The organism is Olivibacter ginsenosidimutans (genome assembly GCF_039542865.1).
In the GTDB taxonomy this organism is placed as follows: domain Bacteria; phylum Bacteroidota; class Bacteroidia; order Sphingobacteriales; family Sphingobacteriaceae; genus Olivibacter; species Olivibacter ginsenosidimutans.
Genome location: NZ_BAABIQ010000039.1, coordinates 1 through 57,671 on the forward strand (window position 1 = coordinate 1; position 57,671 = coordinate 57,671).

At 38.3% G+C, this 57,671-nt stretch carries 58 protein-coding genes and 1 tRNA gene (1 of these 59 running past the window's edge); 38 read left to right on the forward strand and 21 right to left on the reverse strand.

Annotated elements, in window-relative coordinates; genetic code table 11:
- Window positions 1-144: 144 nt before the first annotated feature.
- The 3 genes from ABD930_RS14285 to ABD930_RS14295 form a co-directional block, all read right to left on the reverse strand.
- On the reverse strand, window positions 145-528 hold the full coding sequence (locus ABD930_RS14285) for an SRPBCC domain-containing protein (protein WP_345232416.1): 384 nt from the start codon (window positions 526-528) through the stop codon (window positions 145-147).
- Between the two features lie 69 nt (window positions 529-597).
- Entirely contained in the window at window positions 598-1,212 is a 615-nt protein-coding gene (locus tag ABD930_RS14290) for a hypothetical protein (RefSeq protein WP_345232417.1), read from the reverse strand.
- 31 nt (window positions 1,213-1,243) lie between these two features.
- Window positions 1,244-1,672 (reverse strand): GNAT family N-acetyltransferase, encoded by a 429-nt coding sequence (locus tag ABD930_RS14295; RefSeq protein ID WP_345232418.1) that lies wholly within the window; start codon window positions 1,670-1,672, stop codon window positions 1,244-1,246.
- Window positions 1,673-2,011: 339 nt separating this feature from the next.
- On the opposite strand from ABD930_RS14295, the gene ABD930_RS14300 reads away from it, so the two are divergent.
- On the forward strand, window positions 2,012-3,052 hold the full coding sequence (locus ABD930_RS14300; protein ID WP_345232419.1) for a porin: 1,041 nt from the start codon (window positions 2,012-2,014) through the stop codon (window positions 3,050-3,052).
- 41 nt (window positions 3,053-3,093) lie between these two features.
- Here ABD930_RS14300 and pruA read toward each other — a convergent pair whose 3' ends face one another.
- Entirely contained in the window at window positions 3,094-4,728 is a 1,635-nt protein-coding gene (gene pruA, locus ABD930_RS14305) for an L-glutamate gamma-semialdehyde dehydrogenase (protein ID WP_345232420.1), read from the reverse strand.
- A gap of 116 nt (window positions 4,729-4,844) precedes the next feature.
- Here pruA and lpxK point away from each other — a divergent pair, with 116 nt between their 5' ends.
- The 5 genes from lpxK to ABD930_RS14330 all read left to right on the forward strand — a co-directional run bounded on the left by lpxK (window position 4,845) and on the right by ABD930_RS14330 (window position 9,821).
- Window positions 4,845-5,891, forward strand: coding sequence for a tetraacyldisaccharide 4'-kinase (gene lpxK / locus ABD930_RS14310; RefSeq protein WP_345232421.1), 1,047 nt, complete (start codon window positions 4,845-4,847; stop codon window positions 5,889-5,891).
- A 28-nt stretch (window positions 5,892-5,919) separates the two neighbouring features.
- Window positions 5,920-6,735, forward strand: coding sequence for a purine-nucleoside phosphorylase (locus ABD930_RS14315; RefSeq protein WP_345232422.1), 816 nt, complete (start codon window positions 5,920-5,922; stop codon window positions 6,733-6,735).
- Window positions 6,735-8,801, forward strand: coding sequence for a putative porin (locus ABD930_RS14320; RefSeq protein WP_345232423.1), 2,067 nt, complete (start codon window positions 6,735-6,737; stop codon window positions 8,799-8,801). Before ABD930_RS14315 ends, ABD930_RS14320 begins: the two co-directional genes overlap by 1 nt.
- A gap of 88 nt (window positions 8,802-8,889) precedes the next feature.
- Window positions 8,890-9,330, forward strand: a complete 441-nt coding sequence (locus tag ABD930_RS14325) for a peptidylprolyl isomerase (protein WP_345232424.1) — start codon at window positions 8,890-8,892, stop codon at window positions 9,328-9,330.
- Window positions 9,331-9,362: 32 nt separating this feature from the next.
- A complete protein-coding gene (locus tag ABD930_RS14330) occupies window positions 9,363-9,821 on the forward strand; it encodes a DUF5606 family protein (protein WP_345232425.1) in 459 nt (152 codons plus the stop codon).
- A 282-nt stretch (window positions 9,822-10,103) separates the two neighbouring features.
- On the opposite strand, the gene rlmH is transcribed toward ABD930_RS14330, so the two are convergent.
- On the reverse strand, window positions 10,104-10,577 hold the full coding sequence (rlmH, locus tag ABD930_RS14335; RefSeq protein ID WP_345232426.1) for a 23S rRNA (pseudouridine(1915)-N(3))-methyltransferase RlmH: 474 nt from the start codon (window positions 10,575-10,577) through the stop codon (window positions 10,104-10,106).
- Window positions 10,578-10,850: 273 nt separating this feature from the next.
- On the opposite strand from rlmH, the gene ABD930_RS14340 reads away from it, so the two are divergent.
- From ABD930_RS14340 to ABD930_RS14365, 6 genes are all read left to right on the forward strand, one after another.
- The gene (locus tag ABD930_RS14340) at window positions 10,851-11,735 is read left to right on the forward strand and encodes a DUF3078 domain-containing protein (protein WP_345232427.1); all 885 of its coding nucleotides are present in this window, start codon (window positions 10,851-10,853) and stop codon (window positions 11,733-11,735) included.
- A gap of 114 nt (window positions 11,736-11,849) precedes the next feature.
- Window positions 11,850-13,667: a MutS-related protein gene (locus ABD930_RS14345; RefSeq protein ID WP_345232428.1), complete on the forward strand. Its 1,818-nt coding sequence runs from the start codon at window positions 11,850-11,852 to the stop codon at window positions 13,665-13,667.
- A 324-nt stretch (window positions 13,668-13,991) separates the two neighbouring features.
- Window positions 13,992-14,963, forward strand: a complete 972-nt coding sequence (locus ABD930_RS14350; protein ID WP_345232429.1) for a ribonucleoside-diphosphate reductase small subunit — start codon at window positions 13,992-13,994, stop codon at window positions 14,961-14,963.
- Window positions 14,964-15,047: 84 nt separating this feature from the next.
- Complete coding sequence (locus ABD930_RS14355; RefSeq protein ID WP_345232430.1) at window positions 15,048-17,426, forward strand: ribonucleoside-diphosphate reductase subunit alpha; 2,379 nt, start codon at window positions 15,048-15,050, stop codon at window positions 17,424-17,426.
- A 114-nt stretch (window positions 17,427-17,540) separates the two neighbouring features.
- A complete protein-coding gene (locus tag ABD930_RS14360) occupies window positions 17,541-17,783 on the forward strand; it encodes a cysteine-rich CWC family protein (RefSeq protein WP_345232431.1) in 243 nt (80 codons plus the stop codon).
- Window positions 17,761-18,147 (forward strand): acyl-CoA thioesterase, encoded by a 387-nt coding sequence (locus ABD930_RS14365; protein WP_345232432.1) that lies wholly within the window; start codon window positions 17,761-17,763, stop codon window positions 18,145-18,147. Before ABD930_RS14360 ends, ABD930_RS14365 begins: the two co-directional genes overlap by 23 nt.
- A 23-nt stretch (window positions 18,148-18,170) precedes the next feature.
- Here ABD930_RS14365 and ABD930_RS14370 read toward each other — a convergent pair whose 3' ends face one another.
- Entirely contained in the window at window positions 18,171-18,533 is a 363-nt protein-coding gene (locus ABD930_RS14370) for a DUF779 domain-containing protein (RefSeq protein WP_345232433.1), read from the reverse strand.
- A gap of 67 nt (window positions 18,534-18,600) precedes the next feature.
- The gene (locus ABD930_RS14375) at window positions 18,601-20,103 is read right to left on the reverse strand and encodes an aldehyde dehydrogenase family protein (protein WP_345232434.1); all 1,503 of its coding nucleotides are present in this window, start codon (window positions 20,101-20,103) and stop codon (window positions 18,601-18,603) included.
- Between the two features lie 190 nt (window positions 20,104-20,293).
- Here ABD930_RS14375 and ABD930_RS14380 point away from each other — a divergent pair, with 190 nt between their 5' ends.
- Together ABD930_RS14380 and fabG are read left to right on the forward strand one after the other, a co-directional pair.
- The gene (locus tag ABD930_RS14380; protein WP_345232435.1) at window positions 20,294-21,205 is read left to right on the forward strand and encodes a helix-turn-helix domain-containing protein; all 912 of its coding nucleotides are present in this window, start codon (window positions 20,294-20,296) and stop codon (window positions 21,203-21,205) included.
- Window positions 21,206-21,291: 86 nt separating this feature from the next.
- Entirely contained in the window at window positions 21,292-22,035 is a 744-nt protein-coding gene (gene fabG / locus ABD930_RS14385) for a 3-oxoacyl-[acyl-carrier-protein] reductase (RefSeq protein WP_345232436.1), read from the forward strand.
- Window positions 22,036-22,088: 53 nt separating this feature from the next.
- Here the strand turns inward: fabG and ABD930_RS14390 are convergent, their stop codons facing one another.
- The 7 genes from ABD930_RS14390 to rpoN all read right to left on the reverse strand — a co-directional run bounded on the left by ABD930_RS14390 (window position 22,089) and on the right by rpoN (window position 29,206).
- On the reverse strand, window positions 22,089-22,382 hold the full coding sequence (locus tag ABD930_RS14390) for an FtsB family cell division protein (RefSeq protein WP_345232437.1): 294 nt from the start codon (window positions 22,380-22,382) through the stop codon (window positions 22,089-22,091).
- Window positions 22,383-22,539: 157 nt separating this feature from the next.
- Window positions 22,540-23,835, reverse strand: coding sequence for a phosphopyruvate hydratase (eno, locus tag ABD930_RS14395; RefSeq protein ID WP_345232438.1), 1,296 nt, complete (start codon window positions 23,833-23,835; stop codon window positions 22,540-22,542).
- 126 nt (window positions 23,836-23,961) lie between these two features.
- Window positions 23,962-25,062, reverse strand: coding sequence for a glutamine-hydrolyzing carbamoyl-phosphate synthase small subunit (gene carA, locus ABD930_RS14400; RefSeq protein WP_345232439.1), 1,101 nt, complete (start codon window positions 25,060-25,062; stop codon window positions 23,962-23,964).
- A gap of 206 nt (window positions 25,063-25,268) precedes the next feature.
- Window positions 25,269-25,595: a Dabb family protein gene (locus tag ABD930_RS14405; protein ID WP_345232440.1), complete on the reverse strand. Its 327-nt coding sequence runs from the start codon at window positions 25,593-25,595 to the stop codon at window positions 25,269-25,271.
- A 107-nt stretch (window positions 25,596-25,702) separates the two neighbouring features.
- Window positions 25,703-26,743, reverse strand: coding sequence for an agmatine deiminase family protein (locus ABD930_RS14410; protein ID WP_345232441.1), 1,041 nt, complete (start codon window positions 26,741-26,743; stop codon window positions 25,703-25,705).
- A gap of 1 nt (window position 26,744) precedes the next feature.
- Complete coding sequence (locus ABD930_RS14415) at window positions 26,745-27,614, reverse strand: carbon-nitrogen hydrolase (protein ID WP_345232442.1); 870 nt, start codon at window positions 27,612-27,614, stop codon at window positions 26,745-26,747.
- Window positions 27,615-27,733: 119 nt separating this feature from the next.
- On the reverse strand, window positions 27,734-29,206 hold the full coding sequence (gene rpoN / locus ABD930_RS14420) for an RNA polymerase factor sigma-54 (protein WP_345232443.1): 1,473 nt from the start codon (window positions 29,204-29,206) through the stop codon (window positions 27,734-27,736).
- A gap of 199 nt (window positions 29,207-29,405) precedes the next feature.
- Here rpoN and mscL point away from each other — a divergent pair, with 199 nt between their 5' ends.
- Window positions 29,406-29,798, forward strand: coding sequence for a large-conductance mechanosensitive channel protein MscL (mscL, locus tag ABD930_RS14425; RefSeq protein ID WP_345232444.1), 393 nt, complete (start codon window positions 29,406-29,408; stop codon window positions 29,796-29,798).
- 50 nt (window positions 29,799-29,848) lie between these two features.
- On the opposite strand, the gene ABD930_RS14430 is transcribed toward mscL, so the two are convergent.
- Window positions 29,849-30,760, reverse strand: a complete 912-nt coding sequence (locus ABD930_RS14430) for a ChaN family lipoprotein (protein WP_345232445.1) — start codon at window positions 30,758-30,760, stop codon at window positions 29,849-29,851.
- Window positions 30,761-31,038: 278 nt separating this feature from the next.
- Here ABD930_RS14430 and rpmH point away from each other — a divergent pair, with 278 nt between their 5' ends.
- The 4 genes from rpmH to tsaB all read left to right on the forward strand — a co-directional run bounded on the left by rpmH (window position 31,039) and on the right by tsaB (window position 32,670).
- Window positions 31,039-31,197 carry a 50S ribosomal protein L34 gene (rpmH, locus tag ABD930_RS14435; protein WP_083251894.1) on the forward strand — a complete coding sequence of 53 codons (159 nt, stop codon included), beginning with the start codon at window positions 31,039-31,041 and terminating at the stop codon, window positions 31,195-31,197.
- A 76-nt stretch (window positions 31,198-31,273) separates the two neighbouring features.
- A complete protein-coding gene (locus tag ABD930_RS14440; RefSeq protein WP_345232446.1) occupies window positions 31,274-31,681 on the forward strand; it encodes a ribonuclease P protein component in 408 nt (135 codons plus the stop codon).
- A complete protein-coding gene (gene yidD / locus ABD930_RS14445) occupies window positions 31,644-31,898 on the forward strand; it encodes a membrane protein insertion efficiency factor YidD (RefSeq protein WP_345232447.1) in 255 nt (84 codons plus the stop codon). Before ABD930_RS14440 ends, yidD begins: the two co-directional genes overlap by 38 nt.
- A gap of 73 nt (window positions 31,899-31,971) precedes the next feature.
- Complete coding sequence (gene tsaB / locus ABD930_RS14450) at window positions 31,972-32,670, forward strand: tRNA (adenosine(37)-N6)-threonylcarbamoyltransferase complex dimerization subunit type 1 TsaB (RefSeq protein WP_345232448.1); 699 nt, start codon at window positions 31,972-31,974, stop codon at window positions 32,668-32,670.
- Here tsaB and ABD930_RS14455 read toward each other — a convergent pair.
- On the reverse strand, window positions 32,667-35,327 hold the full coding sequence (locus tag ABD930_RS14455; protein WP_345232449.1) for a hypothetical protein: 2,661 nt from the start codon (window positions 35,325-35,327) through the stop codon (window positions 32,667-32,669). The two genes, tsaB and ABD930_RS14455, sit on opposite strands and share 4 nt — an antisense overlap.
- An 88-nt stretch (window positions 35,328-35,415) precedes the next feature.
- Between ABD930_RS14455 and ABD930_RS14460 the strand changes: the two genes are divergently transcribed.
- From ABD930_RS14460 to ABD930_RS14470, 3 genes are all read left to right on the forward strand, one after another.
- Window positions 35,416-35,802, forward strand: coding sequence for a DUF423 domain-containing protein (locus ABD930_RS14460; protein ID WP_345232450.1), 387 nt, complete (start codon window positions 35,416-35,418; stop codon window positions 35,800-35,802).
- Between the two features lie 22 nt (window positions 35,803-35,824).
- Entirely contained in the window at window positions 35,825-38,314 is a 2,490-nt protein-coding gene (gene priA, locus ABD930_RS14465) for a replication restart helicase PriA (protein ID WP_345232451.1), read from the forward strand.
- A gap of 117 nt (window positions 38,315-38,431) precedes the next feature.
- Window positions 38,432-39,088, forward strand: coding sequence for a protein-L-isoaspartate(D-aspartate) O-methyltransferase (locus ABD930_RS14470; RefSeq protein WP_345232452.1), 657 nt, complete (start codon window positions 38,432-38,434; stop codon window positions 39,086-39,088).
- Window positions 39,089-39,121: 33 nt separating this feature from the next.
- Here ABD930_RS14470 and smpB read toward each other — a convergent pair whose 3' ends face one another.
- On the reverse strand, window positions 39,122-39,571 hold the full coding sequence (smpB, locus tag ABD930_RS14475) for an SsrA-binding protein (RefSeq protein WP_345232453.1): 450 nt from the start codon (window positions 39,569-39,571) through the stop codon (window positions 39,122-39,124).
- Window positions 39,572-39,612: 41 nt separating this feature from the next.
- Window positions 39,613-40,269: a metal-dependent transcriptional regulator gene (locus ABD930_RS14480; RefSeq protein ID WP_345232454.1), complete on the reverse strand. Its 657-nt coding sequence runs from the start codon at window positions 40,267-40,269 to the stop codon at window positions 39,613-39,615.
- A 56-nt stretch (window positions 40,270-40,325) separates the two neighbouring features.
- On the opposite strand from ABD930_RS14480, the gene panB reads away from it, so the two are divergent.
- The 12 genes from panB (at window position 40,326) to ABD930_RS14535 (ending at window position 49,609) form a co-directional block, all read left to right on the forward strand.
- Window positions 40,326-41,141, forward strand: a complete 816-nt coding sequence (panB, locus tag ABD930_RS14485) for a 3-methyl-2-oxobutanoate hydroxymethyltransferase (protein ID WP_345232455.1) — start codon at window positions 40,326-40,328, stop codon at window positions 41,139-41,141.
- A gap of 18 nt (window positions 41,142-41,159) precedes the next feature.
- Window positions 41,160-42,653 (forward strand): S10 family peptidase, encoded by a 1,494-nt coding sequence (locus ABD930_RS14490; protein ID WP_345232456.1) that lies wholly within the window; start codon window positions 41,160-41,162, stop codon window positions 42,651-42,653.
- Between the two features lie 126 nt (window positions 42,654-42,779).
- Window positions 42,780-42,851: transfer RNA gene (locus ABD930_RS14495), tRNA-Glu, on the forward strand.
- A 355-nt stretch (window positions 42,852-43,206) separates the two neighbouring features.
- On the forward strand, window positions 43,207-43,368 hold the full coding sequence (locus ABD930_RS14500; protein WP_345232566.1) for an Arm DNA-binding domain-containing protein: 162 nt from the start codon (window positions 43,207-43,209) through the stop codon (window positions 43,366-43,368).
- A 586-nt stretch (window positions 43,369-43,954) separates the two neighbouring features.
- On the forward strand, window positions 43,955-45,055 hold the full coding sequence (locus ABD930_RS14505; protein WP_345232457.1) for a redoxin domain-containing protein: 1,101 nt from the start codon (window positions 43,955-43,957) through the stop codon (window positions 45,053-45,055).
- Between the two features lie 265 nt (window positions 45,056-45,320).
- The gene (locus ABD930_RS14510) at window positions 45,321-45,851 is read left to right on the forward strand and encodes a dihydrofolate reductase family protein (RefSeq protein WP_345232458.1); all 531 of its coding nucleotides are present in this window, start codon (window positions 45,321-45,323) and stop codon (window positions 45,849-45,851) included.
- A 191-nt stretch (window positions 45,852-46,042) separates the two neighbouring features.
- Window positions 46,043-46,306 carry a VOC family protein gene (locus ABD930_RS14515; protein ID WP_345232459.1) on the forward strand — a complete coding sequence of 88 codons (264 nt, stop codon included), beginning with the start codon at window positions 46,043-46,045 and terminating at the stop codon, window positions 46,304-46,306.
- A 43-nt stretch (window positions 46,307-46,349) separates the two neighbouring features.
- Complete coding sequence (locus ABD930_RS21885; protein ID WP_425571134.1) at window positions 46,350-46,739, forward strand: helix-turn-helix domain-containing protein; 390 nt, start codon at window positions 46,350-46,352, stop codon at window positions 46,737-46,739.
- A gap of 48 nt (window positions 46,740-46,787) precedes the next feature.
- The gene (locus tag ABD930_RS14520) at window positions 46,788-47,183 is read left to right on the forward strand and encodes a VOC family protein (protein WP_345232460.1); all 396 of its coding nucleotides are present in this window, start codon (window positions 46,788-46,790) and stop codon (window positions 47,181-47,183) included.
- A 138-nt stretch (window positions 47,184-47,321) separates the two neighbouring features.
- Window positions 47,322-47,717 (forward strand): MauE/DoxX family redox-associated membrane protein, encoded by a 396-nt coding sequence (locus ABD930_RS14525; protein WP_345232461.1) that lies wholly within the window; start codon window positions 47,322-47,324, stop codon window positions 47,715-47,717.
- 237 nt (window positions 47,718-47,954) lie between these two features.
- Window positions 47,955-48,899: an aldo/keto reductase gene (locus ABD930_RS14530; protein ID WP_345232462.1), complete on the forward strand. Its 945-nt coding sequence runs from the start codon at window positions 47,955-47,957 to the stop codon at window positions 48,897-48,899.
- Between the two features lie 266 nt (window positions 48,900-49,165).
- Window positions 49,166-49,609, forward strand: coding sequence for an META domain-containing protein (locus tag ABD930_RS14535; protein WP_345232463.1), 444 nt, complete (start codon window positions 49,166-49,168; stop codon window positions 49,607-49,609).
- Window positions 49,610-49,689: 80 nt separating this feature from the next.
- Here ABD930_RS14535 and ABD930_RS14540 read toward each other — a convergent pair whose 3' ends face one another.
- Window positions 49,690-50,964: a DUF4374 domain-containing protein gene (locus ABD930_RS14540; RefSeq protein WP_345232464.1), complete on the reverse strand. Its 1,275-nt coding sequence runs from the start codon at window positions 50,962-50,964 to the stop codon at window positions 49,690-49,692.
- A 28-nt stretch (window positions 50,965-50,992) separates the two neighbouring features.
- Window positions 50,993-53,371: a TonB-dependent receptor gene (locus ABD930_RS14545; protein WP_345232465.1), complete on the reverse strand. Its 2,379-nt coding sequence runs from the start codon at window positions 53,369-53,371 to the stop codon at window positions 50,993-50,995.
- A gap of 169 nt (window positions 53,372-53,540) precedes the next feature.
- Between ABD930_RS14545 and ABD930_RS14550 the strand changes: the two genes are divergently transcribed.
- On the forward strand, window positions 53,541-54,623 hold the full coding sequence (locus tag ABD930_RS14550; protein WP_345232466.1) for a helix-turn-helix transcriptional regulator: 1,083 nt from the start codon (window positions 53,541-53,543) through the stop codon (window positions 54,621-54,623).
- A complete protein-coding gene (locus ABD930_RS14555; protein ID WP_345232467.1) occupies window positions 54,620-55,609 on the forward strand; it encodes an alpha/beta fold hydrolase in 990 nt (329 codons plus the stop codon). Before ABD930_RS14550 ends, ABD930_RS14555 begins: the two co-directional genes overlap by 4 nt.
- Before the next feature lie 186 nt (window positions 55,610-55,795).
- Here ABD930_RS14555 and ABD930_RS14560 read toward each other — a convergent pair whose 3' ends face one another.
- Window positions 55,796-56,356 (reverse strand): DUF4168 domain-containing protein, encoded by a 561-nt coding sequence (locus tag ABD930_RS14560; protein ID WP_345232468.1) that lies wholly within the window; start codon window positions 56,354-56,356, stop codon window positions 55,796-55,798.
- 256 nt (window positions 56,357-56,612) lie between these two features.
- On the opposite strand from ABD930_RS14560, the gene msrA reads away from it, so the two are divergent.
- Window positions 56,613-57,314 (forward strand): peptide-methionine (S)-S-oxide reductase MsrA, encoded by a 702-nt coding sequence (gene msrA, locus ABD930_RS14565; RefSeq protein WP_345232469.1) that lies wholly within the window; start codon window positions 56,613-56,615, stop codon window positions 57,312-57,314.
- 26 nt (window positions 57,315-57,340) lie between these two features.
- On the forward strand, window positions 57,341-57,671 hold the 5' portion of the coding sequence (gene msrB / locus ABD930_RS14570) for a peptide-methionine (R)-S-oxide reductase MsrB (RefSeq protein ID WP_345232470.1). 185 nt of this gene lie beyond the right edge of the window; 331 of the gene's 516 nt are visible here — the first part of the coding sequence; its start codon is at window positions 57,341-57,343; the stop codon falls past the right edge of the window.

Below are 57,671 nucleotides of genomic sequence, written 5' to 3' on the forward strand. Positions count from 1 at the left end.
AGCCGATGGTACTGCGGTAACACGTGGGAGAGTAGGTCGGTGCCTTACCTTATACCGAGGCCCCGCTGCAAGTCAGTAGGGGCCTCGTTCTATTTGGAGGAGTATACCCATGAGCCTTAAGGGCAGGCGTGCAAAGCCCCCCGTTCATTCTCCTTCAAAGAAATCCATCAAGGAGGCCATGTAGACCTTCTCCCACCCCTGGGTGATTGCCCCGTAGTCTACATCAGGAATATCGGTATGGTGAAGTTCCAAAGATGTTCCTTTCTTATGAGGGTGTAGTTTAATGGTAACAATCGATGCTTCTTCCTGTTCGCCAAAATACCATTGCTGAACTATCTTATTCGAAGGTTGTAGTAATAGGTTCTTGCCTACAATACTTCCACCCCATAACGAGAATTCCGTACCAGGCTCGGTTTTCATAATAGCTTCCTCTCCAGTCCACAAACGGATAGCTTGTTCCATTGTTAAGGCTAAGTAAACTTCCTCTGGGCTGGCGTTAATTGTGAAATATTTTTTGAAGTCTTTCATATTACTTACTCTTAATCAAAGACGAATACCGTGTTCTGATACTAAGAATGTATGTATAAGATAGAAAACTTATTGTAACGTGCTTTCTATAAAATATAGTAATTCTCGATTCGCTTCCTTATAAGCTTCAAACAATGCTTTTTTTGCTGTTAAAGAGCCGCCAATATTAGGTCTGGATACAATATTCGCTATATTGCGTGTAAGCTTTTTGAGATTTTCAGATCTATAATCTTCAATTACTACATTAAATCCCGCAACGGAATTCCATTTGTTTTTTGGTAGCACACCCCAACTAAAATTTTCTTCCGGTTTTCCAATGGCATCCGAGGCATCATTTCCTGATGCGGAGTGATAGGCCGTTATTGCAATTCTAATGGTTACTTTTTGCTTTTCGGCTTGGGTTTTAAACTGATTAGTATCTAAAATATTTATTATTGCGGCAGGGTATGCGGTAGTAATGGTTTGAGCAATGGTTGTAATCAGATCTTCTGATGTGCATTCTACATGAGTAGTGTCGACTATCTTTCTAAAATCAGCGATGACGATATTTATGTTTAATCCCTTAAGTTTATCGTTAACAGGTCCAATTTCTGCATTAGGAGGACACCAAACAAATATTTTTTGAGCAAAAGTGTTAATTGTTAGGAACATCCATATAACAAGTAGAAAAAATTTTTTATTCATATTGGGATTGATAAAAGCTGCTATTAATGTGTTAATGAATATTGGTTAACGGTTTCTCCATTTTTACATAGATAATATTTCCTTTTTTGAACGGCTGTCCCACTTTCGTAAAGCCGTTTTTTTTGTAAAATGGAACTGCCGTATTTCTTGCATGGCACCAAAGCGTAGATATGCTCTCGTTAGCGGTATAGTCCGTTATATATTGTAAAAGCTTAGAACCGTAACCTTGATTTTGATAATTATTTTCAACGGCAAATTTTCGGAATCGGGCCTGTTCGTCGTATAGAAAAAGAGAAACTACCGCAATTAGCGCATTGGAGGTATATAAACCAAAATGAACACCACTATTATCTTCTTTTAGCATAACTGAGTCAAGGTGTTGATTAGGATAAAGTACCTTTTGTCTAAGTCTTCGTGTTACGATCGGTGCTATTTGTTCTATGACGAATTGTTCTTCCATGCCTTGAATTGATCAATTAGAAACAAAAATACACCTTTTTAAACCTTATATCGTATGTATGGTAAGAAATAAATATTTTAGCATAAAATTATAGTGTATGTACAGAGAAGAGTTAAGATATTTATGCATTATGGTTATATTAACATTTCGCTGTTGTAGTTTTATAAGGTTATGAAAGTATTTCGGTTATCCCGTATGTTTTGTCTATTTTTTTTCTCCTTTTATGCAGACGAAGTTCTTGCGCAAAGGGAACGAGATGAATTCCCGACGTTAAAGAATTTTAAAGGACTTCAATTTAAATCATCAGATTCTACCATTTATATGAATTTTAGATTTAGAATGCAAAGTAGAATAGGTGCTTATACTATTGATGGGAATAGTTTAGGTATACGTGAATTTGATGTTCGTGTACGAAGATTGAGAATGCGTGTTGATGGATATTTAACATCGCCGAAATTGTCTTATACTATCCAACTTGCTTTTACGAGAAGTGATCAGGATTTTGACGATACAGGAGTAGCTAATATTGTGAGAGATGCCGTCATATTCTACAATTTTACACCTAACTTTTATGTTGCATTTGGGCTGAATAAATTACCTGGAAATAGACAGCGGGTGAATTCATCTAGTCAGTTACAATTTGCAGATCGCTCTATTGTTAACGCCGCGATGAATATTGATCGAGACTTTGGAATCAAGGCCTACTACCAGAATAAAATAGCAGACAAAGTTGTGTACCATTTAAAAGGAGCTATTACCACTGGAGAAGGAAGAGTTGCCAATAATACGGATGATGGTTTGGCCTATACTGTACGTGGGGAATTATTGCCATTAGGTGCTTTTACCGATGAAGGTGATTATTCTGAAGGCGATCTTATACGAGAACAAAAACCAAAGCTTTCTTTTGGCGTTGGATATAGTAAAAATGTAAGAACGACCAGGAGCGGAGGGCAAATTGGATTTTATCTCGATCAACCTGTGACTTTGCAGACCTATTTTGCAGATGCTATTTTTAAATATGAGGGATGGGCCTATCAGGCCGAATATATCAAACGTTCTACAAATCTCGCATTAACTTATGATGATGAAGGTGATGTAAAATATGTTTTTAATGGGCAAGGGCTTAATCAACAGCTTTCCTACCTTTTTAATAATAATTATGAACTTGCAGCTAGGTATTCTTGGTTATCGCCAAATCAAAATATTCAGCTGTATCAACAAGAAGCAGAAATTGTAGAGCTTGGTGTTACAAAATATATTCATCAGCATCGAATTAAGATGCAGTTGAATGCCAACTATCAAATAGAACAGGGAATGTTTGCTTTGGATAATGAAGGAAATAGATGGGGAGGGGTATTTCAGATAGAGTTAGGAATTTAAAGGAGGGGCAAAGAGCTGATCTCGTTTACCCCCTTTACTGACTATTCTTGTTCTAAGAAAGGATAACGGTAATCCGTTGGTGGATTAAATGATTCTTTAATAGTGCGCGGCGATACCCACCGTAACAAATTAATCATAGATCCTGCTTTATCATTGGTTCCAGACCCTCTAGCGCCACCAAAAGGTTGTTGTCCAACAACGGCTCCCGTGCATTTATCGTTAATATAGAAATTGCCAGCAGCATTTCTTAAAGCATTTGAGGCCTGTTCTATGGCATAACGATCTTGCGCAATAACCGAACCCGTAAGTGCATATACGGAAGTCTGATTTACCAGTTCCAGCGTCTCTTCCCACTTTTCATCTTCATAAACATATATGGTAAGTACTGGTCCGAAAAGTTCTTCCCTCATAGTCACATAATCTGGTTTTTTTGCGAGAATAACTGTTGGATGGATAAAGTATCCCTCACTTTTATCATAATTTCCACCAACAATGATTTCGGCGTCTTCATCTGCTTTCGCCTGATCAATATATCTTGCAAGCTTGTCGAATGATTTTTCGTCGATCACCGCATTGATGAAATTGCCAAAATCTTCAACAGGTCCAACCTTGAAAGAATTGATATCGGTGATCATCGATTCTTTTAAGGTTGACCAGAGCGATTTGGGAACATAGACACGCGATGCCGCGGAACACTTTTGTCCCTGATATTCAAATGCTCCTCGCACAATTGCTGTATTTGCAACGTTAACGTCGGCAGAAGGATGCACCAAAATAAAGTCTTTACCACCTGTTTCGCCTACTATTCGAGGATAGGATTTATACTTATGAATATGGTGACCAATTGTTTTCCAAATTTCCTGAAAAACTGCAGTTGATCCCGTAAAATGAATGCCCGCGAAATCTGGATGACTGAAGATGACATCACCAATATCAGGTCCATGTCCATAGATGAGGTTGATGACGCCTGGAGGAACACCTGCCTCAAGAAAAATCTCCATCAGTAGATGTGCTGCATATATTTGTGTATCTGCGGGTTTCCAAACGACAACATTTCCCATCATTGCTACACAACTTGGTAGATTTCCGGCTATAGCTGTGAAATTAAATGGTGTTAAAGCGAATATAAAACCTTCTAATGGTCTTTGTTCGACTCTATTCCAAACCCCCTCAGGAGATATAGGTGGTTGCTGTGCGTAAATTTCGCTCATGTATTTAACGTTGAAACGTAAGAAGTCGACAATCTCACAAGCGGAATCTATTTCTGCTTGAAAAGCATTTTTTGATTGGCCTAACATGGTAGCCGCATTCAATTTGTAACGATATTTACCTGAAATCAAATCTGCAGCTTTGAGAAAAATTGCCGCTCGATGTTCCCAAGGAAGATTTTCCCAATCGTTTTTTGCCATTAAAGCGGCATGTATTGCGTCTTCAACGTGTTTTTTATTGCCTTTATGGTAATAGCCTAATAGGTGTTTATGGTTATGCGGAGGCCTGAGTTCGCCTTTATCATTTGTCCGTATTTCCTTATTGCCAATGAACATCGGAATATCACTTACATTGGACAGCGCATCTCGTAACGCTTCTTTTAATCGTTCTCGTTCCTTGCTGCCTGGTGCATAAGAATAAGTAGGTTCATTTGCCGGGGTAGGGACATTGAAAAATCCTTTTAACATATACTATTATTTTATGTGTGAATAAGGCAAAGTTACCAAAAGCATGATTGCGATGCAATTGAAATCGGTATTTATGCTGCTATTTATTACCTTTGTTACTTGGATTTTTTTTGTAAATGAAACAATTACGCCTTTTACTTTTACCATTTTCCTGGCTATATGGGGCGGTTTTATTTATTCGACATTTTTTGTATGATAAAGGTTTTTTGAAAAGTACTTCGTTTAATAAACCGGTTATTGTTATTGGTAACCTAATTATCGGTGGTGCAGGAAAGAGTCCCATGACTGAATATTTAATACGCCGCTTATCTGACCACTACCATTTGGCCACGCTTAGTAGGGGATATGGAAGAAAAACTAAAGGTTTTATAAAAGTTGACACTGGAAGTACTGCGGAGGAGGTGGGAGATGAACCCTTGCAATTCAAAAAGAAGTTCCCCGATATTACTGTTGCAGATTGTGAAGATCGCGTTAAAGGTTTAAAAAATTTGTTACCACATCATGATTTATGTTTATTAGACGATGCTTTCCAACACCGGGCCCTACGGGCAGGGCTAGCTATTTTGTTGTTTGATTTTAGTAGTTTAAAGAAGTGGAAATTTTTAATACCAGCGGGAAATTATAGAGACCTATTCTCTAGGAGATATCATGCTGATATTTTGGTAGTTACCAAGTCTCCAGAAGTAATGAGCGATAGAGATAGAGAAGAAGCAATGCGAGCATTAAGGTTAAAGAAGCCTATACCCGTTTTTTTTTCGTTTATTCATTATAGTAAATATATATATACATTGAGCGGCGAAAGGCTGACTATTCCCATCGGAGCGACATTTTTGGTAATTGTGGGTATAGCTAACCCTACATCATTTATTGATTATTTGCGTTCTGTTGGTAAAGTTTCGAAAGTTTTAACTTATAGGGATCACTACAGGTACGTAGAAAGCGATGTGGATAAAATAAAAAAAAATTGGTTGATGCTTGGTGCAGACACGATTATTATTACTACTGAAAAAGATGCCATGCGTTTAAACGACCCATCTTTAGGGCTAGTATTGGAAGGTTTGCCAATCTATTATCTTCCGATTGAAATTGCTTTCCACCATGAGGTAAAGAAGATGCATTTTGATGCTGTATTGACAGAAAAGTTGAGGAAGCTATCGAAATAATTAAATTTAAGTTTTCAAAAGAGAAACTATGTATAGATCATTAGGTGAAACGGTTAATTACATACAACAAAGAACGGCTATGTTTGGACCGGAAGTGGGGATTATTTTAGGTACAGGATTGGGAGGCTTGGTGAGTGAAATGCAAGTAGAATATCAATTAATGTATACCCATATCCCTAATTTTCCAGTTTCGACGCTGGAATTTCATTCAGGAAAACTGATTTTTGGAACATTAAATAATAAGCGAGTAGTAGCTATGCAGGGAAGGCTGCATTATTATGAAGGATATAGTATGCAGGAAATAACCTTTCCTGTTCGTGTGCTTAAGTTGTTAGGTATAAAACAATTGTTTGTTTCTAATGCTTCTGGTTCATTAAATCCAACAATAAAAAAGGGTGATTTGGTTATTATTCGTGACCATATTAGTTTACTACCAGAAAGTCCGTTACGAGGTCCAAATAATGATGATTTAGGACCACGCTTTCCGGATATGAGCCAACCTTATCATAAAGAATTAATTAGTAAAGCACTTAAGATTGCAGAAGAACATAACATTCGAGCACATTCCGGCGTTTATGTCTCAGCGCCGGGTCCTAATTTAGAAACAAAGGCAGAATATAAATATATGCGCCTAATTGGGGGAGATGTTGTTGGTATGAGTACGGTACCAGAAGTTATTGTTGCTAATCATATGGGATTACCTGTGTTTGCTGTTTCAGTAGTTACGGATGAAGGGTTTCATGAAGCATTGGAACCTGTTTCTATCGATGACATTCTCGCAGTTGCTAAGATAGCGGAACCAAAAATGACTGCAATTTTAAAAGAATTAATAGTCTTGTCCTGATGATTAAGCGATTGCATTTTTTTCTTATTTTATTTTTTACTTGTTGCATTAGTGTACATGTTTTAGCCCAAGAACAGGAGGAGTGGGGTACGGATTTAGACTCTTTACGGGACGCTCAGGATGCGCAAGAAGACTCTATCATTTATAATGCATCTTATATTCGATATACCACGCTTGAAAACCTTAAATTAGGCACTTATACACTGCCATTAGATACCACCTTGCGGGGATTCCAATACTATAATCCGCAAACAAATCCCAGAAATCCAAGTATGAATACGGGGAATTATGGCTTGGCTACACGGGATATGCTCTTTATACCATCAACTGAAATTGGTTTCAGAACGGGCTTTAATGCGTTGAGCCGTTATGTATTAAATCCTGATTCTTTGCATTATTATAGAGCTAGGGCGCCTTATTCGGAGTTGTATTTCGTTACAGGAGATCAGGTGTTTAGCGCAAAAATAGGACAAAATATTAAACCCAATTGGAGTATAGGAGCGAATTTTAACGCATCACTCGCTCGTGGATTTTATACCAATCAGCGTTATAACGATATCCAACCGGCAATTTATACTTGGTATGAATCTACCAATCATCGCTACAATTTACTGGCAAATTTAGTATTTAACACACTCGTAGCAACCGAAAATGGTTCTATTTTAAATGATTCTATATTTACTGCTCCTTCAGAAAATTCGAATTTGGAAGCTCAGGTGACGCGACTAAGACAACAACGGGAGACTAGACCAAGGAACACGTGGAATGATCATACATTCTTCATCAGACAAAGTATGTTTATTGGTCGACTGGATACGATCAATAAAGACAAACCTGATCAGCAGATATTATCTACTAATTCGATCGCTCATAGTTTGCGTATAAATCGAAAGAAATTTAAATTTTATAAAAGTGAACCTGATCCATATGGCGCTTTTCCGCTTGGCGGAACAGACCTAACTAATGACTCGACTGTTTTGACGACTATCACTAATGATTTTGTATACAGCTTCTCGTTACGAGGGAAATCTACTTCTTTTATTAAAAATGAGGTAAAATTGGATTTGGGATTACAACACGATTTGCTTTTTTATAAACAGGGAAGAGATTCTTTAACAGTGGAAGATGCAGACTCTACGAGAACCTATCGGAAAATGACCTTCCAAAATATTACGTTAAAAGCAGGACTGAGTTATCGGTTTAGTGATCGGGTAAATATAACAACCGATTTTAGACAAATTGTGACAGGACGTAACTTTGGTGATTTTCATTATGGCGCGCAGGCTAATCTACTATACAATAATACGGTTGGCCGGTTGATTTTAGCGGGGTATTTCCAGAATCAGTCGCCCGAGTACAATTTCGAATATATGAATTATACTTATCATAAGTGGGGGAATGATGATCTCAATAAAATAAAAACAACCAGTCTATCTGCTACGTATGAAAATCCGAGGTTTAAGTTTTTGGCTAAAGCAGAATATTACCTGATTGATAATTATACCTATTATAAGGAGGTAGATAATCCTCGTCACGATAGTAGGCTTTTTAGAGTGTTGGAGGTTGCACAAAATGGATCACCAATAAACATGTTAAAATTTACTTTAGGCAAGGATTTTACGTTTTTTAAGAAGTGGCATCTTGATAACTATATCGTTTACCAAAAATCTGATTATCATGATGTACTCATGACGCCTGAGTTCTACACTTGGCACAGTATCTATTATAATACGATTTTGGTGAAGGTAATTAATCTTAATATAGGCTTTGATGTACGCTTCAATACGCCTTACTTGGCTCCTGCTTATGCGATTGATATAGGTCAATTTTATCAACCGTATTATGGCGGGGTAGATGTTGAAGGAAATGAAGTAAAGCCAGTAGAATTTTCAACATATCCCATTGTAGATGCATGGGCAACAGCAACCCTAAAGCGTACTAATTTCTTTTTACGGTACGACTATGCTAACCAAGGTTTGTTTTCTAAAGGTTATTATACAGTGCGTAGATATCCTATGGCTCCGGCAGGTTTGCGTTTTGGATTAAGCTGGAAATTTTATGATTAAGCGTTCCTAACTGTTGATCTCGCTTTATTTCTTTTTTGCTTTAAAGCGTAATAGCAAATGTGTACCTTTGCCGGTCAATACGAAGATTATGAGTAAAGCAATTATAAAAACAGAAAAAGGGGATATGACGGTGCAATTTTACGATAAAGATGCACCGAGGCATGTCGAAAATTTTATAAAATTAGCTAAATCAGGGTTTTACGATGGTACAATTTTTCACCGTGTTATACCTGATTTTGTGATTCAGGGAGGAGATCCAACAGGTACTGGCGCAGGTGGACCAGGATATTCGATAGATTGTGAATTAGATGGCGATAATCAATATCACGATAGAGGTGTATTGTCTATGGCTCATCGCGGTAGGAATACAGGTGGATCACAATTTTTTATCTGCCATAGCAGAACAAATACTGCACATTTGGATCGTCATCATACCTGTTTTGGAAAAGTCGTGGAGAATTTAGATGTAGTAGACGACATTCGCCAAGGAGATAAAATTATCAGCATTGAAGTTGTTGAAGAGCAATAAATAGCGTACTAATTGTTTCAAAAAGATTGTAAATGAATTTAAGAGGGATAGTTTCTGTAACGGGAAAACCTGGACTGTTTAAATTAATTGGTCAAAATAAAACAGGTTTCATCTTAGAAAGTCTGGATGAAAAACGAGTAAAAATAGTAGTTAACTTGTCAACAGCAAAAATGGCGTCTCTGGAAGATATTACAATTTTCGGACTTGATGACGATATCAAGCTTTCGGATATTTTGGAGCGGATGAAGGGAGTAGCTGCTTTACCAGATGTTAAAAAAGATAATGGAGATAAGTTACGATCTTTTTTTAAGGAGGTGGCTCCAAGTCATGATGAAGATCGAGTTTATACGTCGGATATAAAAAAAATTATTAATTGGTTTGGGATATTAAATGGATTTCCCTTATTTGATGAGGAAGCTCCAGTGAACGAAGATGCCGTTACTGAGCAGATAACAGAAAATAAAGATTTAGCAGCAGAAGGGGCTAAATAATAAACATTTGGTCGCTTCTATTATACTGTATTATAAAAAAGATGCCTTTCGAAAGGCATCTTTTTTATAATACAAAAATAATGAATGCCATTAAAGCAATACCAATTAAAATCATCAGCCACATGCGCTGATTTTCTTTTGCAGTGTTTATGCCTTTATATTGATATTTTCTAGTTCCCGGTAACTTCATGATACTCACTCCTTTTCTTTATAAATGGAAAACAAACCCGTTGTTATCGTTTTGATGAATTTTTTTTGAAAATTCCATAAAAAGCTATTGCGTTATTCATTATGATATGGTTCTCCTCTTAAGATACTAAAAGCTCTGTATAGTTGCTCAACAAAAAATAGGCGAATCATTTGATGGGAAAACGTCATTGATGACAAGGAAAGCTTACTTTGAGCACGATTAAGTATGGCTTGATCGAAACCATAAGGTCCGCCAATAATAAATACTAAATGCTGTATGCTATTTAATAAGTATTGATTAAGCTGCTTAGCAAAGTCGACCGATCGATAGGCTTTACCCCATTCGTCTAACAGAATTACGGTGTCTGTAGCATCAATCTGTTTTAATATTTGTTGGGCTTCTTTCAGTTTTTGTTGTTCAATCGTAATATTTTTATTGTTTTTTATATCCGGCAATAAAACCATATTAAAGTTAATGTAATGTTTTAATCGGTTAAGGTATTTATTAATTCCGGTTTCCAGGTATGTTTCATCTGTTTTCCCGATGCATATCAAGGTAATTTTCATTATTTATTTGTTTTTATAATGCCCTCTACGGTTCTAAAAGTGATCAAGTATGCCTGAACTATCTTGATTTCTATTCTTGTTTGAGCGATAATTGATGCAGTTTCATTTATATAAAACGTTAATTTTCGGTTTTATTTGCAAAGATGCATACTATAAAGGTAAAAAAGTCGTTTATTTTTTAACTTTACAGAAAAATAATTACACTGAGATCCGTCTTTTAGGCATCTTGTTATGTTTTACATCAAATTACCCTATTTTAAACATGTTTTCATTATGAAAAAGATTTTACTGCTAACGTTTCCGTTTTTATTACTAAGTATTTATTTGCAAGCACAAGAGACTAGCCCAGATTCAACCTGGAAAATTCATGGAGAGAATACTTTCCTGATTAACCAAAGCACCTTTTCAAATTGGGCAGCAGGTGGTGTTAATGCGTTATCTGCAAATTTGGTTCTGAATTACGATTTTAATTATAAAAAGAACAAATGGAGCTGGGATAATAAAGTGATAGGTGCTTATGGTTTGACAAAGCAAAAGGATTTGGGATGGCGCAAGAATGATGACCGTATTTTGTTGAATAGTTTATTAGGCTATCAAGCTGCACCGAAATGGTTATATACCTTTTTTCTGAATTTTAATAGCCAGTTCTCGAACGGATACAATTATAAATCTGACGGTACAAGAGGTGATTTAATTTCGGGAGGTCTTTCTCCTGCTTATTTAAGCTTTGGCCCGGGTATTGCATTTAAAGAATCAGATAATTTCCGGTTCAATTTGTCGCCAGCTGCACCTCGTTTTGTTTTTGTAACCAATGAAGATTTAGCGACAAGTTATGGAATTGATGAAGGAAAGAAAAGCCGTTTTGAATTCGGTGCTTCCTTTGATGCTTACTATCGTAAGAATATTATGGAGAATATTGGTATAGAAAATATTTTACGTCTATATTCAAATTATTTAGAAGATCCAAAGAATGTAGATGTAGATTATACCTTAAATCTATTTATGAAAGTAAATAAATTCGTTTCTGTCAATGCCGGCGTGCAAATGATTTATGATGATAATACTATTCTTACAAAAGAAAAAGATGGTCAAACATATGATGGAAAGGGCTTACAAGTGAAGCAGATTTTTGGCGCAGGCTTTACCTATAAATTTTAAGTTCTAATCACGAATACGTATAACAAATTTTTATCCCGGTGCTGTTGATTACAGTTCGGGATTTTTTATTCCATTTATCAATAAATTCAATTTTAAGCCCTATATTAGGGAATTATGAGTTCGCCTATTAATCCTTTTTATCAAGAGAAAGTTCAGTTAACGCAAAATAAAATTGCTGCTCTTCATCGTGAGATTAATCGACTCTCTTTTGCAAGACTTGCTTTGATACTTGTAGGTGGAGCGGCTGTGTTTAAAATAGTGCAGTCTGAGCACGTTTGGTTAACATTACTATCGTTTTTTTTTGTGTTGCTTGCTTTCGTTTGGTTGGTCGCTAGGCAAAGTAAGCGAACGAAAGCCAAGAAGAATGCAGAAGATGACCTAATGGTGCTTGAAAACGAGATTAATTGTTTAGCTGGCAAACCGAGTATTTACCATGACGGTTCTGATTTTGTTGATGATAGGCATGTTTATACTAGCGATTTAGATGTCTTTGGAACCAACTCTATTTACCATAAAATTAATCGTGCAACAACAGTGGGTGGAAGAAATGTGCTGGCCAACTGGTTATCCGCACCGGCAACCAGACAGCAAATTCTTGATCGCCAGCTTACAGCGCAAGAGCTAGAGCAGGATCCTTCTTGGTGTTTAGATTTTTTAGCCCGATTGATTTTCTCTTTGAAAGAAAAGACGGATTTTAAGGACGTGTTAATTGGCTATTTAACAAAGCCATATACCGATTTTGGAAAAAATTGGTTGCGCTTTTATACGAAAATAGCTCCTTATATGTTGGGAATAGCTGCTATCTTATCAATTCTTTATGGAAGTTGGTACACGCATATAACCTTGTTTTTGTTTATATTTAATATTTTGCTGACTATGGCTTATGCAGGGAAAGTTACGCTAGTAGCTACCGGTATGGGACGAATGGGGAACCTTTTAGAACGCTTTGGCGATGTGTTTGAGCGCATTGAAACTAAAAAATGGCAGACCAATTTGATGAAAAATAGTCTTCTAGCAAAGGATGAAGGAGAAGGCCATGCACCGGTATCGCAAAGTATTCGCAAACTTGGCTCTTTGATTAACAAGTTGGACTATCGCTTGAACATTTTTGTAGCCTCTTTTTTAAATGGAGTCTTGTTATGGGATTTTAAACAAGTTTTTGCTATTTTGGATTGGCGGAAAAATCATCACTACCAGATGGCTCAATTATTTGACGAGTTAGCTAATGTAGAGGCATTGATAAGTTTCGCTTTTATAAGAATAAATGACCCTTCGTGGACTTACCCCCGGATCTTGGCAACAGATAATCATGTATTACAAATGGGTCGTGTCAAACATCCTCTTATCTATAAGGCCAATGCTGTACCCAATGATTACCGGTTAGAAGAATACCATTTAGCGCTAATTACGGGTTCCAATATGGCAGGAAAGAGTACTTTTTTGCGAACGATTGGCATCAATATCGTGTTAGCACTTGGTGGTGCACCTGTCTGTGCTGAATATTTTGAACTTTCGGTAATGCAAATCGTTACGTATATGCGTATAAGGGATTCGCTTAATGAGAGCACGTCCACTTTTAAAGCAGAGTTAGATCGTTTGGATATGATTCTAAAGCTAGTAGCTAAACAGCCCAATGCATTTTTCTTAGTCGATGAAATGTTAAGAGGAACCAATTCCGTTGATAAGTATTTAGGTTCTAAAGCGGTTATAGAAAAACTGATCAGCGACAAAGGTGTAGGCATGGTCGCAACCCACGATCTGCAATTGGCGAAGTTGGAAGAAACTTACCCAGATTATTTAGCAAACTATCATTTTGATATACAAGTGATCGATGGAGAAATGGTTTTTGATTATAAATTAAAAAAGGGTGCCTGTAAAATATTTAATGCCTCTATGCTGCTTAAAAGGATTGGTATCGACATTTCGTTTTAGTTATTGTGTGTAACTCACACATTGTGCAAAACTTCAGTTAACTCTCGATGCTCTCAAAGATTATCTTTGCGATAGGGTCAAGGATGTGTTCTTTGAAGTGCTTATTTAGCTGCTGTTATTGTTAATGAGGTTCCAAAAGCATTAGCTTTGTCCGGTTCGCAGTTGTTTCTCTTGTTAATAGAACGTTTTTACAAAGACGGATACCAATGTTCGATTCTGCTAAATAAGCTCATTAAGTTCTATTCATACAGACGGTTTCATTCATAGTAAGATTGACCGTGTAGATAAAATCTTTTTTTAAATGCCTATCATAAATGCAAGACTATGAGCCAAGAAAATGAAGTATTGTTAAGAGAAAATAAAGACCGGTTTGTAATTCTTCCTATTAATTATCCGGCAATATGGGATATGTACAAAAAGCATGAAGCTAGTTTTTGGACGGCCGAAGAGATTGATCTATCGGGTGATTTAAAAGATTGGGCCAACCTAAATGATGGAGAGCGTCATTTTATATCGCATGTCCTTGCTTTTTTTGCCGCGAGCGATGGAATTGTAAATGAAAATTTGGCAATTAATTTCATGAGCGAAGTACAATTACCAGAGGCACGAAGCTTTTATGGATTTCAGATTGCGATGGAGAATATCCATTCAGAAACATACGCGCTGTTAATTGACACGTACGTGAAGGATCCAGTGGAAAAGGATAGATTATTTCATGCAATAGAAACAGTTCCTTGTGTAAAGAAGAAAGCAGAATGGGCTTTAAGATGGATAGAGAATGGCTCTTTTGCTGAACGGTTGGTCGCTTTTGCAGCTGTTGAAGGGATTTTCTTTTCTGGAAGTTTCTGTTCTATTTTTTGGCTTAAAAAGCGGGGATTGATGCCCGGCTTAACCTTTAGCAACGAATTGATATCAAGAGACGAAGGTTTACATTGCGAATTTGCCTGTTTACTGTATAGTATGTTGGAAGAGAAACTTTCGAAAGATCGTGTGGAGGAAATCATTATAGATGCCGTTGAAATAGAGAAGGAATTTATTACCGATGCCTTACCGGTGAAGCTTATAGGAATGAATGCCGATCTCATGAAACAATACATCGAATTTGTAGCCGATAGATGGTTGGTGGAATTAGGGAACAATAAATATTATAACGCGGCAAATCCATTTGATTTTATGGAGTTGATATCCTTGCAAGGCAAAACCAATTTCTTTGAAAAACGTGTGGGTGATTATCAAAAAAGTGGTGTGACTGGTGAAAAAGGAAAGGCAAGTTTTTCGTTAGACGAAGATTTTTAAGAAGGTAAGGCATAGGGTGTAAGGTATAAGGCACAAAGCTGATTACTAAATTTGAAAGCTGATAGCTAAATAAGGAGGAAAAATATGTATGTAATTAAACGAGATGGGCGCTCCGAGTCCGTAAAATTTGATAAGATAACGGCACGCATAGAGAAGCTATGTTATGGTCTAAATCCGGATTTGGTAGACCCTATAGATGTAGCGCGAAAGGTGATAGAGGGTTTATATGATGGTGTTACGACTTCCGAACTGGATAATTTGGCTGCAGAAACAGCAGCTTCCTTAACTACGAAGCATCCAGATTATGCTTTATTGGCCTCAAGAATTGCCGTCTCGAACTTACATAAAAATACAGTTAAGTCTTTTTCGGAAACCATGGCACGCTTATACCACTATATCGATCCGAAAACGGGTAAACCTGCTCCATTGATAGCAGACGATGTTTATGACGTGATACAAGCAAATGCTATCGAGTTGGATAGCCATATCATTTATGATCGCGATTTCAGTTTCGACTATTTTGGATTTAAGACGCTGGAAAAATCATATTTGTTAAAGCTAAACGGAAAGATTGCTGAAAGACCTCAACATTTGTTCATGCGGGTAGCCGTAGGGATTCATAAACATGACATTGAAAGCGTCATGAAAACCTATGATCTGTTGAGTGAGCGCTGGTTTACACATGCAACACCTACGTTATTTAATGCAGGAACTCCCAAGCCTCAAATGTCATCTTGTTTTTTGTTAACGATGAAAGATGACAGTATAGAAGGAATATATGACACCTTAAAGCAAACTGCTAAAATATCTCAAAGCGCAGGAGGGATAGGTCTGAGTATACATAATGTACGAGCTACAGGAGCTTATATCAGCGGTACCAATGGTACAAGTAATGGTATTATTCCAATGCTAAGGGTATTTAACGATACCGCAAGGTATGTGGATCAAGGGGGTGGCAAAAGGAAGGGAGCCTTTGCGGTTTATTTGGAGCCATGGCATGCTGATGTTTATGACTTCATTGAATTGCGGAAAAATCATGGTAAGGAGGAGTTGCGAGCACGTGATTTATTTTTGGCGCTCTGGGTGCCCGATTTGTTCATGAAACGTGTAGAAGCAAATAGCGACTGGAGTTTATTCTCGCCTGATGAAGCTCCAGGACTATCGGAATGCCATGGCGAAGCTTTTGAAAAACTATATGAACAATACGAAAACGAAGGAAGAGCACGGAAAACCGTAAAGGCTCAAGATCTGTGGTTTGCGATTTTGGATGCGCAAATAGAAACAGGGACTCCTTACTTGCTTTATAAGGATGCTGCAAATGGAAAATCAAATCAGCAAAACCTGGGTACGATCAAAAGCTCTAACTTATGTACAGAAATTATCGAATACACGTCGGCAGATGAGGTGGCGGTTTGTAACTTGGCTTCACTCGCCTTACCGCGTTATGTGGATAACGGTCAATTCGACCATCAAAAGCTATTTGATATTACTTACCAAGTGACGATTAATCTCAATCGTATCATTGATAATAACTATTACCCGGTAGAAGAAGCTCGCAATTCTAACTTACGTCATCGCCCTGTAGGCTTAGGTGTACAGGGATTGGCTGATACGTTTATATTACTGCGCATGCCTTTTGAAAGCGATGAAGCGAAGCAGCTTAACAAGGATATCTTCGAAACCATTTATTTTGCAGCCATGACCGCCTCGAAAGATTTGGCGATAAAAGAAGGGCCTTACGAAAGCTTCAAGGGATCGCCTCTTTCACAAGGCAAATTCCAATTTGATTTATGGAATGTTAAGCCCGATAGCGGTAGGTGGGATTGGGAAGGCTTACGAAAAGAGATTAAGAAGCATGGTGTACGGAATTCGCTATTAGTTGCACCTATGCCAACAGCGTCTACTTCTCAAATATTGGGAAACAATGAATGTTTTGAACCATATACGTCTAATATTTATACGAGAAGGGTACTCAGTGGTGAATTTGTTATCGTAAATAAGCATTTATTACGAGATCTTGTAGAACTCGGCTTATGGAATAATGACATGAAAAACCGTATTATAGCAGCAAATGGTTCTATTCAGGATATTGATGAAATTCCAGCAGATATTAAGGCGTTATATAAGACCGTATGGGAGATAAAAATGCGTAATATTATTGATATGGCAGCAGATCGCGGAGCGTTTATTTGCCAATCGCAGTCGCTTAATCTGTTTGTGAATGCACCGAATACGGCCAAGCTTACTTCTATGCATTTTTATGCGTGGAAGAAAGGGCTTAAAACAGGTATGTATTATTTAAGAACACAAGCGGCTACGCAGGCAGTGAAATTTACGGTAGAAAACCAAGCCGGTAAAAATATGGAACCGGTAATCCCAGCTAAGATTGAATCTGTTGCCGATGATATTCCAACAGGCGCTGTATGTTCAATGGAAGACGGATGTGTTTCCTGCGGTTCATAAAGCCGTATCTACTTAATATAATAAGAAGTCTCCTGAAGCTTAACGTTTTAGGAGACTTTTGTTTTTCTTAAGCTCATTGCAAAGGAGCGCAATTTTGATTAATTTTGTACTGCTTTGAATCCCTCATATATCAAACATGAAATCATTTCCTGCGAACGTTGTGGAACAGCGATAGAATGCCGGGCAAATTCGTACACCAAATGTCAATGCAGTGTTGTGGAGCTTTCCATTAATGAAATGCAATATATCAGCGAGACATTCGATAGTTGTTTATGTGCAAATTGTTTGATGGAGCTAAAGCAGGAATACCAGCATCAACAAGAACACACTTTACATGACATTAGAAGAGCAGATTAAAAAATCAGAAACAAGTATATTTAAGGCCGTATTTCCGAATACAACCAATCATTATGATACATTATATGGTGGAACGGCTATGGCATTAATGGATGAAGTGGCTTTTATAACCGGAACACGATTCTGTCGTAAGCGATTGGTAACGGTTTCTTCAGACCGGATTGATTTTACAAAACCTATTCCTGCCGGAACCATTGTTGAATTGATAGGAAAAGTAGAACATGTGGGACGAACGAGCTTGAAAATAGGAGTGGAGATCTATGTCGAGCAAATGTATGAAGAGTTCCGCGAATTAGCTATAAAAGGAACGTTTACATTCGTAGCAATTGACGAGCATAAACATCCTGTCCCCGTATTGGACTAGTTGTTTTTGTCAAAAAAACTTGTTTAACAAAGAGGATAAAGATCTTTCAATTCTTCTTCAGTGAACATTCGTGAACGGATAATAAAACCTACGTCCAGTGTGCTTTCTAGCGAAAAGGAAGCACCTCTTCCGTCTACTACGTCTAAGGTTAGCTGTGTATGTTTCCAGTATTCAAATTGATCATGCGCCATATAAAATTTGCAGCCAGCTATTTCACCTAGGCATACGTCATGCTCTCCAACTAAAAAACCGCCTTCTTCGAAACAATGTGGATAAGAACCTTCACAGCAACCCCCACTTTGGTGAAACATAAGCTTACCATATTCTTTTTGTAGCTGCTCAATTACTTCTTGGGCTTTATCGGTAATTAAAACACGTGGTGTCATAGTTAATTTTTTGACATTGAGGATAAGGTACAAACCTTATCCTCTGTAATGGACTCTAAATTTGGAATTAAAAGAAACCTAGCTTCTGCTTACTGTAAGAAATGAGCATGTTTTTGGTTTGCCGATAATGGTCGAGCATCATTTTGTGGTTTTCCCTACCAAAACCTGATTTTTTATAACCGCCAAATGGCGCATGTGCCGGATAGCTATGGTACTGGTTAACCCAAACACGTCCTGCTTGTATGGCCCGTGGTACCTGGTATAGTTCGTGGGCATCACGTGTCCAGACGCCGGCTCCTAAACCATAAAGCGTATCATTTGCAATTTCAATGGCTTCTTCTACTGTTTTAAACGTGGTTACGCAGACTACCGGGCCAAATATCTCTTCTTGGAAAATACGCATTTTATTATGGCCTTTAAATATCGTGGGTTGAATGTAATATCCAGTATCTAATTCATCTCCGAGCTGATTGACTTCTCCACCTAACAATACTTCAGCTCCTTCGCTTTTTCCAATATCCAAGTAAGATTTTATTTTTTCAAATTGCTCATTAGACGCCTGTGCGCCCATCATGCTTTCGGTATCAAGTGGATGCCCGGTTTTTATGGCCTTAGTGCGTTCAATAATGCGTGGCATCAGCGTATCATAAATATCTTCTTGAATGAGTATTCTTGACGGACAAGTACAAACCTCGCCTTGATTCAACGCAAATAATACGGCTCCTTCGATAGCCTTATCAAAATAATCATCGTTAGTTTCAGCAACAGATTTAAAGAAAATATTTGGAGATTTACCACCTAATTCCATGGTTGAAGGAATAATGTTTTCAGCAGCATATTGCATGATCAACCTTCCGGATGTTGTACTTCCCGTGAATGCGACTTTTGCTATTCTAGGGGATGATGCAAGAGGTTTTCCGACCTCGATACCATATCCATTTAAAATATTAACGACGCCTGGAGGGATGATGTCTCCGATGAGCTCCATCAATACCATAATAGATGCTGGCGTTTGCTCTGCTGGTTTAACTACGGTACAACAACCTGCAGCAAGGGCAGGGGCAATTTTCCAGGTAGCCATTAATAGTGGGAAATTCCATGGAATAATTTGACCCACCACACCTATGGGCTCATGGAGGTTGATACTTACCGTATTTTCATCATGCTCGGAAATTGTACCTTCATCTGCCCGAATCGCGGCGGCAAAGTATCTAAAATGGTCTACTACCAAAGGTAAGTCGGCATTCAGGGTTTCTCTTACGGCCTTTCCATTATCTACAGTTTCTACTGCTGCAAGATAGGCTAAATTATCTTCAATTTTTTGGGCAACTTTTAACAGGATGTTGCTCCTTTCAGTAGCGGATGTTTTGCTCCATTTCTTGAAGGCTCGATGTGCTGCATCCAGTGCTAATTCAACATCTTCTTTACTGGAACGAGCGGCACGGGTAAAAACTTTGCCATCAATTGGTGATACATTGTCAAAATATTTTCCATTAATGGGCGGAACAAATTTACCATCGATGAAATTATCGTAGTGCTCCTTAAATGTTGGTCTTTCAATGCGTGCCATAAGCTTTAATTTAAATAGTTATCTATTAATCAGTCAGACAAAATCAAATTTAGTGGATGCAAACGTGCGGCTTTTGCACGATCCTCCCATAATATTGAACAATCGTATCGGCGGCTATTTGGACATAGTGTTACATTTGCAATCCATTTAGGAAATATGTAAGTTTGATACTGCACCCAATTATAATGCTATGGAAAAAAAACAAGCATTAATACCTATGCGCCTTAGTACTGAGCGCGAATTAAGAGCCATTGTGGAGAATAGAAGAGCATATACCTTAAATAATTGCGAGCTAAATGTATTCGAAACATATGAGGTGAGCAGCCAGGTATCTTTGAAATTTGACGACCTTGTAATTACCAATATGCTTCGTGGAAAAAAGGTTATGCACCTTTTTAATCAACCGGGATTTGACTATCTTCCTGGGGAAACCGTAATCGTTCCGCCTAACATCCAAATGCTGATAGATTTTCCAAATGCAAGCTTAGCACAACCTACACAATGTACAGCTTTGGCAATTGATCGGCAGCAAATTACCAATACTATAGATTATCTTAATGAAAATCATCCTCTTGATGGTCAGAAGCTTTGGCATCTAGATTTCGACAATTACCATTTTATTAATAATGTAGATTTATCTGCTTCTATAAATAAGCTGATTGCTATTGGGACCAGCAACGAAATTCATAAAGATGTTCTTGCCGACCTTACCTTGAAAGAATTGTTAATTCGGATCATGCAGACACAGCATTTAACATTTCTTGAAAAGGAGGATAACCTTGCTATTAACGGACGAATGGAACAAGTGGTGCATTATATAAAAAACCATCTCGCCGAAAGGCTGCATATAGAAGATTTGTGTAAGAAAATAGGCATGAGTAAGTCTGTCTTCTTTCGGATATTCAAACGTGAGTTGGGTATAAGTCCGGTTGAATTTGTCATTCGCGAACGGATTCGTTTAGCGAAGAAATACCTAGCTAACCCGAATAGTTCTATCAAAGAAGCCTGTTTCGCCGCGGGATTCAATAGTTTGAATTATTTTAATAGGATGTTTAAGAAGCATGAGGGGATTACACCTGGCGTATATCAGACGATTAGTTGATGTGATAGTTGTTAATCACCAATTTAATTTCAAAGTTTTACGGAATATACTATTTTTAGCGTTTGAAATTTTAACCAAGACAAAGAATGAAATTACTTGACGGAAAAACGGCGCTCGTAACGGGTGCTTCTAAAGGTATAGGAAAAAAGATTGCGGAGAAATTTGCAGAACAAGGGGCAAACGTAGCGTTTACCTATTTATCCTCAGTAGAAAAAGGAGAGGCGCTTGAAAGAGAATTGCAAGCATATGATACTAAGATTAAAGGCTATCGTTCTGACGCTTCTAAATTTGATGAAGCAGAACAATTAATAAATAATATCTTACAGGAATTTGGTGCATTGGATATTGTGGTGAATAATGCTGGTATTACTAAAGATGGTTTATTAATGCGTATGACTGAGCAGCAGTGGGATGAAGTGATCAATGTAAACCTGAAATCAGTTTTTAATGTTACGAAGGCGGCGTCTAAAGCGATGATGAAAGCCAGAAAAGGATCCATCATCAATATGAGCTCCGTAGTAGGCGTTCAGGGAAATGCTGGACAAGCTAATTATGCTGCCTCAAAAGCGGGTATTATAGGTTTTTCCAAATCCGTAGCAAAAGAGCTTGGATCACGCAATATAAGAACGAACGTTATTGCACCAGGATTTATACGTACTGAAATGACAGCCATTTTAGATCCTAAAGTTGTAGAAGGGTGGGAGGCAAATATTCCATTAAAAAGAGCAGGAGAAACAGAAGATGTGGCAAATGCTTGCTTGTTTCTGGCATCTGACTTATCGTCGTATATTAATGGACAAGTTATTTCTGTCTGTGGCGGAATGCTTTAATAATAAATACGGTAAAGTTTAGGTAAGCAAAAAGCAATGAGTAATCTATTTACTTATTGCTTTTCTATTATAAACACATCTTCATTATCTTTTTTCATCAGATATTTTTCTCTTGCGAATTTCTGTAAGCGTGTTGGGTTAGAAGTGAGCTCTTTTAGATCTTTTTTAGCAACAGCCGTTTCTCTAATATAGAATGCTTTCTCTTCCTTTAAACTGTTCAGTTGCGACTGATACTTGTATTGTGAAGTAATATCGTTTCGGTCAAAAAATAGCATCCATACAACGAAAGCAATCGTGGCAATTACAAATTTGTTCCGAACGATATCAAAGACATTTTTCATCATCATTAGGGTTTTTTCATCTTTTGACTTGCTTTACTATGAAATTAGCTTATTTTGATAATCAAAATGCTAGTACAAACCTAAATAAATTTTATGAGAAACAAGAAAGAAAAAAACCTGCGAAATCTTGAGTTTCGCAGGTTTTTAATACCGTATTAATATGTTATTTTTTGGCAAATTTAAAGCTTTTACCTAAAAACTTTGCATTGTCACCCAATTCCTCTTCTATGCGTAACAGTTGATTGTATTTTGCCATTCTGTCTGAACGGGATGCAGAACCCGTTTTGATTTGCCCACAATTTAATGCTACCGCTAAGTCTGCGATGGTATTATCTTCTGTTTCGCCAGAACGATGAGACATTACCGAAGTGTAACTATTTGTTTGTGCTAAAGAAACAGCATCTATCGTTTCTGTCAAAGTGCCTATTTGGTTAACTTTTACTAATATAGAATTAGCAGTATGACTGTCTATGCCCTGTTGCAGGCGTTTAACGTTTGTTACAAATAAATCATCGCCTACCAATTGGATGGTAGCACCGATTTTATCTGTTAATTGTTTCCAGCCGTCCCAATCATCTTCAGCCATTCCATCTTCAATCGAGATAATTGGGTACTTTTGTGTTAATTGCGCTAAGTATTCCGCCTGTTCAGCACTTGAACGAACCGCACCCTTATCCCCTTCAAATTTCGTATAGTCGTATTGTCCATCTTTATAGAACTCGGAAGAAGCACAGTCTAAAGCCAAGCAGATGTCGTCGCCTGGTTTATATCCTGCTTTTTCGATAGCCTTTAACACGGTTTCAATAGCGTCTTCAGTACCTTCAAAAGTCGGTGCAAAACCTCCTTCATCACCTACAGCAGTAGATAAACCGCGATCATGTAAAATTTTCTTTAAATTGTGGAAAACTTCTGCTCCCCAGCGTAATGCTTCAGAAAAAGATGGTGCTCCAACAGGCATAATCATAAACTCTTGAAATGCTATAGGCGCATCGGAGTGAGAACCGCCATTAATGATGTTCATCATGGGGATAGGAAGCGTATTTGCATTTACACCACCGATATAGCGGTATAACGGTTGACGGCTTTCTTGAGCAGCAGCTTTGGCTACAGCTAAGGAAACACCGAGAATAGCGTTTGCTCCTAGATTTCCTTTATTTTCAGATCCGTCAAGCGCTATCATAAGTTTATCAATAGCGTTTTGTTCAAAAACATCAACACCCTTTAGCGCTTCCGCTATGGTCGTATTTACATTTTCGACAGCTTTTAGTACTCCTTTTCCTAAATATTTTGATTTGTCGCCATCACGTAATTCTACGGCTTCGTGCACACCCGTTGAAGCGCCTGATGGCACAGCTGCACGTCCAACAAAACCATTTTCAGTGGTTACATCTACCTCCACTGTTGGATTTCCACGCGAATCTAAAATTTGCCGCGCATGTACATCAATAATTAAACTCATTTTTTGAATAGTTTTTAATATGGGCTAAATTAACTTGGTGTTTTTTGTACACGAAGTCAAATTATTTTCAAATATATTCTTTTTCAGCTAAATACCAAAACAAAGGCAATTAAATATTTATGCATTTTATGCCGTTAACATCGCTGTGAAATCGTCAAATAAATACCTTGAATCATGTGGCCCCGGAGACGATTCCGGATGGTATTGTACAGAAAATGCTTTTTTATTCTTCATACGAATTCCCTCAATAGATTTATCATTGAGGTTAACATGTGTGATTTCCACCGTGTCAGAATTTTGCACGTCTTCCGCCACTACACCAAAACCATGGTTTTGGCTAGTTATTTCACATCTGTCGGCAATGATGTTTTTTACTGGATGATTAATTCCACGATGCCCATTAAACATTTTTTGTGTTCTAATGCCATTGGCTAAGGCCAATAATTGATGTCCTAAGCAAATGCCAAACATAGGTTTGTCTGCCTTAAGAATTTCTTTAACAGTCTCTAAGGCATACGGCATAGCTGCCGGGTCGCCTGGGCCATTTGAAATAAAATATCCGTCAGGTGTCCACCGTTCCATCTCTTCAAAAGTTGTTTTTGCGGGGAACACTTTGACATAAACATTCCGATCACTGAAATTTCGCAGAATATTTTTTTTCACACCAAGGTCGAGTACAGCTACACGATATTGTGCGTTTTCATTTCCGAAGTAATAAGCACGTTCCGTAGTGACTTTTGTAGAGAGTTCCAAGCCATCCATAGAAGGTACTTCTGCAAGCTTTTCCTTCAGTTTCTCAATGTCTAGTACCTCTGAAGAAATAATAGCATTCATTGCGCCTTTGTCACGGATATGGCGAACAAGGGAACGAGTATCGACATCTGAAATACCTATAAGATTTCCCTGTTCAAAATAGTTCTGAATAGAAGCGTCTGCTATTTTACGGCTATAGGGCGTACTGTAGTTTTTACAAACCAATCCTGCTATCTGTATTTGGTTAGATTCAATTTCTTCGCCTGAAGTGCCATAATTTCCTATATGGGCGTTGGTTGTAACCATAATCTGACCAAAGTACGAAGGATCAGTGAAAATCTCCTGATATCCTGTCATACCTGTATTGAAGCAAATTTCTCCGGTAGTAGTGCCAATTTTTCCGGCAGCCTTGCCGGGATAAACTGTGCCATCTTCTAAAAGCAAAATTGCAGGCAGTTTGGTGTAATTACTCATTTTTTATAAAAAGTTTTTAAGTTTTAGCTGTTTTTTCCATTCCCCATATAAAAAGAAAGGCCTATGAAGGCCATCAACTGTAATAAAAATAATGGGTGTGCCGAAAAAAAATCCGGTGAATTTGCTTGAGATGTGAAGCTTTTTACTTCAATTTTCACGAGGGACAAAGGTACACAAAATATCCTATCCAGCAAAAAATAAAAAGGCTATTTTAGCAGCGAATCATGCACGACGACTTTTTCCCAGTACTGATTGTATTTTTCAATAGCTTGTAAGTGAATAGGGTGCGTTCCATAGGTTTCTAGATCTTCGAGAGAATTAAAATAAACCAATAAATTGTATGTAAATGTATTATCTACCACATCCCGAGGGGTACTGCTCACTGCTTTTCCATAATGAAGTGATAGTATGTTAGGGATTTTACGCAGCTCTTCAAAAAAACCAGTAAAGTTTGCTACTTCTGCTGCTGTCAAATCTTGTTTTAACCAAAATAATACATAATGGGTAAACGTTTGATTTTGTTGTTGGTTCATGGATTTATTTATTGGTGTGTCGTTAGTTTGTATCATAGTCGGCACAGCGGCCATTGCTGCTAAAAAGCTAGATGACTTTTGTATAAAAACGCGCCTTTTCATAAGGGTTATATTTTGGGTTCTTGTTGACTTAGACAATGCCAACTTCCTAAACCCCAAATAATGTCGGTGCTGTCTATTCCTATTACTTTCCGATTAGGGAAACAAGCAGATAGTATATCAAGCGCTTTTTGGTCATTTTTATCCCGATAAGTGGGAACAATTACAGCAGCATTACTAATATAAAAGTTGGCATAGGAAGCGGGTAATCGTTGGTCCTCATAGCTAACGGGAGCGGGCATAGGTAATTCGATAATATCGAGTTGTTTTCCATTTAATAAACGCATTTCTTTAAGCAAGCGTAAATTATCCTGAAGAGGGGCATAGTTAGGATCCTGTCGATTTTCCTCTATAACTGTGACTACTGTGTTTTCATTAACAAAGCGGGTAATATCATCGATGTGGCCGTCGGTGTCGTCTCCGACAATTCCATCCCCAAGCCATAGTATCTGTTCAACACCATAAAAGTTGTACAAGTACGTTTCAATTTGCTGTTGATTCAGTTGTGGGTTCCGATTAGGATTAAGTAAGCAGGAAGTAGTTGTTAATACCGTTCCAGAACCATTAAAATCTACTGAGCCACCTTCCATGACAATAGGCGGATGAACAACTGGAATTTGAAGCGCTTTGCCAATCAGCGTAGGGATTACGTCGTCCAAGTCATATGGTGGATATTTGTTTCCCCAAGCATTGTAAGCCCAGTCTACGATTAGTTTAGGGTGTTCAGCATGGGGATTGATAACAAAAGCTGGACCGTGGTCTCTACACCAAGCGTCGTTCGTTGGGTGATTAAAAAACTTAATGCGCTCGAGATGAACACCTGCTTTTTGCAAGTGTTGGACGGCTTCTTGTTTAAGTTCTTCGTTTGCCACATTGATACAAACCCATTCTCCTGGAGAGATTGCCTTTATAAATTGACTATAAGGCTCGTATATGGTATTCAATTTTCCAGGCCAGCTAGCTTCTTTATGAGGCCAGCTTAACCAAGTTGCCTCATGTTCATGCCATTCGGCAGGAAAAAAATAACCTTTTTCTTTAGGAGCGCTCATGTTAATCGGCATCAATAAATCGTTTCGTCATGGGTTTATAGCTATCAATCCGTCTGTCGCGCAAAAATGGCCAATGTGAACGATAATAATCCGATTGATTGAGGTCGATTTCGGTTACAACGGTCTCTTCTTCTTCATGGGAAGCCTTATAAATTAGTGACCCGAAAGGATTCGCTATAAAAGATCCTCCCCAAAAACGAACGCCAGCCTCTATTCCGACACGGTTTACAGCGATCACGGGAATGCCATTTGCTACTGCATGTGACCGTTGTATGGTTTGCCAGGCATTGTATTGCTCTTCATTGGTCTGCTCGTCCTGTGTTAATGCCCAGCCTATTGCCGTTGGGTAGAATAAAAGCTCGGCTCCCATTAAAGCGGTAATTCTGGCCGCTTCCGGATACCATTGGTCCCAGCAGATGAGTATGCCAATAGTCGCAAATTTTGTTTTGAACACTTTATACCCTAAATCTCCAGGTGTAAAATAGAATTTTTCATAAAAACCAGGGTCGTCCGGTATGTGCATTTTACGATATTTACCTAAATATGTTCCGTCTGCGTCAATTACTGCCGTTGTATTATGATAAAGCCCTTGAGCCCGCTTTTCAAAAAGTGAGGCAATAACGACTACCTTATGTGTTGCGGCCACTTTGCTGATTGCGTCTGTTGCCGGGCCGGGAATTGCTTCCGCTAACGCAAAATTATCGTAGTTCTCTTCATCACAAAAGTAAAGCGACGTGAATAGCTCTTGTAAACAGACAATTTGTGCTCCTTTTTTTGCAGCCTCTTTTATCTGCTCAATCGCTTTGGCTAAATTGGTAGCCTTATCTGCTACACAGCTCATTTGCACAGTTCCTATTTTTACCTTTGACATGGATTGCTATTTTGAATTTTAAACCATTATTTCTGTTGAAAGCCTATTTCTAAGATCGTAATAACCTGAACTATCTTTACAATTAAACACCATTATGTGTTTTTGTTTAACTGAAAAATTTATAGTTTTTTACGAAGTCTAGCTACGGGGATATTCATTGCTTCGCGGTACTTTGCTACCGTACGACGCGCGATGGTATATCCTTTTTCTTTAAGGATTTCAGTTAATTTCTCATCAGCCAGAGGTTTACGTTTATCTTCATTTGCAATACATTCTTCCAAAATCTTTTTTACCTCTTTATTAGAAACTTCTTCTCCACTATCTGTTTGTATTGCTTCAGAGAAGAAAGATTTAAGCAAGAATGTACCAAATTCTGTTTGTACATATTTTGAATTAGCTACGCGGGAAACAGTAGAGATATCCATATCAATCTTATCGGCGATATCTTTTAGGATCATGGGCTTTAAATTCCGCTCATCACCAGTAAGAAAATAGGTATATTGGTAATTCATGATGGCATTCATAGTTTTTAATAGGGTTTGTTGACGTTGTTTGATCGCATCAATAAACCATTTAGCCGAATCCAATTTTTGTTTTACAAACTGGACTGCCTCTTTCATTTTTTTATCTTTTTGAGCAGCTTTATCGTAGTGATCAAACATTTCTTGGTAGGAACGGCTGACCCTTAGTTCGGGTGCATTTTGTGCATTCAGGGTTAAGATGAGAATACCGTCATTATTCGTGATGTGAAAATCAGGAATGATATGCAGCTGTTTTTCCGAAGCTGTACTAGAATCGCCAGGTTTTGGATTCAGTTTTAGGATTTCGTCTACAATTTTTTTTAATTCATCAGAATTGATATTTAATGCTTTTTCCAGTTTATCGTAATGTTTTCTGGTAAATTCTTCTAAGTAATTTTCTACAACGGTAATAGCCTCTTTAATGACAGGATTTTCCTGATCCTTTTTTTTCAACTGTATTAAAAGACATTCCTGAAGATCGCGCGCACCGACACCGGCGGGATCAAAGGTTTGGATAACTTTTAAAATTTCCTCTACCTCTTCTTCCGTAGCCATTACGTTTTGCGAAAATGCCAAATCATCTATTAAGGATAGAATAGGTCTTCGGAGATATCCATCATCATCTAAACTCCCTATAATTTGCTGGCCGATGAGGAAATCTTTATCATTTAAGGCGAGCAAATCCAGCTGTTGTTGTAGGTTTTCGAAAAAAGAACTTTGAATGGCGATCGGCATTTCTTTTCGATCTTCTTCATCATCACTACTATTATTGATATTATTACCATAATCATTGGTGTCGTCATCCTGCAAATAGTCATCAACATTAAATTCGTCGCTTTCACCAGCCTGATCGTCACCTTCAAAAGTATCTTCAGGGTCCTTATCGGGATACTCGTCTGTTGGTTCATTCATATTGGCCAAACTCATATCTTCCAAAGCCGGGTTTTCTTCCAATTCTTCTTTGATTCGGGTATCTAATGAAACAGTAGGTACCTGCAACAGTTTGATAAATTGAATCTGTTGGGGTGATAATTTTTGAAGTAATTTCTGCTGTAAACTTTGTTTTAGCATAGCGTAATATTCGACAACACCTTATATCTTTTATACTAAACTAAAAAACTGGTGTCTTTGGTGCAAAAGTACAGATTTTTTAAACGATAAGCTTATGCTTGATGCATTAAAATTCTATTTTTTTACTTAAATTTTTAATTGGATAAACAAAAATATTTACTTTAGTGTTGCAAAGAATGTTAAACTAAAAATCTTGAATATGGGTTTCGCAAAAGAATTTAAAGAATTTGCCATGCGTGGCAATGTAGTTGATTTAGCTGTCGGTGTTATCATTGGAGGGGCTTTCGGAAAAATTGTCAGCTCTTTGGTAGACGACATTATTACACCGGCCATTCTCACCCCAGCTTTGAAAGCTGCCAATTTAGATAATCTGGCAGATTTGGTCATCCCTGGGACAGCTATTAAGTATGGAAATTTTTTGTCGCAAGTGATTGCGTTTATCATTGTGGCTTTTGCGCTTTTCTTAATCATTAAAGGAATTAATTCATTCAAGAAAAAAGAAGAAGAAGCTGCTCCAGCTGCGCCACCGGCTCCAAGCAAAGAAGAAACACTACTTGCCGAAATTCGGGATTTACTTAAAGCAAAAGCTTAACGGTAATCATGCGTGTTTGGTAAATTAACTGCGACGCTTTGTCAAGCACGCTATTCTTCTTGGTGATGAGGGGTGGTATAGATGATGAAATCAGCTAAGGTTGTATTTTCTTCCTTTTCTTGTGCCTGCGATTCAGTTGAATCATTTGGAAAGCAAGATATATTGACCAATTTCAATTCAGGTGCATATTTTTGAAGTTGTTGATAGGTGCCTAATTTTTCATCACAGTGAAAACGTCCGGTGATGTGTACTATTTTTATCTGAAATTGCTTGTTAAAGTTGCTTATTCGATAAGCCATGGTCGCATCCCATAAATTTTGGCTTTGATAAAAATTCATGCCATTGGCTGCTTGATGGTTACCCATGAGTGCCATGAACTTTTCATAATAGCGGCCGGTTAGTGTGTCGATAGGTAATGGAGCGATCAATTGTTTCGCTGAGTCGCTTAATATGCCTAAGCTTTGTAGCCCATTTCTGGTAACGCTATTGGTATATCTGCTAGGCGCATTCGCTGCTAATACGGGGATTTTATTTTCTTTTGCGTAAGTAATCAACTTTTGATAATCGTCATAGTTATTCCAAAGTTTACCATCTCGTCTAAAGTTGGCTTCCGTTATGATATCGTTTAAGTATTCGTCTAATACCAACTGTGTGTCACTCTGAAACATTTCCATAGATAAGCCTATCTGTTGATATCGTTCATATAGCTGTTTCAATAAGGCAAACTCCAATAAATGCCCGATAGAATCGTTATGTTCTTCACCGAAGAATATCACATCGGCCTTTTTTAGCTTCTTGGTGAGTTGGTTTAAAGAGATTTCTTTATTGTTTTTGGTATCTACTATTTTAAAATTGGTTAAAGAAGTCTCTTGAGCATATAAATATCTAGGAAGGACACCATAGAGAACCAATAATAAATTTATAGCCGTAATTTTTGAATTAAAATATGCTGCTATTTTCATAAATACAAACTTAGGTAACTTGCCGTTTTAGTACAAGTATTGGTTCTTTCAGGTGTATGATTGGTTAGCCTAATAAAAAAAATATTCTAAGTTTGATTATTAACGAATAACCCTTACCTTTGCGTTCTTGTTTTTAATGCAACAAAAGTTATCCTCTGTTTTTGAAGATGGCTTGAATATATAAGATAAGGATTTACTGTAGTGGAATATTGGTTGATTCCAAATATATTTTGGTTCATACGATTTCACAGTGACAAAAAATAAATAATACTATTCTCATGAAAAGAACATTTCAACCCTCACAACGTAAAAGAAGGAATAAGCATGGCTTTAGGGAACGCATGGCTACAGCCAATGGCCGTAGAGTGTTAGCTTCCAGAAGAGCAAAAGGCAGAAGAAAGCTATCGGTGTCTGACGAGCGTCGTCACAAAGCATAAGTGTAATTTCCGGTGCCTTGCTTTAGATTCGAAGCCTGAACCGGTTTCGTAATATATTGCTATCGTTTAGGCATATATGGTAAGATATACTTTTAAAAAAGAAGAACGACTTTGTAATAAAAGACTTTTGACTAGTCTTTTTCAAAGTGGTTCTTCTTTTGTTTTATATCCATATCGAATTTCTTTTCTGAAAGCGCAGCCTCTGGCTTTTCCAGCTCAAGTGGTTATTTCAGTACCTAAGCGTCGTTTTAAACGAGCGGTTGATCGGAATTTATTAAAAAGGCGAATCAGGGAAGCGTATAGAATGCAAAAGGAAGGGTTGTTATACGCGTTTTTACAGACGATGCAGACAGAAGTGCTGCTTTCGATCCATTATATTGGAACGGATATACCCGCTTATAAAGTATTATATAAGCAGCTAACGAAAGCCTTAGAAAAACTTCAACATGAATATCGTAAGCAATATATGGAAACGGTGGATTAAACGTCTCTTTAGCTGGTTATTTTTAACCGTTATCCGAATATATCAGCTATTGATTTCACCCCTATTTCCGGGTTCATGCCGATATACCCCAACCTGTTCGCAATACGGTATAGAAGCTATAAAAAAATATGGTCCATTTAAAGGTGGATGGTTGACGCTTAAGCGCATAGGACGCTGTCATCCCTGGGGCGGCCATGGACATGATCCTGTTCCGTAATAGATCATTACCTACTAGTCCAACCTAATGTCTGGAAAAGCATGAAAAAATAAATAGTTTTGAAAGTGTATTTATGAATATTTTACATATAGAAACGGCGACGCCCGTTTGTTCAGTAGCGTTGAGTACAAACGGCAATCTTGTGGCGTATAAAGATCATCACGAAGCCAATATTCATGCCTCAAAACTTACGGTATTTATACAGGAGGTATTAGATGAAGCGAATTGTGCCATTGAACATTTGCACGCAGTGGCGGTTAGTAAAGGACCGGGGTCTTATACGGGTTTGCGTATTGGGGTATCGGCAGCTAAAGGTTTTTGTTACGCATTAGACATTCCGCTAATTGCGATTCCTACATTAGATGCACTGTTAGAAGGTTTTTTAATGGCTCATTCAACAGAATATACTGCTGATACGTTATTTTGTCCGATGATTGATGCACGGCGCATGGAAGTATACACTACCGTTTATACATATACTAAAGAACGTTTAAATCCCGTTGCTGCACATATCATTGATGCATTATCGTTCGACGATTTATCAAAAAAAAATCCACTCGTTTTATTTGGTGAAGGAGCAGATAAATTTGCAACACTTTTTGAACATCATCCAATTGTTCAAGTCTTTACTGGTTTCTTAAACTCCGCCCGTTATCAGGTATCAATCGCATATACGCGTTATCAACAGCAACTGTTTGAAGACGTAGCATATTTTGAGCCATTTTATTTAAAAGACTTTATCCCAACAACACCCAAAAATAGTAAGCGTTAGTCTAAACGATAAGCAGACAATGTATGGCCATCTTTGCTGATTAAGGCATAAATATGACCATCATTGTTTAATTTTCCATAGTAAAATGCAGGATAACCTTCCATAGGAAAGCCTTTTACAATGTTACCATCATCATCAATTACATAGAGTAACTTAGCCTCGGTAGCTATGCCAATAGTAAAATAATTATTCCTTACTGGAAAGAATAGTGGTTTATCTGAAATTTCATTCGTGAATGTTTGATTGAAAAGTAGTGTGCTATCTTGGCTAGCATAAACAAACAGTTGGTTTTTATCTGTAAAAATTAGCTCAGGAATACTGTCTCCTTGAATGTTTTTGGTGTTAAAGTAGTGATTTTCCGTCCACTTACCGAGACTAGTACGGACTTCTTTTTTGTCCTTATCAAAAGAAGTGCTCCACAACACGCCACTAGTATCTGTCGTGATCATTCTAGAAGTTTCTGGATTTCCGGAGGTGATTTCTATGCCAAAAGTATTGTTGAACCTACTTGCCGGCTGATGCTCCATGGTAGATACTAAGCTGCCCGTGTGATTAAATAAATAATATCTTCCTTGATCAGTAAGTGCTATGACATAACGGTAATCATCTAATAAGGCCGTTTTCAAATTATAGACAATAGTGCCCGTAACCGTCTTATTTTTCCATTCTTTTAATTCTTTGCCATTTTCATCAAATGCTAAAATTTGCTGCTTGGCAGGAATAAATATTTTAGTGTCTTGTTGATCCCCAGAGAACAGTGTTAGTCCGTAACTTGCTTGGTAAGGTAGGGCAATGGGAAATCCTTGTACTGGTGAACCATCTGTCGTCAATCGATAAAGTCGATCCGCTGTGTTGAATACTAAACTCTGATCTGGCAGTTGCTGAATTTCTCCAAGTATTTCGCTGGATAATCCGGTACGCCATAATTCTTTACCCGTTGTTGAAAAAGCATATAAACGGTTGCTTTTGTCCTGGGTAATGATAAAGTTGGTTGTATCGTTAAATTTCCAAACCGATGGCGGATAGTTTATTTCACTACTTAAGTCTGCCTTCCATTCAGGCATTATACTTGTTTTCTCTTTTGAGCTATATTTAGCACTGAGATTGCTATAAAAGTTGCCATTATACCCAGATAGTTGGTAAGAAAAAGCATAAAAATCCCTAAAATTAAAATGGGTAGTATCCGCATAAGCCCGTTGAAAGGTAGATTTTAAGGTACGGTTTAGATTTTGTCGTGCCTGCTCATTTTCAATAAAAAAAGTAATGTTTGCCTTATTTGACTGTAATCTGCTAAACTCAATATACGGAATGGTGTTGATTAGCAGCTGTTTTTCATCATATTGTTTTCGGTATTGTTGGAGTACACTAATCGTGTTGGCACAAATTAAATAGCGATCAACCACAGTAAAATAGGGTCGTTGGAAAAGTAACATGGGGTCACCAAAGGAGTAATATAATAAATTTGAATTATCAAATCTTCGAATATCATTCGTAACACCGGTACTTATGGGGCTAATAACCTTTAGGAAGTCGGCGGAATCTTTGAGTTTTACCAGGCCAATGCTTTCCCGAGTATTTAACTCCAGTGAAGCAAATTCATTATCCCACTGGCTTAATAATACGGAATCGATGCTTATCTTTTTTGAAGAATGAATAAGTGCAAATTGATCCTTAAAGCGTTGTAACTGCTTTCTTTTATTCAGCAATCCCACCAGCTCCCGGTGCAAGTTTTGGTAGTTGGAAAATGAAAAAGCAGCGTATGCAGCGGTGTTAGCGGGAAGCATTTTTTTTAATTCTCCCTCTACCGCAGTTTGATGTGTGTAGAGGGAAATATAGTTGCCGGTTGTTGCCGTTTGGTCCAATGTACTTAAACCGCTGAACATTAGGGCATCACTTTTAAAATTCATGTTTAAAGATGACATACCCTTTAGGCCTTCCAGCAGCTGAATATTATTGCCAGCTTTTACTTTTGATAATCCACTAACAAATTTAAATAATTCGCTATGGTTGAGGTGTAGATTGAAGATAGCATTATCGTTTTTATGCCCATTTTGAGCCAATTCGTCTAAGAAATGTTCGGAAAGATGTGGACTGTTGTTGTCAAGCACTTTGGCAACTAAATCTTTTTCATGACCCAGAAAAGCTGCTTCAGGTTTAAGTGCAACAAAAAAAGGTTTAGATAAGTCGTTAAATTTTATCCGGTATAATGACTGAATTGCGGTATCCGGCGTTATGGTAGCGATGTCATTGGTGTTTTTTTTCAACAGCTCGAAAAGCTCATCCGATTTAAGTCGGTTTTTAAAAGGAACAGTTAACAACCAATTGATGTGATCCTTAGTAGGATGAAAAGAAAAATATAATGTCTGCTTATTGGTCAATTCTGCTAAGTTAGGTGCTCGAAGAAGCTGCTTATTTAAGTAATTCCATTCATGTTGAGTTTCTTTGCCTACAATGGCCTCGAAAATTTCAAAATCATTGAAAATGTTATAGAAAGATTTTTCATTTTGAAAGGATACCAAAAACGCTGCGTCCGCAGGAATAGCTGTTAAGGAGCTGTTTTGGGTGCGGTTATTATGACTAAGACTAGTAAAATACAAGATAGCCGCTACAATAACTGCTACAAATAAGACACTGGTAATGACAATTAGTTTTCTCATGAGCTACAAGCAAAGTTAAAAAATTAACTTTGACCAAGGGAAAATGTAATAGGTTTATTAAATTAGCGGATAAAACTTGTCTGTTTGGATGAATAAACGTATTATACTTACAGCTGCATTCTTCGGATTGATAGCAGTTGTTTTGGGGGCTTTTGGCGCACATGGACTGTCGGGCAAAATCGATGACCAAAATTTGGATAACTGGCGTACAGCTGTCAACTACCAGTTTTATCATACCCTTGCCCTACTTTTTCTAGCCACTTTTTCCCGGGCAAAGAATACGCTAATCAACCTATCATATGTCGCTTTCTCTGTAGGTATATTGTTGTTCTCCGGTTCTTTATATCTGTTGGCAACACGGGAATTGACGGGCGTGTCTGCGGTACATATTTTAGGCCCAATTACACCTTTGGGCGGCTTAGCCTTTATATTGGGCTGGGCAAGTCTTTTTTTGGCAACATTAAAGGGAAGATAGTTATCCCATCATTTTTTTATTTATGTTAGAACTTCAAGGTGACACACCTTTCGTGGAAAAAGTGACGATGTTTGTAGATGTGGTGTTGCCATTGGCGATTTCAAAAACCTACACGTATCGTGTTCCGCAGCTACTTCGTGAAAATATTGCTGTCGGAAAACGAGTAATTGTACAATTTGGAAGAAGTAAACTGTACGCGGCGATTATCTTTGCCATTTCTGATAAGGCCCCTGAGCGTTATGAAGCAAAATATATCATAGATGTATTGGATGATGATCCCATCATCACTGCCTCCCAAATGCACTTATGGGAATGGGTGCGGGATTATTATATGTGCCATTTAGGTGAGGTCATGCAGGCCGCGTTACCAACAGTATTCAAGTTGGCCTCTGAAACAAAAATTATGGCGACAGCCGATTTTCCAGTGGAAGAGCGCGCTGCTTTAACAGATAAGGAATTTTTAATCTTGGATGCATTAGATATTGCTGGCGAATTGAAAGTGAGTGACGTCGTTAAGCTGTTAGGACAGAAAACAGTTTTTCCTTTGCTGAAAAGGTTGCTAAATAAAGGAGCTGTTTTAGTGTCGGAAGAACTTCGAGAACGCTATAAAACTAAATTGAAAGCCTTTATTTTATTAAATACACTGTTCGAAAATAATGAAGAAAAACGCTTACTGTTAGAGAGCTTGAATCGGGCACCTAAGCAGCAAGATGCGGTGTTAGCCTATTTGCAATTAGCGAAACGACAAACACATATATCCAGAAGTGAATTACTGGAGGTTAGTGGTTGTGGACAATCGGCGTTGAAGGCATTGATAGAGAAAGGCATTTTTCTAGTTGAAGAACGTGCGGTTAGTCGCATATTTGGAGAAGAACAGTTGACGGAAACGACTTTTGCCTTAAGCACAGCACAGCAACAAGCGTATGAGGAAATCAAACAGCAATTTTTAAGCAAACCTATTGTATTATTACATGGTGTTACTGCCTCCGGCAAAACGCAGCTGTATATTCGGTTAATAGAAGAAGTACTAGCTGCAGGGAAAACGGTATTGTATTTATTACCAGAAATTGCCCTGACTTCACAAATAGTTGAACGGCTAAGGCTTCATTTTGGAAATGCAGTTGGTGTGTATCATTCGCGCTTTAATGACCATGAACGGGTAGAAGTTTGGCAAAAGGTGCTAAATGGTGAAATCAAAGTTGTTTTAGGTGCTAGATCAGCTGTCTTTTTACCCTTTCAAAACCTAGAGCTTATCGTGGTGGATGAAGAGCATGAAGTGTCATTCAAGCAATTTGATCCGGCACCCCGTTATCATGCCCGCGATACCGCTATTTACCTGGCGCAAATCCATAAAGCTAAAGTGCTGTTAGGATCGGCAACTCCGGCGATTGAAACCTACTATAATGCCAAATCAGGTAAATATGGACTGGTGGAACTCATGCAGCGTTATGGCGAATCCATATTACCCCAAATTGAGATTGCCAGTTTAAAAGATCATACAAAAAATAAACAAGTATCTTCTTATTTTACCGACGTACTTTTAGATGAGATAAAAAATGCCCTTTCAAAAAAAGAGCAGGTCATTTTATTCCAGAATAGGAGAGGCTATACACCCATGTTACTTTGCCGTACGTGCGGCTATACACCAAAATGTACCAATTGTGATGTGTCTCTGACTTTTCATAAAAGTACAGGCAAATTACATTGCCATTATTGCGGATTTAAAGAAGAGGTTATCCAGGTATGCCCTGCCTGCGGATCTACCCATCTGGAAAACAAGGGTTTTGGAACAGAACGTATTGAAGAGGAACTTTCCGTATTGGTTCCTGAAGCAAAAATTGGTCGGTTGGATTTAGACTCGACACGTGGTAAAGATAGTTTTGAACGAATTATCACTGATTTTGATGAACAACGGTTTAATGTGTTGGTAGGGACCCAAATGGTAGCGAAAGGTTTGGATTTCGGAAAGGTAACCGTTATCGGAATAATTAATGCAGATACGCTGATCAATTATCCAGATTTTCGTGCGTTTGAGCGCAGTTTTTCGTTGCTTTCCCAAGTAAGTGGACGTGCTGGTAGGAGGAATAAGATGGGAAAGGTAATCATTCAAGCTTATGCTACACAGCATCGAGTGCTCGAACAAGTTATTCGACACGATTATCACGATATGTTTATGACCGAAGTACAAGAACGAAAACATTATGCATACCCTCCGTTTTATCGCTTGATTAAGATCGCTATTAAACATAAAGATCAGCAACAAGGACATGCTTGCGCTGAACGATTGGGAATTGCCTTGAAAGAGGCTTTTGGTCATCGGGTATTAGGACCAGAAATTCCGTTGATAAGTCGTATCCGTAATTATTATCTCCATACGCTATTACTTAAAGTGGAAAGAGACGGAACGAGCCTGCCAAAAGTGAAGAAGGCTTTGCAGGATACCCTATTATTATTTGAAACCAATAAAGTGAATAAGGGGGCTTTTGTACAAATCGATGTAGATCCGTATTAATATTACAAGTCTGTATCCCTAACGCTTCATGCTAATTCCTATCAAACGAGCTACTTAGGCTTTTATCTGATGAAAAGCTTCTAAAAATGCGTAAACAACCGTATTTTTGGACTAATAATGGCGTATAAATTTGTAGACAATTATCGAGAACGGGGTGCACGAAAGCAACTCGTAGAAGTTCTAAGAAAGCGGGGCATTGCAGATGAAGCTGTACTGAAGGCCGTTGGAAAAGTGCCACGCCATTTCTTTTTTGACGAAACGTTTTGGAATCAGGCTTATCGAGACATTGCCTTTCCTATAGGCGACGGGCAAACCATATCGCAGCCCTATACCGTTGCCTATCAAACAGAGCTTTTGCATATTAAGAAAGGAGACAGGGTATTAGAGATAGGAACCGGTTCAGGTTATCAAAGCTGCATTTTACTTGAGTTAGGCGCTGAAGTATATACTATCGAGCGGCAACGCAACTTATATGAACGTACGATAAAAGTGTTGCCTTATATGGGCTACAAGCCTCATTTTTTTCTTGGAGATGGATCGAAAGGCTTGCCGCAATATGCTCCCTATCACAAAATTATCGTGACAGCTGGTGCGCCGTTTGTTCCAGATCTGATGTTGAAGCAACTCACCATCGGAGGAATTTTGGTTATTCCTGTAGGTGATGAAAAGTCACAAAAAATGATTACAGTTATACGATCTGGCGAAAATGACTTCGATAAGATTGAATTAGATACTTTCCGCTTCGTTCCATTGGTGGGAGATCAGGCTTGGTAATATGAGTTGTGAGTTGCCAATTGTGCATTTTATTTAGAATTTTAATACCCGTGATAATTCACGCTTGGTATCTCGTTCTTTGATACTTTCTCTCTTATCAAAGTCTTTTTTTCCTTGTGCTAAGGCAATTTCGACTTTAGCGAAGCCTCGTTCATTAATAAATATCTTTAACGGAATAATGGTAAAACCCTTTTCTTCGCCTTTTACCTTTAATTTCCCCAGTTCTCTTTTGGTCAAAAGTAGCTTCCGGTCTCGTTTCGCCTCATGATTATAAAAGGAACCATGTGAATATTCCGCTATATGCATATTACGAAGGTATAATCCATCATTTAAAAAAGCACAAAAAGCATCACCTATGTTTGCTTTTGATTGCCTGATAGATTTGATTTCAGTACCTAAAAGCTGTACACCTGCAATGTATTTGTCTAGAATATGATACTCGTAATAGGCTTTTTTATTTTTTATATTAATGTCGTTTGACATAGTTTTGATATTATTTGGTAATGGGTGTCGAAGAAATCTTCTTATTTTATGAAAATATTTTCGGCTACCTTTTGTGAAATGGTCGCTGTTTTATCGTTGACCTCTATCTCCATAGAACCATCAAAATCGAAACGATTTTTAATCGTGATTTGATTGCCAATAGCTATACCTAATTGTGAAACGTATTGTAAAAATTCAGGGCTATTATCTTTTACCGCGTTAACCGTGGTTTTATGTCCAATCGTAGCCTCGGCCAATGTCTTGCGTTGTTCCGTTATTAAATCACCATTTGCTGTGGGAATAATATCACCATGAGGATCAAATTGTGGATATCCTAAATGTTTATCTAAGCGCGCAATTAATTTTTCCGATTTAATATGTTCCAGTTGTTCCGCAACCTCATGAACTTCATCCCAGCTGAAGCCCAGCTTATCAAATAGAAAAGTTTCCCAAAGGCGATGTTTTCGCACAATGTGTACCGCATGCATTCTGCCCGTTTCGGTTAACGAAATTTTTCCATATTTCTGGTAATCAACCAATCCTTTTTCCTTTAACTTCTTGAGCATATCCGTCGCTGTAGCCGGCCGTACATGTAACTGGGCAGCTATCTGATTGGTTCCCGCTTCTTGCTGATTATTGTTTTCTTCAGCAATATGCAGTAACACTTTAAGGTAATTCTCTTCGGTACTTGATAACATAAAGCAAAGGTAAAGAAAAGTGCTCAACTATACTTATCGATTATTACCTTTGCTACATGTCAGTACACAAAGATGTCAAAAAAGTAACGGTAAATAGCATCTTAGAGATGAAAGCTACCGTAGAAAAGATAAGCGTATTAACTGTTTATGATTACACGATGGCCAGTATATTAGATGCTGCAGGCGTAGATATTCTTTTAGTTGGCGATTCGGCAGCAAACGTAATGGCTGGATACGATACCACCCTACCCATTACCCTTGATCAAATGATTTATCACGCTCAATCCGTATCAAGGGCCATAAAACGAGCTTTGTTAGTGGTAGATTTACCGTTTGGTACTTATCAAGGAAATCCATATGATGCGTTAAATGCTGCGGTAAGGGTTATGAAGGAAACTGGTGCACAGGCACTTAAATTGGAAGGAGGAATCGAGATTAAGGAGGCACTTCGCCTGATTATTAACGCTGGTATACCCGTGATGGGACACTTGGGATTGACCCCACAATCCGTTAATGCTTTTGGTGGTTTTGGTTTACGTGCTACAGGTGTCCAAGAAGCCCATAAATTAAATAGCGATGCTCAACTTTTACATGAATTAGGCTGCTTTTCAGTTGTTTTAGAAAAAATACCTGCTAAATTGGCAAAAGAGGTTACGGATCATCTACGTATCCCGACCATCGGTATAGGCGCAGGCCCACATACCGATGGACAAGTGTTGGTACTCCAAGATCTCTTGGGAATGAACAAAAATTTTAAACCAAAATTTGTACGTCAATACCTGAATTTAGATACGTTGATTACCGAAGCCGTTCAGCAATATATTACTGATGTTAAAACGGTAAATTTTCCTAATGATAAAGAGAGCTATTAATCTAATCATAAGCTGTATATGTTAAAACAACCCATCTTAGGTAGAAAACTTGTTCTTTTGCTATGTTTACTGCTTGTTGAACAAGCATATGCACAACCGGATCCGCCAATTGATACCGTTATTACAACGAAACATACAGGAGTCATTAATGGAAGTAACATTACTTATAATGCTAGCATCGGCATGCAACCTGTTTGGAATGAAGATGGTAAGGTCATCGCTACACTCAACTATACCTATTATGAACGAACCGATAGTAAAGATAAAGCGAGTAGGCCTTTGATTATCTCATTTAATGGTGGGCCGGGTTCTGCTGCGCTATGGATGGAAATTGGTTATACTGGGCCGCGCATCCTGACATTGGATGATGAAGGATATCCTGTACAACCTTATGGTGAAATGAAAGATAATCCATATTCTTTAGTAGACATAGCCGATATTCTGTATGTAAATCCGGTCAATACTGGCTATTCCAGAATCATCGATAAAAAGGTAGATAAAAATGTGTTTTTTGGTGTAAATGCAGATATCAAATACCTTGCAGCCTGGTTAAATACCTTCGTTACACGAATGGATCGTTGGCAATCACCAAAATATTTAATAGGCGAAAGTTACGGAACAACACGTGTTTCCGGCTTGGCATTAGCATTACAAGAATCGCAATGGATGTACCTGAACGGTGTAATCTTGGTTTCGCCAACCGATTTAGGGCTTAAGCGCGAGGGGCCAGTAGAAATAGCTCTCCGATTACCCTATTTTGCAGCGGCTGCCTGGTACCACAAGGCTTTGGCCAGCGATTTGCAGCAGAAGGATTTGGATAGTTTGCTTCCGGAAGTGGAAGCATTTACGCTGAATGAACTTTTGCCGGCAGTTACCAAAGGAGGTGCACTGCCTGTTGAAGAAAGAAAGCAGATGGCGGCTAAGATGGCGCATTACTCCGGTCTATCTGAGAAGACAATATTGCAGAACAGCTTTGACATTTCCACCTGGTTTTTCTGGAAAGAGCTTTTACGTGATCGCGGATTAACCATCGGCCGATTAGATTCAAGGTACTTAGGTATTGATGAGAAGGATGCTGGTGATAGCCCGGATTACAATGCAGAATTAACTTCTTGGTTGCATTCTTTTACACCAGCGATTAACCACTACATCAGATCCGAATTGAATTATAAAACAGATGTGAAATACAATGTTTTTGGATCTGTATATCCATGGGATTCTAAAGATGACCATACGGGTAATAATTTGCAACAGGCAATGGCGCAAAATCCTTACTTGCAAGTTATGGTACAATCTGGTTATTTTGACGGCGCATGTGATTATTTTAATGCTAAATATAACCTATGGCAGCTGGATCCAGCAGGTAAGTTCCAAAACCGTATGACTATAAAAGGATATCGCACCGGGCATATGGTTTATATGCGCAAGCCAGACCTTAAACAAGCTACGGAAGATATTCGTGCGTTTATTCAAAAAACGACTGTGGCAAATGGTGTTCCGGCAAAATACTAGTGACTCTGAGGGTAAACACGCTGTAGAGTTGAAGGACGAGATCGTAAGATAGCAATAGTACAGGCATAAAAAAACAAATATTTTTTTGAAATATAGATCTAAACTGTATTTTTGCAATCCCAAAACGGCCCGTTCGTCTAGGGGTTAGGACGCAAGATTTTCATTCTTGAAACAGGGGTTCGATTCCCCTACGGGCTACAGATCTTCACATCAAAACATACAAAAGCCTGCAAATTAAACGTTTGCGGGCTTTTTGTTTTTTACAAATTTCCTGAATTATTCAATTTTTCGTATAAAAATAGTGAGTAATTCAGTGAGTCAATTTCCCTCCTTCACTTACTCACTGAAAGTGATTTAAGTTATTGATATTCAACTTGTTCAATAACTGAACATCTTGATTTATTCTAGCTGCAAGGCTTACTTTGTTTCACTTAAATGAGTTACTCATGGGTACAAATTATTCCTTGCTTTTCTACCTGAAAAAGCCAAAAAACTATGTGAATGGGCCAGTTCCAATCTACATGCGCATTACCGCAAATGGTATCCCGAAAGAATTTCAACGGGAAGATCCTGCACTCCTTCCAGATGGAAAGCCAAAGCCAACCGTGCCGGCGGTACCAAAGAAGAGACCAAAGCACTGAACAGCCATCTCGATGCGCTGGCGCGGAAGATGGAAGACACCCATACGGAGCTTAAACTAGAGCTTGCTGGATAAGATCAAATGCATAATTTTCAATTTGTTCATCACGTAAAAAGTGGGAAGTTTCGAATAGGCTTATTGATAAACCGGCTTTCCCGTAAAGTAATCCTATATCTTTATGAGAACAGCTATTCAACAGAACGAAATATACCAACTTTCTATAATCTTCCTCTTGACAAGACATAATACAAATGTTAAAGGTTGCGTTTGACCTGATTCGACTTTATGAAATAATACCAGAAACAGAGGGAGGCCAGCGGAAAAGCTATTTCTAAAGTAAAGGGATGTGTCCAATAATGTAAAACGAAAAACGGCGAATGAAAAATTTGATAATTCACTATATCGCCATCATAATAGAATAAATGAACCGAAACATTAATTACTAATATTTGTGGCTATGCTTAAAATAGCTTAAATTTAGAACATCTTAAAATAAATACAAGGAGCTTGAGAATGTTTCCTTCTCCCTTTGCTTGTATTCTTAAAGATGGTTTTCTAAAGTAAACTACTGTTTTAGCGGTTATGTTCCAATCGTAATACCTTATTTCAAGTAAGCATGTATCATCAAGTGTTAAGAATTAGCTTTATATTTTTAGTGTTAATGCCGGTACTGACCTGGGCTCAGGAGAAAATACAGCTCATCGGTAGTGTTCCGTTTGCAAAGGACGGTACAAAAATAATGATTCAACAGGCCGTTCCGGATAGGCTAAAAAGTACATTGACTAAAGACAGTACAGTTATTAAGGGCAACCAGTTTAGATTTGATATACCGGCTTCGGGGCCAGAGTACTTCTACCTGAGAATAGACAAACGCAATGTAGGTGGTGTATTTCTAGATGTTGGTACCAATCACGTTATGATAGCAGACTCATTATCAAAAGCGTTTTCTACAAGAAATAGAATATCTAATGATGATTATGTGCTGTATAAAAAAACAAACAGGTTACTTACCGATTTGGAAGGCAGCTATAGAATGAAACGGATATATTATATGCAATACTCGAACGGTGAACACGTTGATGCCGACACGCTAAGTCAAAAGGAAAAGTCAATGGAAGAAGCATTTGTCAAATGGAGACGAAGCGCGAGAGAGGCCGTTACGGATTGGATCAGGAAAAGGCCAGGTTCTCCCATCAATACAAAAATCCTGTACGAACAGCTGGATTTCATGCCTGAGGAAGAAGTGAAAGAACTGGCGAATATCATCCCCGATAGCCAGAAGACGAATACCTGGGCGAAAGAGCTGAAATATCGTATAGATAGTCTTTTCATAGGTTCAACAGCTCCTGATTTTTCTCAAAAGGATACGGAAGGGGTGGATATCAAATTATCAGATCTAAGAGGAAAGTATGTGCTGTTAGACTTTTGGGCGGGGTGGTGTGTCCCCTGCAGGAAAGCGAATGTGGACTTGGTATCAGCCTTTCCCAAATTAAAAGATCGAGGATTTACGATTCTCGGTGTTTCGTTAGATAATGAGCGGCAAAGTTGGATCAACGCCATTAAAAAAGACCAGCTTACGTGGTTTAATGTTTCTGATCTTAAGGGCTGGGATAATCCGGTTAGGTACGGTTATTATATATCCAGCATTCCTGCAAATTATTTAATTGATCCGGAAGGGAAAATAATCGCAAAAAATATCCCTGCAAATGAACTGACTAATATCATCGAGCCGTATATACAGAAAATCAATAGTGTTAACTAAGCGTTAATTTGTATCCGGATTCCACCACTGAACCGAATGGCGATAAAGTAAGAATTCACGTTTTCAATGAAATTTATGAATCCATCTTAAAATAACTTCAAAATGCCGGTTATGGGAATGAGTACCGAAGGGATGATATTGCTTCACATGGCAACAAATCAACCAAGACGCATCATCGCAATGGCTTTGTGTGTGATTTCGTGTGACGTTGCCCGCAAACAGAAAACAGAAACATTTAGAAACGGCGTTAGCTTAATAGAATCATATGAGAAAAATTATATTATCATTAGCTGTAAGTTTGGACGGTTATATTGCTAAACCGAACGGAGACGTAGAATGGTTGAAAAAAGTTCCCAATCCCGACAACTTAGACTATGGATTTAGTGAATTTTACAAGACAATTGATACCACGATCATGGGAAATAATACCTATAAAGAAATTTTAGGTTTTAACATTCCATTCCCATTTCAGGACAAAGAAAATTTTATATTAAGTCGGGTGAACAACCCTGATACAGCATTCGTGCATTTCACATCAGACATTTTTAATCTTGTGAGACACTTAAAATCAAAAAATGGAAAAAATATTTGGTTAATTGGTGGCGGACAGATAAACACTGAATTTTTAAACAAAGGACTTATAGATGAACTTTTGATACGGATTGTACCAATTGTAATTGGAGAAGGGCTTCCATTGTTTGCGAACAAACCCAGTGAAGTGATTTTTGAACAAATTAAAACGGAAACATTTAGCACAGGAATAGTACAACTAACCTATCGGCCACGAAAAGAATAAATGGATACACAATCGTAACTTCCTGTCCATACTTGACTTTATCGATATCAGAACGGTACCTGCTCAAGTGTTCTTCCGAACTTTCGATCCGTCCTCTGCGCTCCTTGAAATGCATAGAAACAGCAATCTTTCAAGTATAGTGATAGATATTTTGTAGTTTTATCGTTAATAAATGTAAATCAATTAAATGCATGAAACCAAGGATTTCAGTGTTAACATTAGGTGTATCAAACTTGGAAAAGTCGGTTGAGTTTTATCGGGACGGACTGGGATTAGTAACAGACGGAATTGTCGGAAAAGAATTTAAATATGGTGCTGTTGCATTTTTTGACCTGCAAAATGGCATGAAGTTGGCACTTTGGCCAAAAGATAGCATTGCAAATGACACGCGTATTCCTGTACCAAATTCTGCTGCATTAGCATTTACTATTGGGCACAACGTTATCACTGCTTAATAAACTCAACAGTGTTTGTAGGAATCTGAACAAGTTAAAAATTATGACACCTTACCTAATAGAAATAACCCGAATAAAGGATATTTGTTACGCTAACAAAGGACAAATTAATACGGTCATCGGAACACGCCATTATATAGACAACCACTTTGATAAAGACTTGAGTTTAGACTTTCTCTCAAATGTTCGTTTTACTTCAAAGTTCCATTTACTTAGACTATTCAAAAAATATTACGGGCAAACACTGAGACAATACCTTATTGACAAACGAATTGAACAATCAAAGATACTACTAGTAAGGGGAACAAGTGTAACCGATACTTGTTTTGAAATCGGATTTGAAAGCCCAAGTTCATTTAGCACTTTGTTTAAATCTCGTGTCGGACTGACGCCTACCGAATTCCAAAAAAAGAGCAACTTTCACAAAGCCTGATTAATTTCCTTTTTTGAATTTTGTAACATAATTTAAAAACAAAGAAAAATGAAAATCAGGGTAATTAGTATTCCAGTCCAAGACCAAGAAAAGGCATTGCAGTTTTATACTGAAAAATTGGATTTTGTGAAAAAAGTAGATGTGCCACTGAGCGAAAGTAACCGATGGCTAATCGTAGTAAGTAGGGAAGAGCAAGAGGGAGTCGAAATTTTATTAGAACCAGCACCAAACCATTTTGAACCAGCTAAAATTTATCGAAAGGCACTTTTTGATGCAGGCATTCCTTGGACACAATTCCATACAGACAATGTTCAACTAGAATACGAAAGATTGATAAATCTCGGCGTTGAGTTTAGCGTAAAACCGACAGAAATGGGGACAGTAAAAATCGCTGTTTTTGATGACACTTGTGGGAACAATATCCAGATAGTGGAAATGCTTTAATGGAATCACCTAATACCGACTGAACAATAGTAAAAAAAGACAATCTTTATTGCCTCATCACTCAAATTTACAATAAGTTCGTCTTTTTTTACAATAAGATTATCCGATTCTCTTCGTTACTTTGTTAAAAAGTTGGATATGAAGAAAGAAATAGTAGCCTATACATTGGCCCGATTGCCTATCGGAATCAGCTTTTTGGGGCATGGACTCATTCGCATTCCCAAGTTGCAACAGTTTTCCGAGGGTATGATGAAAGGTTTTGCTGAAACCTCTTTTCCGCTCGAAATCGTAAAACCGTTTTCCTTGGTTTTACCCTTTGTGGAGCTGTTACTAGGAATTGTACTGATTATCGGTTTCAAGATGAAAGCAGTTACCTATATAGGTGTTTTGCTGATGTGTATACTCATTTTCGGAACCTCATTCCAGGAAAATTGGTCGGCAGTATCCATTCAGATGTTCTACGGAATTTATCTGGTAGGGCTTTACCGTTATTCCGATTACAACAGGATATTGTTTGCCGATAAAAACAGTTAGAAATTAAACAATGGATACACGGGCAGTATCGGATATATCGCCAAGGCTGGTCGTAGCGAGCATAAGATAAAACCTTGAAAATGAAAATGGAAACAAAGTCCATTGGAAAAGAATAACATTATAGCACGTTAATAAATACAGATTTGATGAATTTAGATAGATAAAGGTCGTCAATAATCATGAAAATCAGTGTCGACTACATTCCTTCAAAAAGAAACAGTAAAAAACAAAATAGATATGAAAGCAGTAACTATTGGAAATAGCGATTTGAAAGTGGCTCCTATCAACTTGGGAGGAAACGTATTTGGGTGGACATTGGATGAAGGGAAATCATTCGAGATTTTAGACGCATTCACTGGAAAAGGATTTAATTTTATCGATACCGCAGACACCTACTCTTGGTGGGTAAATGGCAAGGGCGGACAGTCGGAGACCATTATCGGTAATTGGCTTAAGGCACGAGGTAAGCGAAAAGACATCGTCGTTGCAACCAAAGTAGGTTCCGAAACCAAAGAACACGGTTTTGACATCAGTAAAAAACATATTTTGAAATCGGTAGACGAAAGCTTACAACGTTTGCAAACGGATTATATCGATTTGTACTACACTCATTTTGACGATAAGATAACCCCCATTGAAGAAACGCTGTCGGCTTATGATGAGGTTATCAAAGCTGGGAAAGTGCGTTATATTGCTGCTTCTAACGTTTCACCCGAAAGATTGATAGAATCCTTTGAAGTTTCAGAAAAAAATGGTTTGCCAAAATATCAAGCGTTGCAACCGCATTACAATTTGGTGGAACGTGTAGGATACGAAACCAACTATGCCCCGTTGGCAGAGAAATACAACCTGACCGTTTTTCCTTATTGGTCGTTAGCTGCCGGGTTCTTGACCGGAAAATATCGCTCCGAAGACGATTTGAACAAAAGTGTACGTGGTGGCAGTGTTAAAAAATACCTGAATGATAAAGGTTTGGCGGTGATTGGCGCATTGGATAAAGTGGCTGAAAAGCATCATACTTCTCCGGCAACGGTGTCTTTGGCTTGGCTGTTAGCCCAACCGCATATCGGGGCGCCCATTGTGAGTGCAACTAGTGAACGTCAGTTGCAAACCTTGTTTGATGCTCCTGAACTAAAGCTGGATGCAGAAGACCTTCAGCTGTTGGATGAAGCGAGTCGATAACCTTATTATAGGGTGCAAAGATCCTGTTCCTTTGCACCCCACTCATCTCTAGGTAGCTATTAAACAGCCATAATGAGCCAATTAAGTACCTTATAGCGGTATATTATACAAGCGGTATTGGAACCTTAAACTTTTTAAAAGAACCGGCCATTGATCCTTCGTGATGATACAAAAGAAGCGTGTTTGGGGAATTTAGGTAGTTCAGGAATTGGCATTCAAATTGCGCAATCAAGGATGGATAATGTCATGTCTAATCCCATTACGAAATGAAAAGAATAATATCTATTTTCACCATAGCCCTTGTTTTCTCCGCATGCGGCAACGTTAAACATCAGGATCAACAAGCTACAGATGACGAAAAGACAGAAAACCCGTCTTCGCTTTACGACAAAGAATGGAGGTTGTTATCGATAGATGGCGAACCGATAAAAGTTGATAGTACTTTTGCCAAATTCCCCAATCTTACTTTTAAAGAAGATTCGTTAGCTTTTTCAGGAAGTGGCGGTTGCAATGGTTATGGAGGGAAGTTCCAATTGGAGGAGAATAATGGCATTTCATTTCCTTATGTGGCGGCAACGGAGATGGCCTGTCCAAATATGGAATTGGAACAGCGTTTTTTTGATGCACTTAGAAATACCAAAAGTTACCTCATCAAGAGCGATACGCTCACCCTTTATAAGGATGGCAATGTCGCTGCCGGCTACGTTTGAAGGTGTAAGTGGGGGGCACTAGGCACCCTCACATATCGTCATAAACAGGATGTATATATGAGGGTGTAGCATTGTAGAAGCTATTCTGTAATAGGCACCCAACTAATGGTTGTAATAGCGGCTTTGCCATCGGTTGTTAAACCTGCTTTTGCAGTAGCATTTGCGGCATCAATTTTAAAGACAGTCGATTTAGCTTGCTCTCCTTCTGTATAATAGATGCCCACATATCCCGTTCCGTCTAAGGCAGAATAGCTATAATCACCAGTTGTATACTGTATAGCTTTGGCATCAGGAAGCCCAGTAACCCATTTAAATGTTGCATCATAAACGTTTACTACAGCAAATTTAGTTCCTCCATAAATTCCTGCATAAAACATGGTAGCATAGACATAAGCTTTAGGACACATCGTCAGCAGAAAATATCCTTTCCCCAGATAGTTCTTTCTCCAGACATACTGTCCTTCAGAAGCTGCTGTAATATCAAAAAAGTACGATTGATCGTAATCGGTGGTACCATTTTTAATTTTCATAATTGCAACTGGGGTTTTAGTGCTATATTGTTGTGATTTATCCCAGCCAAGCTTAGTGCCAAAGACATAGGTATCTCCCTGCTCGTCTACATCAATACCGCGTGTGACATACGCGCCGATAGATCCTGTACGGCCATCGCGAATGACTTTCTCCAGTTTCATATCGGGATAGTTATAAACAGCAATCCAGTTACTGTCGGGATATTCAGTAGCAAAGGTCTTTCCACTTTCTACACTCCAGAAAGGTGCAAAGATTTTGTCACCTACTTTCTGTACATCCGTAAAAAAGGCTTTCCCTCCGTTACCGGCAAGCGCCTCTGCATCGATTTCACCATTGGCCGCTATCTGCTTGCTTTTGGTATCATACCGATACCACTGCGTGTATTGTTCTTCAGGCTGCCAAGCATTCTTAAACAATAAGACATCATCTCCTGCATTGCCAAACATGGTCATGGTTTCTGTCTGGAACTCGTTAATTTTTTCCAATTCTTGTGACGCATTGATTTTGTAAGCGGTTGCAGCTCCGGGGTTGCTTTGCCCAAAAAGTAGGCTGATAAATAGATTACCATTAACTAAGTAATTATGCGTTGCGCCCTCTTGCTCTATGCCGGTTCCCTCAGTGATTAACACACCGGTGTCTAAAGAACTGGTGGCATGGATGACTTCTGATCCGAAAAGCGGATCTGCTTTTGTAGTTAACACAAACATACCCTTTCCAGATGGCTCCTCTCCTCCAGGATTATCGGGCGTATCATTTTTTTTGCTACAGGCACTAAATAGCAATAGTGCAGCTGCTACATAAACTAGAAAGTTTGCTTTTTTCATATTATCCGATTTAATTTTTGTTAAAAATTTAGTTGCTTAAAAAATATCGAAGTTTCATGGTGAACGACCTGCCTGGTTTTTGGAGGCTGAAGTTGTCATAGAGTTTGCTATCGGTTAGATTTTTACACTCCAAGGCGATATTGTAGCGCCCGTTTTTGAATGTATAAACCATGTTCGCATCGTGGGCTATTTGTGTAGGTATAGTCCGTTTGGTGTCTTTTTTCCCCTCACTTTCCCAATACAAATAAAAATCATGTACATAAAGTAGGTTGTAGCCCACGCTTAATTTATCAGCATCCTGCAACACATTATTCAGGTAAAGTGTAACATCTGCATTGCCGTAACTATAGGGTATATTCGGAATACGATTTTTATAGGTGCTGCTTAATACGTTTGGTAGATCAATCCGATATTTCTGTTGATCTCTTATGTTCTGATAGGTCAGACTGATACCTGCCGTTAATAATCGCTTATAAGAATACCTGACTTCGGATTCGACGCCCATGCTGGAGACATCGAATAAGTTATCTGGATATAATTTATTCGGATTGCTGCTAAGCGGACTATAATAAATAAAGTCCTGAGCATAGTAATAAATTCCTGTTGCACTGGTATAGAGGCGATGATCGCCAAAAGGGATGGTATAGCTTGCTCCTAAATTGAAATTATTGCTTGATTCAGGCTTTAAATTCCAATTCCCATCTTTGTTCATGACATCGCCAAACCAGTCTTCTGCTTCCGGCAATCGGTTGGTTTTTTCATAAGAAAATTTTAGCTGAAGATCTGGGTCAATAAAATAAGTAGTAGCGAAGCCATATCCAAATTTATTCAAGTCAACGTAGGCATCATTGTACACCGTATCTAATGGTCTGGAAAAATCGGTCTCAACCAGTGTCGTATGCCCATTTTGACGCAGGTATTTTCCAAATATAGTTGCGCTCCATTTTTCTGATACTGCATATTGGTAGCTAAGTCCTACAACATGTTTGTTGGTCTGTTGGGGAATACGATTCAATACATCATCAGGGTCTACCGCATTGGTGCCTTTCCGGTCAAAGTGTGTGTAAACATGGTTTAATGCGAAAAAATGTTTATTGCCTATTTTGTAGGTTGCCGTAGCGGAGGTGCTGGCTACATTGTTCCGGTACTTATACCAACTATACCAGTTTTCACCACCTTTTCCTCTTAGCGTTACCGAATCGCCCAACCAGCCATAGCGTGCATGTACCGTATCGATGTTTTGCTCTTCTCCAAAATTATAATTAGCGTTAAAGGCGACATCAAGCCCCTTAGTAAATAGATCTTTTTTCTGGTACTTTAGCGTAGGCATGACAATATTTCCTCTAGTATGCCAAGCACCAAAGACGGCGATAATCCTTGCTCCAGTTTGTATCTCTTTGTAATATTGGCCCAAAGTGATACCTGCAAGTAACTGATCTGCCCACTTTTTGTCAACAAAGCCAACCTGCACAATTCCTGTTTCGTTGTGGTATTTATCGTGAAAACGCCTAACTGTTGTATTTGGATAATACGCGCCGGTATGAATGTCAGCAGCATCTACCGTTACGTTATAGTCGTTGTCCGAATAGTTTTGGAACGCATTTAGACGAAAGGTAAAACCGTTCTTGGAGGTAAAGGCTCCATTGATGTAAGAACGATGGGTATTAAATGAACCATAAGCGTAAGAAACATCCAGAAAATTTTTCAGCTTATTGCCAGTAACAATATTGACGGCACCGCCTAAGGCATCACTTCCTAACCATACCGGAATAACCCCTTTATAAACCTCGACACGTTCAGCAAAATTGATTGGAATAGCGTTGATCTGAAAGGATGGACCAAAATAATCCATCGGCACACCATCCAAAAAAAACTTCACCCTTTTGCCAGAAAAACCACTAATAGAAAAATCAACATCCGATCCAACACCACCCGTTTCCCGCAAGCGGGCTCCCGGTACGCGATCTAGAACATGTGCAATATCTAAGGTAGAGTTATGTAGCTTTTGCGCATCAACAGCCGAGACATGGTAAGCCTGACGATTGATTTCATGTGTTTGCGAGTACCCGAATACCGTAGCTCCTTCGAGCATAGCGGTATCTGTTTTCAATGTAAATGTGAATTGCTTGTTCTGCTGACTAACTAGGATGCTCGTTTCTAATGGAACGTAACCCAGTTCGGAAATTTTGATCGAAAAAGTACCCGGAGGTAAAGCCAACTCGAAATGTCCATTCGCATCGGTTACGGTTGTTTTATTCAGTGCTGGAAAATGAATAGAAGCAGACACAAGTGGTTCTTTTACTTCATTATATACGATTCCGGTAACGGAAAGCTGATTTGATTGTGCCCAGGAAAACAAATAGAGGCACCATAACGTTAGCAAACAAAAAACTTTCCTAAATCGCATATTCCTTAATGTTTCATCACGCCTCTTAAAAACTTGCTATATGTCATGTTGATCCAGAGGTCGTGCCTATAAAGATGTCTCGACGGGGCTTGAAAAGTTGAACTTTTCCGCCAATCACTAAAATTATTTAGCGCAAAACTCTTATTTATACTAATTATAAATATTTTTTGTGTCGCAAAGGTATTCCTTTTTAATGCTGCGCATTTATGCGTATGGAAGTATTATTTATGAAAATGGAAGTATTATGGCGTACCGGATTTTAGATGCAGATTTTAGTGATTTTATCTCGTCAGATGGCGAAATGGAATCGTCTGCCAGCGATGAAGCCATTCATCGGGTTAAATTAGCAACCCCAAAGGGCAACATCCATTATACGGAACACATCTTAAAGGAAGACCTTTCCCTTCTAGATGTGAATTATGCTATGCGGGATGACGTAACGATTTTTGGAAAAGGTAATACTGCTTTGCTGGAAATTCAATTCAATTTATCCGATAAGGCAATTTATTATCAAGATAAATTCAAATTGGAGCATGTCACTCCGGCTCGTTCGGGTAATATTGTTTTTCTCGCTGAAGAGGAGAATGAGGCCAATATCCTGTTTCAAAAAGATATTACGTATCATACCTTTGATATCCATCTTCCCGTATCCCTGTTAGATCGTTATGCAGGTGAATCGGAGCTCATCGATCAATTCCTGACCAACATCCATCATGATGTCAGTAGTGCACTCACCCAGCATGTCATTGGTATTAATCCACCTATTTATCAGGTGATACAGGAAATGAAGAATTGCATATATGAGGGGCTGACCAGACGCATATATTTAGAATCGAAAGCGTATGAACTTATCGCATTGCTCTATGAAAATGCTGCATACCCGAAAAATCAATCGGCGCTCAGTAAAGCCGATCAGGAAAAGATTCATTGGGCTGCGTCTATTATCCAGAACAACCTAGAGAAACCTTTTACCATTATGGAGTTATCGCGCATGGTGGGCATCAACCAAACCAAACTCAAAATAGGATTCAAGACGGTGTTTAACAATACTGTCTTTGGTTATTTGCAAGATATCCGGATGCATCAAGCCAAAAAGTATTTGTTAGATACCCAATTGTCCATACAGGAAATCAGCATGCTTTTAGGATATCAGAATATGTCGAATTTCAGTATCGCCTTTAAGAAAACGCATGGATATTCACCAATTAGGTTGAGAAACCAACATACTTGCAGCGAAAAAAAACGGTTATGACCACTTTTGTTCTTCTTTTATTAAAATGGTGTTTTCTTATTCTCGCTGTATTATTGCTCATGGGGATACTGTTCGAGCAGTATGCCCGATGGAAACTGGAGCGAACGGCTTTTATAGGTCGAACTTTTATAACGATTAAGGGTAAGCGGTTACATTACGTAAAAAAGGGGCAAGGTAACTGTACGGTTGTCTTTCAATCGGGTATGGGAAGCAGCCATGGCATTTGGCAGGACATTCAGGAAAAAGTGGCTAACCATGCGGTAACGATTGCCTATGATCGCAACGGGATCATGTTGAGCGAAAATAATGGTCTACCCATTACTAATGATCAGGCTAGTGAAGAGCTGCAGACATTGCTGGAAAAGACATATTGCCCTAAACCTTATATACTGGTTGGTCATTCGATGGCAGCTAACTATCTAAGACCCTTTATAGAACAAAATCGAGACCATATTCAGGGTATTATTTTTGCCGAAGCGGCACATCCACAATTGGTAAAAAAAGCGTCCAAAGAGCTTCTGGAAGCACTGAAGTTGCCGCCACGTTGGCTGATCAAAAGTGCCGTATTCACCGGTATTTACAGATTGGTTTACTCGTTTATTCCCTTGTCTGCTGAAATTCCCATGCATCACCACTTACATAGATTGGAAAGGGACTTTTTTTATAGAACCTGTGATAAGGTCTTGGAAGAATTGGCCAATGAAAGGTTGAATTTTGATCATGCCGAGCAGTATACTTCTTTTGGAACGATACCCCTGACCGTAATCGTAGGTACTGCAGAAGTACGTTATACTTACATTAAAAATGCTGCTATACGGGATGAATTTCGGGAATTGTTGAATGAATTGCAACATGACTTGTTAACGCTTTCGGCAAACAGTCGTTTAGTGCAAGCGAAAAATAGCGGACATATTCTACAGATTCAGGATAGTGCTTTGCTTATTGCAGAAATCGAGCGGATGATAGCAACAGGTACTTATTGTTAAAATAATGGGACTGTCCAAAAAGTAATTATTCATTTTAACCGTAGCGTATTGAAATCGAATCGTCATCCCGAGCCTAGTCGAGGGATCTCATCCTTGAATAGATCTCTCTACTTCGGTCGAGATGACGACGCTGTAGACTTTTTTAGACATACCTTCAATAAATAAGGTGCTTCAGTTTAGCAAAAATTAATTGGAAGGAGGTGTCGTTTCGGCCTGCTTTTTCTTCATTTTCTCATCCAGGGTATTCTTAACCTTCGGACTTTGCTGATAAGCTTGTGCGATTTGCACATATGTTTCTACGTTTAACCCTTCTTCTTCTACCGCTTTTGTCATTTTTCCTTCTAACCCTTGTTGCATACCGTTAATTTGCTGTGCAACTTTTTGAAAGGCTTCGATATCTTTTGGGTCTTGCTTTGATGCAGTACTATCTTGGGTCTGTTGGGCCTGAGCCATCGTGTTGAACTTTTCAACGGTCATTCCCTCTTTCTCGATAATTTTAACCATTTCACCCTGAGCTTCTGTTTGTATGGCATTTATCTTTTGATTGGCGTTAAGGAAACGATCAAGCTCTTTTTCTTCAAAATCTTCCTTAACTGGTGCTGCCTGTGTTGGTGCCGTTTGTGTTGCGGGTGGTGTTTGCGGCGTCGTTTGTCCAAAAGCGGTCGAATTAGAGCATACAACTATTAAGAATGCACTTATACCCAAAACCACATTGTACGTTTCGCTAATTCTTTTAAATGTCTTCATTTTTTACGTTTTTTAATAATATACCTATAACTATAACGTGGTATTATAATATTATTGCCTTTGTGGGATTATAAGTTATACGTTTTCCTTACGGAGTTATTTTTTTCTTGTTCGTTTTGAATGTTGAATCTGCCTGTTAATATTTGACAAAAAGTTGAATATCGAATTGCCTTAGCCAAGGATTATTATGGTTAACTTTGGTAAAATGGCTCTTAGGACTATCGGTCATTAGTGAATACCTTAAAGGAGAAATCGTATGAAGACACTTCATCAACACAGTTGGATCGATCGAATAGTCCATCTACTGTTTATATGTGTTACGCTTCCGTTTTTTGCCTGCGGGCAACCGCAAGCAGCACATAAGAAGAGCGAAATATCGGAAGAAGCTATGGAAAAAGAGAAAATAGAGAATAGTAGTAAGAAATCGATCGATACAGCTACTTTTGCTGCAGGATGTTTTTGGTGTGTAGAGGCACAGTTCAAGGAATTGAAAGGTGTGCAGGCAGTTTTTTCCGGATTTACGGGAGGGAAGGTGCCTCATCCCAGTTATGAGGCGGTATGTACAGGACTAACGGGGCATGCAGAAGCTTGTAATATTATCTTTAATCCTTCAGAGATTTCGTATGATGAATTATTAGAAGCGTTCTTTGTAGCACATGATCCAACACAGTTAAATCGTCAAGGCAATGATGTCGGTACACAATACCGTTCCGCCATATTCTATCATAATGATGAACAGCGAAAGTTGGCTGAATATTACATCAAACGTTTGGATCAGGAAAAGGCTTATACTAAACCTATTGTTACCCAAGTGAGGCCATTTACAGTTTTCTATAAAGCCGAAGATTACCACCAAGACTATTACGCCAATAATGGCGCGCAGCCTTATTGCCAGTTTGTGATCAAACCTAAACTGGATAAATTCAATAAGGTGTTTAAAGAAAAGCTGAAACACTAATCGCTTTTTTCTAATACAGCAAAGCAATGAAACATGTTATTTTATTAGGTATATGTATCTTTACACAGATAACGGGATATACACAGACCATGGAAACGAAAGAAAACAAAGGGCATCAACATAATCCTTATTATTCGCACACAGATACGACACATTTGCATGTAAGTAATGCAACATGGAAAAAAATTCTGCCTCCAGATCTTTATCGTGTAGCTAGGGAACAAGGTACAGAGCGAGCCTTTACCGGTAAATATTGGGATAGCGACACGAAGGGTACGTATTATTGTGCTGTTTGTGGGAATAAACTTTTTCGGTCGGATGCCAAATTTGCGAGTAGTTGTGGATGGCCTAGTTTCT

Excerpts from the sequence above, each read along its gene's own strand:
- ABD930_RS14285 (WP_345232416.1), bottom strand. The coding sequence starts at position 528 with ATGAAAGACTTCAAAAAATATTTCACAATTAACGCCAGCCCAGAGGAA.
- ABD930_RS14290 (WP_345232417.1), bottom strand. The coding sequence starts at position 1,212 with ATGAATAAAAAATTTTTTCTACTTGTTATATGGATGTTCCTAACAATT.
- ABD930_RS14295 (WP_345232418.1), bottom strand. The coding sequence starts at position 1,672 with ATGGAAGAACAATTCGTCATAGAACAAATAGCACCGATCGTAACACGA.
- ABD930_RS14300 (WP_345232419.1), top strand. The coding sequence starts at position 2,012 with ATGCAAAGTAGAATAGGTGCTTATACTATTGATGGGAATAGTTTAGGT.
- pruA (WP_345232420.1), bottom strand. The coding sequence starts at position 4,728 with ATGTTAAAAGGATTTTTCAATGTCCCTACCCCGGCAAATGAACCTACT.
- lpxK (WP_345232421.1), top strand. The coding sequence starts at position 4,845 with ATGAAACAATTACGCCTTTTACTTTTACCATTTTCCTGGCTATATGGG.
- ABD930_RS14315 (WP_345232422.1), top strand. The coding sequence starts at position 5,920 with ATGTATAGATCATTAGGTGAAACGGTTAATTACATACAACAAAGAACG.
- ABD930_RS14320 (WP_345232423.1), top strand. The coding sequence starts at position 6,735 with ATGATTAAGCGATTGCATTTTTTTCTTATTTTATTTTTTACTTGTTGC.
- ABD930_RS14325 (WP_345232424.1), top strand. The coding sequence starts at position 8,890 with ATGAGTAAAGCAATTATAAAAACAGAAAAAGGGGATATGACGGTGCAA.
- ABD930_RS14330 (WP_345232425.1), top strand. The coding sequence starts at position 9,363 with ATGAATTTAAGAGGGATAGTTTCTGTAACGGGAAAACCTGGACTGTTT.
- rlmH (WP_345232426.1), bottom strand. The coding sequence starts at position 10,577 with ATGAAAATTACCTTGATATGCATCGGGAAAACAGATGAAACATACCTG.
- ABD930_RS14340 (WP_345232427.1), top strand. The coding sequence starts at position 10,851 with ATGAAAAAGATTTTACTGCTAACGTTTCCGTTTTTATTACTAAGTATT.
- ABD930_RS14345 (WP_345232428.1), top strand. The coding sequence starts at position 11,850 with ATGAGTTCGCCTATTAATCCTTTTTATCAAGAGAAAGTTCAGTTAACG.
- ABD930_RS14350 (WP_345232429.1), top strand. The coding sequence starts at position 13,992 with ATGAGCCAAGAAAATGAAGTATTGTTAAGAGAAAATAAAGACCGGTTT.
- ABD930_RS14355 (WP_345232430.1), top strand. The coding sequence starts at position 15,048 with ATGTATGTAATTAAACGAGATGGGCGCTCCGAGTCCGTAAAATTTGAT.
- ABD930_RS14365 (WP_345232432.1), top strand. The coding sequence starts at position 17,761 with ATGACATTAGAAGAGCAGATTAAAAAATCAGAAACAAGTATATTTAAG.
- ABD930_RS14370 (WP_345232433.1), bottom strand. The coding sequence starts at position 18,533 with ATGACACCACGTGTTTTAATTACCGATAAAGCCCAAGAAGTAATTGAG.
- ABD930_RS14375 (WP_345232434.1), bottom strand. The coding sequence starts at position 20,103 with ATGGCACGCATTGAAAGACCAACATTTAAGGAGCACTACGATAATTTC.
- ABD930_RS14380 (WP_345232435.1), top strand. The coding sequence starts at position 20,294 with ATGGAAAAAAAACAAGCATTAATACCTATGCGCCTTAGTACTGAGCGC.
- fabG (WP_345232436.1), top strand. The coding sequence starts at position 21,292 with ATGAAATTACTTGACGGAAAAACGGCGCTCGTAACGGGTGCTTCTAAA.
- ABD930_RS14390 (WP_345232437.1), bottom strand. The coding sequence starts at position 22,382 with ATGATGATGAAAAATGTCTTTGATATCGTTCGGAACAAATTTGTAATT.
- eno (WP_345232438.1), bottom strand. The coding sequence starts at position 23,835 with ATGAGTTTAATTATTGATGTACATGCGCGGCAAATTTTAGATTCGCGT.
- carA (WP_345232439.1), bottom strand. The coding sequence starts at position 25,062 with ATGAGTAATTACACCAAACTGCCTGCAATTTTGCTTTTAGAAGATGGC.
- ABD930_RS14405 (WP_345232440.1), bottom strand. The coding sequence starts at position 25,595 with ATGAACCAACAACAAAATCAAACGTTTACCCATTATGTATTATTTTGG.
- ABD930_RS14410 (WP_345232441.1), bottom strand. The coding sequence starts at position 26,743 with ATGAGCGCTCCTAAAGAAAAAGGTTATTTTTTTCCTGCCGAATGGCAT.
- ABD930_RS14415 (WP_345232442.1), bottom strand. The coding sequence starts at position 27,614 with ATGTCAAAGGTAAAAATAGGAACTGTGCAAATGAGCTGTGTAGCAGAT.
- rpoN (WP_345232443.1), bottom strand. The coding sequence starts at position 29,206 with ATGCTAAAACAAAGTTTACAGCAGAAATTACTTCAAAAATTATCACCC.
- mscL (WP_345232444.1), top strand. The coding sequence starts at position 29,406 with ATGGGTTTCGCAAAAGAATTTAAAGAATTTGCCATGCGTGGCAATGTA.
- ABD930_RS14430 (WP_345232445.1), bottom strand. The coding sequence starts at position 30,760 with ATGAAAATAGCAGCATATTTTAATTCAAAAATTACGGCTATAAATTTA.
- rpmH (WP_083251894.1), top strand. The coding sequence starts at position 31,039 with ATGAAAAGAACATTTCAACCCTCACAACGTAAAAGAAGGAATAAGCAT.
- ABD930_RS14440 (WP_345232446.1), top strand. The coding sequence starts at position 31,274 with ATGGTAAGATATACTTTTAAAAAAGAAGAACGACTTTGTAATAAAAGA.
- yidD (WP_345232447.1), top strand. The coding sequence starts at position 31,644 with ATGAATATCGTAAGCAATATATGGAAACGGTGGATTAAACGTCTCTTT.
- tsaB (WP_345232448.1), top strand. The coding sequence starts at position 31,972 with ATGAATATTTTACATATAGAAACGGCGACGCCCGTTTGTTCAGTAGCG.
- ABD930_RS14455 (WP_345232449.1), bottom strand. The coding sequence starts at position 35,327 with ATGAGAAAACTAATTGTCATTACCAGTGTCTTATTTGTAGCAGTTATT.
- ABD930_RS14460 (WP_345232450.1), top strand. The coding sequence starts at position 35,416 with ATGAATAAACGTATTATACTTACAGCTGCATTCTTCGGATTGATAGCA.
- priA (WP_345232451.1), top strand. The coding sequence starts at position 35,825 with ATGTTAGAACTTCAAGGTGACACACCTTTCGTGGAAAAAGTGACGATG.
- ABD930_RS14470 (WP_345232452.1), top strand. The coding sequence starts at position 38,432 with ATGGCGTATAAATTTGTAGACAATTATCGAGAACGGGGTGCACGAAAG.
- smpB (WP_345232453.1), bottom strand. The coding sequence starts at position 39,571 with ATGTCAAACGACATTAATATAAAAAATAAAAAAGCCTATTACGAGTAT.
- ABD930_RS14480 (WP_345232454.1), bottom strand. The coding sequence starts at position 40,269 with ATGTTATCAAGTACCGAAGAGAATTACCTTAAAGTGTTACTGCATATT.
- panB (WP_345232455.1), top strand. The coding sequence starts at position 40,326 with ATGTCAGTACACAAAGATGTCAAAAAAGTAACGGTAAATAGCATCTTA.
- ABD930_RS14490 (WP_345232456.1), top strand. The coding sequence starts at position 41,160 with ATGTTAAAACAACCCATCTTAGGTAGAAAACTTGTTCTTTTGCTATGT.
- ABD930_RS14505 (WP_345232457.1), top strand. The coding sequence starts at position 43,955 with ATGCCGGTACTGACCTGGGCTCAGGAGAAAATACAGCTCATCGGTAGT.
- ABD930_RS14510 (WP_345232458.1), top strand. The coding sequence starts at position 45,321 with ATGAGAAAAATTATATTATCATTAGCTGTAAGTTTGGACGGTTATATT.
- ABD930_RS14515 (WP_345232459.1), top strand. The coding sequence starts at position 46,043 with ATGAAACCAAGGATTTCAGTGTTAACATTAGGTGTATCAAACTTGGAA.
- ABD930_RS21885 (WP_425571134.1), top strand. The coding sequence starts at position 46,350 with ATGACACCTTACCTAATAGAAATAACCCGAATAAAGGATATTTGTTAC.
- ABD930_RS14520 (WP_345232460.1), top strand. The coding sequence starts at position 46,788 with ATGAAAATCAGGGTAATTAGTATTCCAGTCCAAGACCAAGAAAAGGCA.
- ABD930_RS14525 (WP_345232461.1), top strand. The coding sequence starts at position 47,322 with ATGAAGAAAGAAATAGTAGCCTATACATTGGCCCGATTGCCTATCGGA.
- ABD930_RS14530 (WP_345232462.1), top strand. The coding sequence starts at position 47,955 with ATGAAAGCAGTAACTATTGGAAATAGCGATTTGAAAGTGGCTCCTATC.
- ABD930_RS14535 (WP_345232463.1), top strand. The coding sequence starts at position 49,166 with ATGAAAAGAATAATATCTATTTTCACCATAGCCCTTGTTTTCTCCGCA.
- ABD930_RS14540 (WP_345232464.1), bottom strand. The coding sequence starts at position 50,964 with ATGAAAAAAGCAAACTTTCTAGTTTATGTAGCAGCTGCACTATTGCTA.
- ABD930_RS14545 (WP_345232465.1), bottom strand. The coding sequence starts at position 53,371 with ATGCGATTTAGGAAAGTTTTTTGTTTGCTAACGTTATGGTGCCTCTAT.
- ABD930_RS14555 (WP_345232467.1), top strand. The coding sequence starts at position 54,620 with ATGACCACTTTTGTTCTTCTTTTATTAAAATGGTGTTTTCTTATTCTC.
- ABD930_RS14560 (WP_345232468.1), bottom strand. The coding sequence starts at position 56,356 with ATGAAGACATTTAAAAGAATTAGCGAAACGTACAATGTGGTTTTGGGT.
- msrA (WP_345232469.1), top strand. The coding sequence starts at position 56,613 with ATGAAGACACTTCATCAACACAGTTGGATCGATCGAATAGTCCATCTA.